53 protein-coding genes and 1 pseudogene (2 of these 54 cut by a window edge) are annotated in these 54946 nt (G+C 72.8%); 20 read left to right on the forward strand and 34 right to left on the reverse strand.

All coding sequences use genetic code 11. The annotated features are described in order from the left end of the window. Both ACFYXU_RS07275 and ACFYXU_RS07280 read left to right on the forward strand, forming a co-directional pair. Window positions 1-38 carry the end of a SpoIIE family protein phosphatase gene (locus ACFYXU_RS07275; RefSeq protein ID WP_376508780.1) on the forward strand. 2734 nt of this gene lie to the left of the window's left edge, so the window shows 38 of its 2772 coding nt (coding positions 2735-2772); its start codon lies beyond the left edge, outside the window; its stop codon occupies window positions 36-38. A gap of 167 nt (window positions 39-205) precedes the next feature. Next, window positions 206-1408 (forward strand): amidohydrolase, encoded by a 1203-nt coding sequence (locus tag ACFYXU_RS07280; RefSeq protein WP_389456806.1) that lies wholly within the window; start codon window positions 206-208, stop codon window positions 1406-1408. A 140-nt stretch (window positions 1409-1548) separates the two neighbouring features. Here ACFYXU_RS07280 and ACFYXU_RS07285 read toward each other — a convergent pair whose 3' ends face one another. Further along, the gene (locus ACFYXU_RS07285) at window positions 1549-3018 is read right to left on the reverse strand and encodes an APC family permease (protein ID WP_376508776.1); all 1470 of its coding nucleotides are present in this window, start codon (window positions 3016-3018) and stop codon (window positions 1549-1551) included. After that, entirely contained in the window at window positions 3015-4322 is a 1308-nt protein-coding gene (locus ACFYXU_RS07290) for an amidohydrolase (protein WP_389456808.1), read from the reverse strand. Before ACFYXU_RS07290 ends, ACFYXU_RS07285 begins: the two co-directional genes overlap by 4 nt. 218 nt (window positions 4323-4540) lie before the next feature. On the opposite strand from ACFYXU_RS07290, the gene ACFYXU_RS07295 reads away from it, so the two are divergent. Together ACFYXU_RS07295 and ACFYXU_RS07300 are read left to right on the forward strand one after the other, a co-directional pair. Further along, window positions 4541-5236: a GntR family transcriptional regulator gene (locus tag ACFYXU_RS07295; RefSeq protein ID WP_376508772.1), complete on the forward strand. Its 696-nt coding sequence runs from the start codon at window positions 4541-4543 to the stop codon at window positions 5234-5236. Window positions 5237-5287: 51 nt separating this feature from the next. Further along, window positions 5288-6028 carry a hypothetical protein gene (locus tag ACFYXU_RS07300; protein ID WP_389456809.1) on the forward strand — a complete coding sequence of 247 codons (741 nt, stop codon included), beginning with the start codon at window positions 5288-5290 and terminating at the stop codon, window positions 6026-6028. On the opposite strand, the gene ACFYXU_RS07305 is transcribed toward ACFYXU_RS07300, so the two are convergent. Continuing rightward, window positions 6025-6261, reverse strand: a complete 237-nt coding sequence (locus ACFYXU_RS07305) for a hypothetical protein (RefSeq protein WP_389456811.1) — start codon at window positions 6259-6261, stop codon at window positions 6025-6027. The genes ACFYXU_RS07300 and ACFYXU_RS07305 overlap by 4 nt on opposite strands. A gap of 113 nt (window positions 6262-6374) precedes the next feature. Here ACFYXU_RS07305 and ACFYXU_RS07310 point away from each other — a divergent pair. Together ACFYXU_RS07310 and ACFYXU_RS07315 are read left to right on the forward strand one after the other, a co-directional pair. Further along, window positions 6375-7175 (forward strand): annotated as a pseudogene (locus ACFYXU_RS07310) (NAD-dependent epimerase/dehydratase family protein); the annotation flags it as partial. 86 nt (window positions 7176-7261) lie between these two features. Next, window positions 7262-8017 carry an SDR family oxidoreductase gene (locus ACFYXU_RS07315; RefSeq protein ID WP_389456813.1) on the forward strand — a complete coding sequence of 252 codons (756 nt, stop codon included), beginning with the start codon at window positions 7262-7264 and terminating at the stop codon, window positions 8015-8017. A gap of 328 nt (window positions 8018-8345) precedes the next feature. Here ACFYXU_RS07315 and ACFYXU_RS07320 read toward each other — a convergent pair whose 3' ends face one another. Continuing rightward, window positions 8346-9284, reverse strand: coding sequence for an AraC family transcriptional regulator (locus ACFYXU_RS07320; protein WP_376508765.1), 939 nt, complete (start codon window positions 9282-9284; stop codon window positions 8346-8348). Between the two features lie 121 nt (window positions 9285-9405). On the opposite strand from ACFYXU_RS07320, the gene ACFYXU_RS07325 reads away from it, so the two are divergent. Both ACFYXU_RS07325 and ACFYXU_RS07330 read left to right on the forward strand, forming a co-directional pair. Beyond that, complete coding sequence (locus tag ACFYXU_RS07325) at window positions 9406-9645, forward strand: hypothetical protein (protein ID WP_329856465.1); 240 nt, start codon at window positions 9406-9408, stop codon at window positions 9643-9645. Window positions 9646-9681: 36 nt separating this feature from the next. Then, window positions 9682-10926 carry a TerD family protein gene (locus ACFYXU_RS07330; protein ID WP_376508763.1) on the forward strand — a complete coding sequence of 415 codons (1245 nt, stop codon included), beginning with the start codon at window positions 9682-9684 and terminating at the stop codon, window positions 10924-10926. A gap of 57 nt (window positions 10927-10983) precedes the next feature. Here the strand turns inward: ACFYXU_RS07330 and ACFYXU_RS07335 are convergent, their stop codons facing one another. From ACFYXU_RS07335 to ACFYXU_RS07350, 4 genes are all read right to left on the reverse strand, one after another. Then, entirely contained in the window at window positions 10984-12000 is a 1017-nt protein-coding gene (locus ACFYXU_RS07335; RefSeq protein WP_376508761.1) for a 1-aminocyclopropane-1-carboxylate deaminase, read from the reverse strand. Window positions 12001-12044: 44 nt separating this feature from the next. Further along, window positions 12045-12749: a GntR family transcriptional regulator gene (locus ACFYXU_RS07340; RefSeq protein ID WP_389456816.1), complete on the reverse strand. Its 705-nt coding sequence runs from the start codon at window positions 12747-12749 to the stop codon at window positions 12045-12047. A gap of 63 nt (window positions 12750-12812) precedes the next feature. Continuing rightward, window positions 12813-14249: an alkaline phosphatase PhoX gene (locus ACFYXU_RS07345; RefSeq protein WP_389456818.1), complete on the reverse strand. Its 1437-nt coding sequence runs from the start codon at window positions 14247-14249 to the stop codon at window positions 12813-12815. A 253-nt stretch (window positions 14250-14502) separates the two neighbouring features. Then, window positions 14503-15966 (reverse strand): hypothetical protein, encoded by a 1464-nt coding sequence (locus ACFYXU_RS07350; protein ID WP_376508755.1) that lies wholly within the window; start codon window positions 15964-15966, stop codon window positions 14503-14505. A 210-nt stretch (window positions 15967-16176) separates the two neighbouring features. Between ACFYXU_RS07350 and ACFYXU_RS07355 the strand changes: the two genes are divergently transcribed. Next, on the forward strand, window positions 16177-18012 hold the full coding sequence (locus ACFYXU_RS07355; RefSeq protein ID WP_389456820.1) for an endonuclease/exonuclease/phosphatase family protein: 1836 nt from the start codon (window positions 16177-16179) through the stop codon (window positions 18010-18012). Window positions 18013-18024: 12 nt separating this feature from the next. On the opposite strand, the gene ACFYXU_RS07360 is transcribed toward ACFYXU_RS07355, so the two are convergent. After that, the gene (locus ACFYXU_RS07360; RefSeq protein WP_389456822.1) at window positions 18025-18750 is read right to left on the reverse strand and encodes an antibiotic biosynthesis monooxygenase; all 726 of its coding nucleotides are present in this window, start codon (window positions 18748-18750) and stop codon (window positions 18025-18027) included. A gap of 93 nt (window positions 18751-18843) precedes the next feature. On the opposite strand from ACFYXU_RS07360, the gene ACFYXU_RS07365 reads away from it, so the two are divergent. Further along, window positions 18844-19290 (forward strand): GNAT family N-acetyltransferase, encoded by a 447-nt coding sequence (locus ACFYXU_RS07365; protein ID WP_389456824.1) that lies wholly within the window; start codon window positions 18844-18846, stop codon window positions 19288-19290. Window position 19291: 1 nt separating this feature from the next. On the opposite strand, the gene ACFYXU_RS07370 is transcribed toward ACFYXU_RS07365, so the two are convergent. Beyond that, window positions 19292-20029 (reverse strand): SDR family NAD(P)-dependent oxidoreductase, encoded by a 738-nt coding sequence (locus ACFYXU_RS07370; RefSeq protein WP_376508747.1) that lies wholly within the window; start codon window positions 20027-20029, stop codon window positions 19292-19294. 133 nt (window positions 20030-20162) lie between these two features. Here ACFYXU_RS07370 and dapA point away from each other — a divergent pair, with 133 nt between their 5' ends. Further along, window positions 20163-21053: a 4-hydroxy-tetrahydrodipicolinate synthase gene (gene dapA / locus ACFYXU_RS07375; protein WP_389456826.1), complete on the forward strand. Its 891-nt coding sequence runs from the start codon at window positions 20163-20165 to the stop codon at window positions 21051-21053. 60 nt (window positions 21054-21113) lie between these two features. Here the strand turns inward: dapA and dapD are convergent, their stop codons facing one another. From dapD to ACFYXU_RS07390, 3 genes are read right to left on the reverse strand one after another with little or no spacing between them, the layout of a single operon-like run. Then, a complete protein-coding gene (gene dapD, locus ACFYXU_RS07380) occupies window positions 21114-22097 on the reverse strand; it encodes a 2,3,4,5-tetrahydropyridine-2,6-dicarboxylate N-succinyltransferase (RefSeq protein ID WP_376508743.1) in 984 nt (327 codons plus the stop codon). A 44-nt stretch (window positions 22098-22141) separates the two neighbouring features. Continuing rightward, window positions 22142-22744: a TetR/AcrR family transcriptional regulator gene (locus tag ACFYXU_RS07385; RefSeq protein ID WP_376508741.1), complete on the reverse strand. Its 603-nt coding sequence runs from the start codon at window positions 22742-22744 to the stop codon at window positions 22142-22144. Further along, on the reverse strand, window positions 22744-23064 hold the full coding sequence (locus ACFYXU_RS07390) for a multidrug efflux SMR transporter (RefSeq protein WP_361399822.1): 321 nt from the start codon (window positions 23062-23064) through the stop codon (window positions 22744-22746). Before ACFYXU_RS07390 ends, ACFYXU_RS07385 begins: the two co-directional genes overlap by 1 nt. Window positions 23065-23126: 62 nt before the next feature. Here ACFYXU_RS07390 and ACFYXU_RS07395 point away from each other — a divergent pair, with 62 nt between their 5' ends. Further along, entirely contained in the window at window positions 23127-24176 is a 1050-nt protein-coding gene (locus ACFYXU_RS07395) for an oxidoreductase (protein WP_389408336.1), read from the forward strand. 181 nt (window positions 24177-24357) lie between these two features. On the opposite strand, the gene ACFYXU_RS07400 is transcribed toward ACFYXU_RS07395, so the two are convergent. The 8 genes from ACFYXU_RS07400 to ACFYXU_RS07435 form a co-directional block, all read right to left on the reverse strand. Next, a complete protein-coding gene (locus tag ACFYXU_RS07400; protein WP_073917183.1) occupies window positions 24358-24696 on the reverse strand; it encodes a metal-sulfur cluster assembly factor in 339 nt (112 codons plus the stop codon). Then, window positions 24693-25154, reverse strand: a complete 462-nt coding sequence (gene sufU, locus ACFYXU_RS07405; protein ID WP_329856482.1) for a Fe-S cluster assembly sulfur transfer protein SufU — start codon at window positions 25152-25154, stop codon at window positions 24693-24695. The genes ACFYXU_RS07400 and sufU overlap by 4 nt, the downstream gene beginning before the upstream one ends. Window positions 25155-25164: 10 nt before the next feature. Then, window positions 25165-26433: a cysteine desulfurase gene (locus ACFYXU_RS07410; RefSeq protein WP_329856483.1), complete on the reverse strand. Its 1269-nt coding sequence runs from the start codon at window positions 26431-26433 to the stop codon at window positions 25165-25167. After that, the gene (gene sufC, locus ACFYXU_RS07415) at window positions 26430-27194 is read right to left on the reverse strand and encodes a Fe-S cluster assembly ATPase SufC (RefSeq protein WP_017238623.1); all 765 of its coding nucleotides are present in this window, start codon (window positions 27192-27194) and stop codon (window positions 26430-26432) included. The genes ACFYXU_RS07410 and sufC overlap by 4 nt, the downstream gene beginning before the upstream one ends. Window positions 27195-27201: 7 nt before the next feature. After that, on the reverse strand, window positions 27202-27519 hold the full coding sequence (locus ACFYXU_RS07420; protein ID WP_030692512.1) for a bifunctional 3-phenylpropionate/cinnamic acid dioxygenase ferredoxin subunit: 318 nt from the start codon (window positions 27517-27519) through the stop codon (window positions 27202-27204). Continuing rightward, window positions 27519-28700 (reverse strand): Fe-S cluster assembly protein SufD, encoded by a 1182-nt coding sequence (gene sufD / locus ACFYXU_RS07425; protein WP_376508736.1) that lies wholly within the window; start codon window positions 28698-28700, stop codon window positions 27519-27521. Before sufD ends, ACFYXU_RS07420 begins: the two co-directional genes overlap by 1 nt. Window positions 28701-28864: 164 nt before the next feature. Beyond that, window positions 28865-30280, reverse strand: a complete 1416-nt coding sequence (gene sufB / locus ACFYXU_RS07430) for a Fe-S cluster assembly protein SufB (protein WP_376508734.1) — start codon at window positions 30278-30280, stop codon at window positions 28865-28867. Beyond that, window positions 30277-31002 carry a helix-turn-helix transcriptional regulator gene (locus tag ACFYXU_RS07435; RefSeq protein ID WP_376508732.1) on the reverse strand — a complete coding sequence of 242 codons (726 nt, stop codon included), beginning with the start codon at window positions 31000-31002 and terminating at the stop codon, window positions 30277-30279. The genes sufB and ACFYXU_RS07435 overlap by 4 nt, the downstream gene beginning before the upstream one ends. A 170-nt stretch (window positions 31003-31172) precedes the next feature. On the opposite strand from ACFYXU_RS07435, the gene ACFYXU_RS07440 reads away from it, so the two are divergent. The 3 genes from ACFYXU_RS07440 (at window position 31173) to ACFYXU_RS07450 (ending at window position 33902) form a co-directional block, all read left to right on the forward strand. After that, window positions 31173-32108: an ABC transporter ATP-binding protein gene (locus tag ACFYXU_RS07440; RefSeq protein WP_389456829.1), complete on the forward strand. Its 936-nt coding sequence runs from the start codon at window positions 31173-31175 to the stop codon at window positions 32106-32108. Then, window positions 32105-32869 (forward strand): ABC transporter permease, encoded by a 765-nt coding sequence (locus ACFYXU_RS07445; protein ID WP_389456831.1) that lies wholly within the window; start codon window positions 32105-32107, stop codon window positions 32867-32869. Before ACFYXU_RS07440 ends, ACFYXU_RS07445 begins: the two co-directional genes overlap by 4 nt. A gap of 64 nt (window positions 32870-32933) precedes the next feature. Continuing rightward, a complete protein-coding gene (locus ACFYXU_RS07450; protein WP_376508867.1) occupies window positions 32934-33902 on the forward strand; it encodes a heme A synthase in 969 nt (322 codons plus the stop codon). Window positions 33903-34024: 122 nt separating this feature from the next. Here ACFYXU_RS07450 and ACFYXU_RS07455 read toward each other — a convergent pair whose 3' ends face one another. From ACFYXU_RS07455 to ACFYXU_RS07465, 3 genes are all read right to left on the reverse strand, one after another. Next, complete coding sequence (locus ACFYXU_RS07455) at window positions 34025-35128, reverse strand: amidohydrolase family protein (RefSeq protein ID WP_376508728.1); 1104 nt, start codon at window positions 35126-35128, stop codon at window positions 34025-34027. A gap of 70 nt (window positions 35129-35198) precedes the next feature. Next, window positions 35199-35519, reverse strand: a complete 321-nt coding sequence (locus ACFYXU_RS07460) for a hypothetical protein (protein ID WP_329856494.1) — start codon at window positions 35517-35519, stop codon at window positions 35199-35201. A 105-nt stretch (window positions 35520-35624) separates the two neighbouring features. Further along, the gene (locus ACFYXU_RS07465) at window positions 35625-36572 is read right to left on the reverse strand and encodes a heme o synthase (protein ID WP_376508726.1); all 948 of its coding nucleotides are present in this window, start codon (window positions 36570-36572) and stop codon (window positions 35625-35627) included. Between the two features lie 348 nt (window positions 36573-36920). Here ACFYXU_RS07465 and tkt point away from each other — a divergent pair, with 348 nt between their 5' ends. From tkt to pgl, 5 genes are read left to right on the forward strand one after another with little or no spacing between them, the layout of a single operon-like run. Continuing rightward, the gene (gene tkt / locus ACFYXU_RS07470) at window positions 36921-39008 is read left to right on the forward strand and encodes a transketolase (RefSeq protein ID WP_361399846.1); all 2088 of its coding nucleotides are present in this window, start codon (window positions 36921-36923) and stop codon (window positions 39006-39008) included. A 36-nt stretch (window positions 39009-39044) separates the two neighbouring features. Further along, entirely contained in the window at window positions 39045-40163 is a 1119-nt protein-coding gene (gene tal, locus ACFYXU_RS07475; RefSeq protein ID WP_329856500.1) for a transaldolase, read from the forward strand. 5 nt (window positions 40164-40168) lie between these two features. Next, on the forward strand, window positions 40169-41701 hold the full coding sequence (zwf, locus tag ACFYXU_RS07480; protein ID WP_376508722.1) for a glucose-6-phosphate dehydrogenase: 1533 nt from the start codon (window positions 40169-40171) through the stop codon (window positions 41699-41701). After that, window positions 41698-42765, forward strand: a complete 1068-nt coding sequence (gene opcA, locus ACFYXU_RS07485) for a glucose-6-phosphate dehydrogenase assembly protein OpcA (RefSeq protein ID WP_389408332.1) — start codon at window positions 41698-41700, stop codon at window positions 42763-42765. The genes zwf and opcA overlap by 4 nt, the downstream gene beginning before the upstream one ends. Next, window positions 42762-43544 carry a 6-phosphogluconolactonase gene (gene pgl / locus ACFYXU_RS07490; RefSeq protein ID WP_376508719.1) on the forward strand — a complete coding sequence of 261 codons (783 nt, stop codon included), beginning with the start codon at window positions 42762-42764 and terminating at the stop codon, window positions 43542-43544. Before opcA ends, pgl begins: the two co-directional genes overlap by 4 nt. A gap of 22 nt (window positions 43545-43566) precedes the next feature. Here pgl and ACFYXU_RS07495 read toward each other — a convergent pair whose 3' ends face one another. The 10 genes from ACFYXU_RS07495 to ACFYXU_RS07540 form a co-directional block, all read right to left on the reverse strand. Then, a complete protein-coding gene (locus ACFYXU_RS07495; protein WP_389408331.1) occupies window positions 43567-45084 on the reverse strand; it encodes a PH domain-containing protein in 1518 nt (505 codons plus the stop codon). Beyond that, a complete protein-coding gene (locus ACFYXU_RS07500) occupies window positions 45081-45581 on the reverse strand; it encodes a PH domain-containing protein (RefSeq protein WP_389408330.1) in 501 nt (166 codons plus the stop codon). Before ACFYXU_RS07500 ends, ACFYXU_RS07495 begins: the two co-directional genes overlap by 4 nt. Before the next feature lie 4 nt (window positions 45582-45585). Further along, window positions 45586-47247 carry a glucose-6-phosphate isomerase gene (gene pgi, locus ACFYXU_RS07505; RefSeq protein ID WP_376508713.1) on the reverse strand — a complete coding sequence of 554 codons (1662 nt, stop codon included), beginning with the start codon at window positions 47245-47247 and terminating at the stop codon, window positions 45586-45588. Window positions 47248-47296: 49 nt separating this feature from the next. Continuing rightward, window positions 47297-48514, reverse strand: coding sequence for an MFS transporter (locus ACFYXU_RS07510; RefSeq protein ID WP_389408329.1), 1218 nt, complete (start codon window positions 48512-48514; stop codon window positions 47297-47299). Window positions 48515-48737: 223 nt separating this feature from the next. Beyond that, entirely contained in the window at window positions 48738-49073 is a 336-nt protein-coding gene (locus tag ACFYXU_RS07515; protein WP_329856510.1) for an RNA polymerase-binding protein RbpA, read from the reverse strand. 77 nt (window positions 49074-49150) lie between these two features. Next, window positions 49151-49381, reverse strand: coding sequence for a preprotein translocase subunit SecG (gene secG / locus ACFYXU_RS07520; protein ID WP_030205174.1), 231 nt, complete (start codon window positions 49379-49381; stop codon window positions 49151-49153). A gap of 97 nt (window positions 49382-49478) precedes the next feature. Beyond that, complete coding sequence (tpiA, locus tag ACFYXU_RS07525) at window positions 49479-50255, reverse strand: triose-phosphate isomerase (protein ID WP_376517186.1); 777 nt, start codon at window positions 50253-50255, stop codon at window positions 49479-49481. A 7-nt stretch (window positions 50256-50262) separates the two neighbouring features. Further along, the gene (locus tag ACFYXU_RS07530) at window positions 50263-51474 is read right to left on the reverse strand and encodes a phosphoglycerate kinase (RefSeq protein WP_389408328.1); all 1212 of its coding nucleotides are present in this window, start codon (window positions 51472-51474) and stop codon (window positions 50263-50265) included. 105 nt (window positions 51475-51579) lie between these two features. Beyond that, on the reverse strand, window positions 51580-52590 hold the full coding sequence (gene gap / locus ACFYXU_RS07535) for a type I glyceraldehyde-3-phosphate dehydrogenase (protein ID WP_329856515.1): 1011 nt from the start codon (window positions 52588-52590) through the stop codon (window positions 51580-51582). A 217-nt stretch (window positions 52591-52807) separates the two neighbouring features. After that, window positions 52808-54946 carry the 3' portion of a M14 family zinc carboxypeptidase gene (locus tag ACFYXU_RS07540; RefSeq protein ID WP_389408327.1) on the reverse strand. The gene runs 813 nt beyond the window's last position, so only the last 2139 of its 2952 coding nucleotides appear in the window; the start codon falls outside the window, past its right edge — the gene reads right to left on this strand; the stop codon is at window positions 52808-52810.

Here is a 54946-nt window from a genome sequence, read left to right on the forward strand (position 1 = left end):
TCCCGGACCTGGACGCGCTGGAGGACCTGGCGTGGTGAGGGGACCGGCGGGGTGAGGGGCCCGCTGTGGTGACGGGCTCGGCGGGGTGAGGGGCCCGGTGTGGTGAGGGGCCCGCTGTGGTGAGGGGCCCGGCGGGGTACCGGGCGCGTGGTATACCAAATGGAGTGTCACCCGCCCTGCCCGAGACCACCTCCGAGGAGACCCCGTGACCCCGCCGCCCCGCACCGCCACCCTCTTCCACGACGTCCGGCCCTTCGGCGGACCGTCCCGCGACCTGGTCGCCGTGGACGGGGTGCTCGTCGACGGCGTCCCGGAGGGCGCCCTCGTCGAGCGGGTCGACGGCGGCGGCCGGCTCGCGCTGCCGACCCTGGTCGACGCGCACATCCACCCCGACAAGACCTCCTGGGGCGAGCCCTGGCACAGCCGCCGGCCCGCGCACGGCATCGGCGAGTACGTCGCCGGTGACGTGGAGCTGGCCCGCGCCCTGCCGACCCCGGTGGCCGAGCGGGCGCTGCGGCTGATGTCGCACGCCGCCGCCCTGGGGACGCGGGCGATGCGGGCCCACGCGGACGTGGCCCCGGCCTACGGGCTCGCCGGGATCGAGGGCGTCGCCGAGGCGGCCCGGAGGCTGGCCGGGATCGTGGACGTGGAGCTCGTCGCCTTCCCGCAGCACGGGGTGGTCCGGACGCCGGGCGTCGCCGGACTGCTCGCGGAGGCCGCCGCGAGCGGGCTCGTCACCCACATCGGCGGCATCGACCCGGCCGGCTTCGACGCGGACGGCGACGAGGACGGCGACCAGCTCGGCACGGTGTTCGGGCTCGCCGAGAAGCACGGTCTCGGGCTCGACATCCACCTCCACGACCGGGGCGAGCAGGGACTCGCGCCGCTGCGGGACATCGCCGCCCGCACCCGGGCCCTCGGCCTCCAGGGGCGGGTGAGCGTGGCGCACGCCTTCGCGGTCGCCGGGCTCTCCGGCGCGGAGCTCGACGCGACGGCCGAACTGCTCGCGGAGGCGGGGGTCGCGCTCACCACGGTGGCGCTGTCGGTGACCACGATCCTGCCCTTCCGGCGGCTCGCCGAGCGCGGGGTGACGGTCGGCCTCGGCTCGGACGGGGTCCGGGACAGTTGGAGCCCCTTCGGGAACGCGGACATGCTGCACCGCTCCTGGCTCGCCGCCTGGGCCCTGGACGCACGGCTCGACGAGGAGCTCGAAGGCTGCTTCCGGCTGGCCGCCGACGGGGGCGCGGACCTGCTCGGTCTGGAGCGGGCGGACCTGCGGCCCGGCTCCCCCGCCGATTTCATGCTCGTCGACGGCGAGTGCCTGCCGCAGGTGGTGGTGGACCTGCCCCGCCGCGACGTCGTGGTCCGCGCGGGCCGGGTGGTGGCGCGCGACGGCCGCCTGGTGTGACGGACGCCCGGGGCGGGGCCGGGGCGCCCCGCACGTACAGGACAGGTGTCAGCCCGTCGCCCGGTGCGTACGGGAGCGGGCGACGGGCCGCCGACCGCTGCGTACGAGGGCGGCCCCGGCCCCGTACGCCCCCCTCTCCCTCAGTCCCGCTCCACGTCCACCGTCGTGAGCGAGGCGTACCGCGCGGGGTCCGTGCGCCGGATGCGGAGGGCCACGAGAAGGCCGGCCGCCAGGACCACGGGCAGGGGCACCAGGAGCGCCGTGTTCACGCCGCCGGTGCGGCCGGTGAGCAGGTCGAAGTGGACCACCGCGAGCACGGTGAGCAGGGCGAGGCCGGCGCAGGAGATGAGCGGCGCCCAGACGACCCGGGCGGCCGAGAGGCCCATCCGGTCGCGCCGGAAGTAGGCCCAGACGGCGAGCGCGGCCAGGGCCTGCATGCCCATGATGCCGAGGACGCCGACGCTGTTGGTCCACAGGAAGACCTCGCCGTACGGGTCGGCGGCGAGGAGCGCCCCGGCGGCGACGACCGCCAGGTTGAAGCCGGTCTGGGCGACGACGGCGCCGCCGGGCGAGCCGTGCTTCCCGGAGACCGCGCCGAGGCGGCGGGGCAGCAGGCCCTCGCGGCCGAGCGCGTACAGGTAGCGGGCCCCGGCGTTGTGGAAGGCGAGCGTGGCGGCGAAGGCGCTGACGACGATGAGCCCGTGCATGGCGTCCGCGAGCCAGGGTCCCGCGTACAGCTCGGCGGCCCGGAAGGTGAGCTCGGGTCCGTCGGCGGCGCGGGCCAGCCGCACGGCCTCGTCGGTGCCGAAGGCACCCATGATCAGCCAGCAGCCGAGCGCGTAGAAGACGGCGAGGAAGCCGATCGCGATGAAGGTGGCCCGGGGGACGGTCCGGCGCGGCTCGCGCACCTCCTCGGCGAAGATCGCGGTGGCCTCGAAGCCGGTGAAGGCGCCGATGACCAGCACGAACATGCCCGCGGCACCGCCGGCGGCGAGCGTGGAGGGGGCGAAGGACGCGGTGTCGAGGGCGGCGGTGCCGCGCTCGCCGAGGATGCCGCCGTCCATGACGACGAGCGAGAGGACCTCCAGGACCAGGGCGACGCCGAGGACCTTGGCGCTGAGCGTGACCTTCAGCCAGCCGAGGACGCCGACGGCGAGGACGCAGAGCCCGGAGAGCGGCCACCACGGCACGTCGGCTCCGGTGGCGTCGCGGATCGATCCGGCGGCGAAGTAGCCGAAGGCGGCGGCGACGCCGGGGGTGACGAGGTTGTACGAGACGACGGCGACGTAGGCGGTGCCGACGCCGAGGGTGCGGCCGAGGCCGCGGGCGACGTACGCGTAGAAGGCCCCGGCGTTGCGCACGTGGAGGCTCATCGCGGTGAACCCGGCGGCGAAGAGGGCGAGCAGGGCGCCGGAGACGAGGTAGGCGAGCGGGGCGCCGGGGCCGCCGATGCCGATGGCGAAGGGGGCGACGCCCGCGAGGACGGTGAGCGGGGCGGCGGCGGCCACGACGAAGAAGACGAGGTCGAAGGTGCCGATCCGGCCGGCGGCGAGTTTCCCCGCCGTCTCCGGGGCGGGCGGAGCCGTACGGGGGGTGGTGTCGGCGGTCACGCGGCTCCTCCGGCGGACGGGACGAGCACGGGGTAGGTGTCGTCGTCGAAGGGGCCGACGACCTGGCCGGCGTGCAGCACCAGCAGGCGTCGGGGGTGGGCGGCGACGGCCTCGGGCACGGATCCGGCGGCGACCGCGACGAGGTCGGCGCGGGCGCCGGGGGCGATGCCGTGGTCGGCGAGGCCGAGCGCGGCGGCGGCCTCGCCGGTGACGAGGGAGGCGGCGACGGACAGCTCGGCGTCGGTCATGAGCCCGGTCCTGAGACCGATGATCGTGGCGCGTTCGAGCATGTCGGCGGTGCCGTAGGGCCACCAGGTGTCGCGAATGTTGTCGGAGCCCGCGAACACCCGGACGCCGTGCTCACGCAGCCGGAGGACGGGCGGTACGGGGCCGCTCGGGCCGTTGGTCATGATCGCGACCCCGGCGGCGGCCAGGGCCGTACAGGTGCGGTCGAGTTCGGCGTCGTCGACGTCGCCCAGGGCGTAGGCGTGGCTGACGGCGACCCGGCCGCCGAGGCCGAGGGCGGCGGTCCGGGCGGCGATGTCCCGCAGCTGGGCGGTGCCGGTCGGGCCGCCGTCGTGGAGGTGCAGGTCGATGCCCTTGCCGTGGCGTTCGGCGAGCCCGAAGACGATGTCGAGCTGGCCGGCCGCGTCGCCGTCGAAGCCCACCGGGTCGAGGCCGCCGACGAGGTCGGCGCCGTCGGCGAGTGCGGCGTCGAGGAGGTCGGCGACGCCGGGTGCGGAGACGACCCCGGACTGCGGGAAGGCGACGAGCTGGATGCCGAGCCGGTCGCGGAACGCCTCGCGGACGCCGAGGAGGGCGTGCAGGTGGTCGAGGCCGGTGTCGGGGTCGACGTCCACGTGGGAGCGGACGTGTCCGGTGCCGAGGGAGACCATCCGGCGGGCGAGGGCGGCGGCCCGCTCGGCGACGGGCACCTCCTCGGTGCGGCGGGAGGCCCGCTCGGCCTCGATCTGCTCGTGCAGCGTGGCGGTGGCCCGGTGCGGGCGCCAGGGGGCGCCGAGGAGGGTCTTGTCGAGGTGGGCGTGGCCGTCGACGAGGGCGGGGAGCAGCAGCGCGCCGCCGAGGTGGAGGGCGCCGGGCGGGGCCGGGCGGGCCGGGTCGTGCGCATCGACGGCGCTCACCCGGCCGTCGTGGAGGTGGACGTCGGCGGTGCGGCCGTCGGGGAGGGTCGCCCGGAGGAGGACGGTGGGACCGGGCCCGGCGGTCCCGGGCAGGGCGGGGGTCCCGGGGAGGGCGGTACCGGGGAGGGCGGTGGGGGCGGGCGGGGCGGATGCCTCGCGCATGGTGTCTCCTTCGCGACGGACGGACGGACGGGTGGGTGGACGGACGGGTGACGGGGGCAGGGGCGCGCGCCGGGATCCCCTGGTGACCGCGGTGTGGCGCAAAGGTAATTGGTATACCGAATACCAGGCAATGCCTGGAGGGCCCTCAGTTCGGGGCGCGTCCGAACCCGTCTGCGAAGATCGGGTCACCACCGCCCCCGCCGACTGGAGCCCGCCCGATGACCACCCCCCGCCCCGCCGGCCGCAGCACCGCCATCGGGGACACCCATCCGTCCCTGCGCGAGCGGGTGTACGTCGAGCTGCGCGAGCGGATCATCGAGGGCGACTACCCGGCGGGGCTGCGGCTCGTGGAGCGCGAGATCGCCGACGAGCTGCGGGTCTCCCGGGTGCCGGTGCGCGAGGCGATGCAGCGTCTGGAGTCGGAGGGCTTCCTCTCCGTGCAGCCCCGGCGCGGGTCGGTGGTGGCGGAGTTCGGGCCGGAGGACGCCGCGTACCTCTTCGACGTGCGCGAGAACCTGGAGGGCCTGGCGGCGCGGCTCGCCGCCCGGCACGCGAGCGCCGACCGGCTGCGGGACCTGGAGCGGCTCCTCGCGCGGGCGCGGAAGGCCGCCGAGTCGGGGCGGCTGCGCGAGGCGGTCTCGCTGAACGCCGACTTCCACCGCAGGATCGTCGAGTTCTCCGGGAACCCGCTCCTGGTGGATCTGATGGCCCCGCTCGACTCCCGGCTCCGCCGCCTCTTCCGGCTCACCTCGGCGCAGTCCGACGGCGAGCCCATGTGCGGGGCGCACGAGCGGCTCTTCGAGGCGCTCCGGGACCGGGACGAGGACGGCGCCGAGGCCCTGGCCCGCGCCCACGTCGCCGACACCCGCACCTCGACCCTGCGCCTGCTGGCGGAGCTGCCGGAGACCGTCTGAGGCGGCACCGGACGGCGCGGACGGGCCCGGGTCACCCGTTAGGGTGCCGGGATGACGGACGCGGGGGCGCACGGCGGTTACCGGACGGGCGGACTGTGGGTCGGGGCGGGGGTCGCCTTCGCCGTGGTGCTGCTCGGCTCGGCGGCCGCGCTGCTGGGCATGCTGGAGTACGACGAGCGGTGCATGCAGGGGCTGGTACGGGGGCCGGGCGAGCTGCGGCAGACCCGGAACCAGGCGTTCCCCCCTGCCACCGTCTGCGTGTTCGAGCGGGGTGAGGTCTCGTCGCTCGACGGCTGGCCGGTCCTCGCGGCGCTGCTGTGGGCGGCCCTGACGGTGCTCGTCCTCTGCCTGCTCACGGCGCTGGTCGCGGAGTGGTGCGTACCGCGCCCCGGACCCCGGTGGGTGGCGCCGATGACCCGGGCCGAGAAGCTGAGCCGGACGGGCACGGCGCTGTTCGTGACCGGCTCGGTCTTCCTGATGCTGTACGCGGCGGCCGGCTGGAAGCTGCTCGCGGGCCCGTCGTCGGCCTGCGTCAGGGGCGGGGACTGGGGCCACCACCCGCCGAGCACGCCGGCGTACTCCTTCTTCCCGCCGCAGGCCACCTGTCAGTTCGCGAGCGGCGCGACCTCCCGGCTCAACCCCGACGCGCTGGTGTCGCTGACGGGCTGGGCCGCCGTCCCGGCGCTGCTCGCGGGAATCGGCTTCGCGCTCGCGTGGCGGCGTCGGCGCGAGGAACGGCGGACGGCACACCCGGAGCCCGGGTCCCCGGCGGCGCCCCGGCCGGTCGACTAGCCGGTCCGCCCGCGAGGCGGTCCGCACGAGCGCTTCTCCGCGCGGAGGACGCGGCCGTGGTCGAGGAGGCGGAGGAGCGCGTCGACGTGCTCGGGGGCGGGCCCGCTCGGCGGCGGCCGCACCGCGCCGACGCCGGTCCCGCCCGCGCGGACGGCCGCCCTGACCAGCGAGACGGCGCGTCCCCGGCCCTGGGCGCGGAGTTCGACGAGGGGCGGTGGAAGCCGTCGGCGCAAGGCGATTGCGGCATCCGGGCAAGGATCTTGACGCTCCGTCGGACGTCTCCCTAGCGTGTCCACCCTTGTGAACCACACTCAGGTGCCTGGCACTCGACGGAGGAGACCGCCCCATGTCCGGACCCCGCACCGTCCTGCTCACCGGAGCCGCCGGAGGCGTCGGCACGCTGATGCGGGAGCTGCTGCCCCCGTACGGCTACGCGCTGCGGCTCCTGGACGCCGCCCCGGTGCCGGGCGCCCCGGACGCGATCGTCGCCGACCTCGCGGACCGCGCGGCGCTGCGCGAGGCGGTCCGGGGCGTCGACGCGGTCGTCCACCTGGCCGGCATCGCCCTGGAGGCCGACTTCGAGGACATCCTCGTCGCCAACATCGCCGGCACGCACCACCTCTACGAGGCCGTCCGCGAGGAGGGGGTCCGCCGGGTGGTCTTCGCCTCCAGCAACCACGCCGTCGGCTTCACCCGGCGCCCGCGCGAGGGCGAGCCGCCGATCCCGGTCGGCACCCCGCACCGGCCCGACACCTTCTACGGCCTCTCCAAGTGCTTCGGCGAGGACCTGGCCCAGCTCTACTGGGACCTGCACGGGATCGAGACGGTCTCCCTCCGCATCGGCTCCTGCTACCCGGAGCCCACCACGGTGCGGATGCTGTCGCTCTGGCTCAGCCCCGGAGACTGCGCCCGCCTGCTGCACGCCGCGCTCGGCGCCGAGGACGTCGCCCACACGGTCGTGTACGGCTCGTCCGCCAACACGCGCGCGTACTGGGACCTCTCCGCGGCCGAAGCCCTCGGCTACGCGCCCCGCGACGACTCCGAGCCGTACGCGGAGCGGCTGATCGCCGCACAGGGCCTCCCGCCGGAGGGCAGCGCCGACGACCTCTACCTGGGCGGCGGCTTCTGCGAGGACCCGCCCCGGTGGGAGCGCCGGCCGCACCCGGCCCGCACCCGCCCGCCGCACCCCGGCACCGGCACCGGCACCGGCACCGGCACCGAACAGAACACCCCATGACCCGTCCGGTCGCCCTCGTCACCGGTGTCGGCCGCACGGTCGGCATCGGCGCCGGCATCGCCCGCCGCCTCGCGGAGTCGGGGTGGGACATCGCGTTCACCTGCTGGACCCCCTACGACCTGCGCATGGAGTGGGGGGTCGAGCAGGGCGCGACCGAGGCGATCCTCGGGGACCTCGCCGCGCGGGGCGCGGCCGCCCTGGCCGTCGAGGCGGACCTCGCCGATCCGGAGGCGCCCGGGCGCGTCTTCGACGCGGTCGCGGAGCGGTACGGCCGCCCGGTCACGGCACTCGTCCTGTGCCACTGCGAGTCGGTCGACTCGGGCCTGCTCGACACGACGGTCGAGAGCTTCGACCGGCACTTCGCCGTCAACACGCGCGCGTCCTGGCTCCTGATCCGGGAGTTCGGCCGCCGCTTCACCGGCGCTCCGGGCACCGGCCGCATCGTCGCCCTGACCAGCGACCACACCGTCGGGAACCTCCCGTACGGGGCGAGCAAGGGAGCGCTCGACCGGATCACCCTGGCCGCGGCGCGGGAGCTGGCGCACCTCGGGGTCACCGCCAACGCCGTCGACCCGGGCCCGGTGGACACCGGCTGGATGACGGAGGGACTGCGGCGGGAGATGGTCCGGCAGACCCCGCTCGGCCGCCTCGGCACCCCCCGGGACACCGCGCACCTGGTGGGCTTCCTCTGCTCCCCCGAGGGCCAGTGGGTCAACGGACAGCTGCTGATGAGCAACGGCGGGCTGGCGTGAGCGAGGAGGTACGCAGGACCCGGCCGGACTGATACGGGGGAGCCGGCCGGGGCCCGGGTCGCGACGCGCGCCTCGGCGCATCCGACCAGCTCACCGTAGGCGCGACCGAAGATCATCGCGAGCCGCGGAACGCGACAGCTGTCCGGATTGCGCGGTGGGTTGGCGCAAAGAAGCACGCGCCCTCCCTCGGCCGCGCCCGGACAGCTCGCAGCCGGTCGTCCGGTGCGCCCGGACAGCTCGCGGCCCCCCGTCGTCCGCTGCGCCCGGAAGCCCCGCCGCCCCCTTCCGCGCCCGCCCTCCGGTCCGCCCGAACGGCCCGAAGCCCCCGTCAACGGCCCGTCCGGAGGGTCCGTGAGGGCGACTCGCCGAACCGCTCCCGGTAGCGCGCCGCGAACCGGCCCTGGTGGGCGAAGCCCCAGCGCCAGGCCACCTCGCTGACGCTCACCTCGTCCGGCGCGGCCGCCCGCAGCTCCTCGCGGACCCGGTCGAGGCGGACCTCCCGCACGTACGCCATCGGCGACATCCCCACGTACTCCCGGAAGGACTCCTGGAGGCGGCGCACGCTCACCCGGGCCAGCGCGGCGAGTTCGGTGGTCGTGAACGGGTGCTCCGGGCGCTCCCGCACCGCGTCCATCACGCGCTTGACCGGGGCCGGGCGGCGCGCCTCCCCCGGGTGCGCGAGCGCCTCGCGCCAGGGGTGCTCGGCGGCCAGCAGCAGCCCGTTCAGGAGCGCCTCCTGGAGCGGTCGGGCGACCAGCTCGTGTGTGGCGAGGCCCTCCCCCGCCAGGGCCTCGGCGGCGACCTGGCGGGCGAAGCGCACCCAGCTCAGGCCGGGGCCGCGCGTGATGTCGAGCAGGGGCGCGAGGACGAGCGGACCGCGCGGCGGCCGGCCCGTGAGCTGTTCCAGGCGGTCGCGCAGCGCGGCCGCCCCGACCTTCACGGACAGGGTCCGGCAGTCCCCGCTCCAGCGGTCGAGGAAGGTGTCCCCCACCGGGTCGAGGAGCAGTGCCTCCGCTGGCGTCGCGGTGATCCGGGGGCCGCCGGCCTGGCGCATCTCCATCGTCCCGGTCAGCGGCGCGTTCAGGTGGTACGCGCCGAGCTCGCCGAAGCTCATCCGCACGTCGGCGCCGCAGCTGAGGTCGCCGATCACCAGCGGCCCGAGCGCCACGGTGTCGAAGCGGGCCGCGAAGGGGCGCCGCTCCCGGTCGACGACGGCCATGCGGTTCGCGTAATAGCGCACGTCGAGCTCCTCGCGCGCCTCGTCCACGTCACCCGTCCGGAACGAGCTCCCGCCCACAGCACCCGCGCCACGCGCGGCCCCCACACTCCCCATGGACCGAAAGAATATTCATATGACGGATCTGACCGGGAACGGCAGGATGCGCGGCATGCCACGACCTCAGGGATTCGCCTACGAGCAGCGCCGCGACGGCTCCGTCGTCCTCACCCACCGGGGCCGCGCCGCGGGCGTGCTCCGCGGCGGTCGCGCCGCGAAGTTCCTGGCCGAGGTGGAGGCGGGCGACGCCCAGCTGGTCATGGCCCGGTGGACGGGCGCGTACCGCTTCGGCAACGAACGCCAGGCCAGGGAGCATCCGCGTAACCGGTCCGGCCGAACCGGGCGCGGGTAAGGGAACGGCAAAGGGACCCGGATCGTTAGCCCTGGCATGACCGCTATGACCCCCGGCTCGAACATCCCTCTCACCACCACGCGCGTGGCGGTGGACGTCGCCGCCCCCGTGCGGCTCGACGTCTCGGGCCTGCTGCTCGGCGCCGACGGCAAGGTGCGCTCGGACGACGACTTCATCTTCTACAACCAGCCGGCCGGGCCCGGTGTCACCTACCGCTCCGGCGGCGGGGCCGCGCCCGACGCGATCCAGGTGGACACCGGCGCCCTGCCCGCCGGCATCGAGAGGATCGTCGTCACCGCGAGCCCGGACGCCGCGGGCCAGACCTTCCAGGGCATCGAGCCCACGGCCACCATCCGGAACGCGGACGACGGCACGGTGATCGCCACGTTCACGCCGCCCCGGCTCGCCACCGAGACGGCCCTGGTGGTCGTGGAGATCTACCAGCGCAACGGCGCGTGGAAGGCCCGCGCGGTGGGCCAGGGGTACGCGAACGGGCTCGCCGGCATCGCGACCGACTTCGGCGTCTCGGTGGACGACGAGCCCGCCGCCGCCCAGGCCCCCGCGCCCGCCGCCCCCGCACCCGTCGCCCAGGCCCCGGCCGCCCCGCCGGTGCCGCCCGCGCCGCCCGTCGCCCCCGTGGACCCGCGCGTCGCCGCCCCGGCCCCGCCGGCCGCGCCCCCGGCCGCCGCCCCCGCGTCCACCGGCAAGATCAACCTGGACAAGGGCCGGGTCAGCCTCCAGAAGAACCAGACCGTGTCCCTCGTCAAGGGCGGCCGGCCGCTGCTCTCCCAGGTGCGGATGGGCCTCGGCTGGGAGCCCGCCTACCGGGGCAAGGACATCGACCTGGACGCCTCCGTCATCGCGTACGGCCCCCAGCGCAACCACCTGGACAGCTGCTACTTCGGCAAGCTGACCATCCTCGGCGGCTCGGTCAAGCACTCCGGCGACAACCTCACCGGTGAGGGCGCGGGCGACGACGAGGTCATCACGGTCGACCTGGGCCGTCTCCCGGCCGACGCCACCGGCCTGGTCTTCACCGTCAACTCCTTCTCCGGGCAGAAGTTCACCGAGGTCGCCAAGGCCTACTGCCGGCTGATCGACGCGGCGACGGGCGAGGAGCTGGTGCGCTTCGACCTGACGTCCGCCGAGCCGCAGACCGGCGTGATGATGGCCAAGCTGATCAAGCAGTTCTCCGGCGAGTGGGAGATGACGGCCATGGGCGAGTTCGTGAAGTCGCGGACCGTCCGGGGCATGGTGAAGCCGGCCGCCCAGGCGCTGTAGGACCCGCGCGGAGCAGCGCGCTGTGGGCCGCCTCGCGGCCCCGGCGCGCCGTCCACCTCAGAACAGGGCGCTGTAGGCGTTGAGGGCGGGCTGGCCGCCGAGGTGGGCGTAGAGCACGGTCGAGTCCCGGCCGATCTCCCCCCGGTCCACCAGGTCGATCAGGCCCGCCATCGACTTCCCCTCGTAGACGGGGTCGGTGACCATGCCCTCGGTGCGGGCGGCGAGCCGCATCGCGTCGAGGGTGGTCTCGTCCGGGACGCCGTACACCCCCGCGTGATAGCGCTCGTCCAGCTCGACGTCGGCCGCCGTGACCTCGCGCTCGACGCCGATGAGGGCGGCGGTGTCCCGGGCGATCCGGGTGATCTGCTCGTGGGTCGGGACGGGCTTCGCGGAGGCGTCGATCCCGATGACCCGGCGGGCCGGTCCGCCCTCCTCGGCGAGCGCGGCGAAGCCGGCGACCATGCCGGCCTGGGTGGAGCCGGTCACCGAGCAGACGACGACCGTGTCGAAGAGGACGCCGAGCTCGCGCTCCTGCTCGGCCACCTCGTACGCCCAGTTCGCGAAGCCGAGGCCGCCGAGCCGGTGGTCCGAGGCGCCCGCCGGGATCGCGTACGGCTTGCCGCCGCCCTCCTCGACCTCCCGCAGGGCCTGCTCCCAGCTCTCCTTGAAGCCGATGCCGAACCCGGCCTTCACCAGGCGGACGTCGGCGCCCGCGAGGCGGCTGATCAGGATGTTGCCGACCTTGTCGTAGACGGAGTCGGGCCAGTCGACCCAGCTCTCCTGGACGAGGACGCACTTCAGTCCGGCGCGGGCGGCGACGGCGGCGACCTGCCGGGTGTGGTTGGACTGGACCCCGCCGATGGAGACGAGGGTGTCGCAGCCCTGGGCGAGGGCGTCCGCGACCAGGTACTCCAGCTTGCGGGTCTTGTTCCCGCCGTACGCGACACCGGAGTTGCAGTCCTCGCGCTTGGCCCAGAGGGCGGCGCCGCCGAGGTGGTGGGTGAGCCGGTCGAGCGGGTGGACCGGGGAGGGCCCGAAGAGAAGCGGATAGCGGTCGAAGTCGGTGATCGGCATGGCGGCTCCCGGTGGATGGCGGCTGGTCGGAGGTCCTGGACGCGCTACGTCCCCGGGGGCGGATCCGCCGGCCCGGGAATGCCGGTGACCTCGGCCACCTCGATGGCGTCGTCCGCGAGTTGCTCCAGGGCGGCCCAGATCTCCGTGGTCACCCGCACCGCCTCCTCGGCGTCCCCCGCCGCGCACGCCTCGATGAGCCGGGCGTGCAGCTCGGCCGACCCGCAGCTCCCGGAGTCGCCGAAGAGACGCCGCTCGACCCGGCGGATCAGCGGGGTGTACCGCGCGATGGTGGCGGCGGCCGCGTGGTTGCCGCTGGCGACGACGAGGACCTGGTGGAGCTCGTCGTCGGCGGTCAGGGCGGCCTCGACGTCGGAGTCGCGGACGGCCGCCGCGAAGCGCTCGTTGGCCTCGCGCATGGTCCGGATGCCCTCCGGGCCGACCAGCGGCACACCGGTCCGCGCCGCGAGCTCGTGCATCACCCGCACCACCGAGGCGGCGTCCCGGACGACCCGGCTGACCGGCCGGGTGACCCGGGTGTAGCTCTGCGGCTTGGACTCGACGAGGCCCTCGTCGCCGAGCCGGGCCAGGGCCTCGCGCACGGGTGCGCGCGAGAGCCCGAGCCGGTCGGCGAGATCGGCGTCCTTCAGCGAGGCGCCGGGGGCGAGGTCGCCGCGCACGATGGCCTCGCGCAGCGCCTCGTAGGCCCGGTCACGCAGCAGGGTCCGGCCCACGGGCCGCAGTGCGTCCATGGACTGACATGTTAGGTGTCACTCCCTGGGACTGACCAGAGATCAGTTTCAGCCTCAACTGTCTCAGCGACGGGGCTGCCGGCGCCAGGGGCCGGTGATCGCCACCATGATGCCCGGGTCCTGGATGTTGGCGAAGAGGGTGTCCCCGTCGGGCGAGAAGACCACGCCGGTGAACTCGCTCCCGTTGAGGTCGTTGCGGGCGATCGGGTAGGTGCGGCCCGAGTCGGTGGCGCCGAAGAGGTGCTGGACGCCCTCGCCGTCCTCGGCGATGACGAGCCCGCCGTACGGGGAGACGGTGATGTTGTCGGGGCCGTCGAAGGCGCCGTCCTCGTCCGGGGCCGCGTTCACCCCGAGGAGCACCTTGAGGGTGAGGGTGCGGCGCTTCGGGTCGTAGAACCAGACCTGGCCGTCGTGGGCGGCGCCGGGGCTCTCCGCGCGCGCGTAGGAGGAGACGACGTAGGCGCCGCCGTCGGCCCACCACATGCCCTCCAGCTTGCGGGCGCGGGTGACCTGGCCGGCCGTGAACTGCTTGCGGACCGGGGTGGTGCGGGCGTCGCGGTCGGGGACGTCGACCCAGTCGACGCCGTAGACGGTGCCGATCCGGGTGGCGCGGGACAGGTCGTCGACGAAGAGGCCCGTGGAGTCGATGCACTTGAAGGCCTGGAGCACACCGGCGTCGTCGGCGAGGGTGCGGAGCTTTCCGCGGCCGTGCTCGAAGCCCTTCGGCGGCACCCAGCGGAAGAGCAGCCCGTTGGGGCCGGAGGCGTCCTCGGTGAGGTAGGCGTGGCCGCGCTTGGGGTCGATGACGACGGCCTCGTGGGCGTAGCGGCCGAAGGCCTTGACCGGCTTCGGGGCGAGGTTGGCGCGGCGGTCGCGCGGGTCCACCTCGAAGATGTAGCCGTGGTCCTTGGTCATGCCGTTCTTGCCGGCCAGGTCCTCGGTCTCCTCGCCGGTCAGCCAGGTGCCCCAGGCGGTGCGGCCGCCCGCGCAGTTGGTGGAGGTGCCGGCGATGCCGACCCACTCGGCGACGGTGCCGTCGCAGTGGACCTCGACGACGGTGCAGCCGCCGGCCGCGGCCGGGTCGTAGACGAGCCCCTCGGTGAGCGGGACGGGGTGGGGCCAGGAGGCGCGGGGGCCCTTGAGCTCGTGGTTGTTGACGAGGTACGTGGAGCCGCGCGGGCCGGCGAAGGCGGCGGTGCCGTCGTGGTTGGAGGGCGTGAACTCGCCGGACTCCAGGCGGGTGACGCCGCTGTGGGTGACGACGCGGTACGAGAACCCCTCGGGGAGGGCGAGCACACCGTCGGGGTCGGCGACCAGCGGGCCGTACCCGAGCGCGTGTCCGTGGTGGTGACCGTGGCCGTGGCCGGCTCCGTACGCCTCCGGCTCGTCGGAGGCGAGCGCCTCGGGCGCGGTGGCGAGAGCCCCGACGGCACCGGTGAGGGCGAGGCCCGCACCGGCGACGGCGGACTGCTTGGCGAACTCTCTGCGGTTGAGAGGCATGGTGGTGGGGTCTCCCTGTGGTGGCCGGATCTCGCGGCACACCCTCCCGCGCCCCCGAGAACACCGCCTGAACACCACGGAAACACCACCGGGCACCCGTCCCGCCCCCGCGAACGGCCGGAGGCCACGGGGGCGTTGCGCCCCCGAAGCCTCAGGCGCACGGCGAGCGGCTGAGGCCCGGGACCTCGGGCGCAGGGCGCGCGGCAGCGCCGCCGGACCTCGCGCGCGCGGCGAGCGGCAGCGCCGCCGAACCTCAGGCGCCCGACGAGCCCGTGCGGGAGCGGGCCTTGAAGGCGGCCTTGCGGGCCTCCTTCGCCGCCGTCTTGTCCCGGTGCAGGCGGCCCATCGCCTCCAGGACCTCCGCCGTCGCCGGGTGGTCGATCCGCCAGGCCGCCTCGAAGAAGCCGCTGTGCCGGCCGGTCAGCCCCTCGATCAGCTCCTGGAGCTCCTGGAGGTCGCCGTCCGAGTCGAGCTGGGCCGCGATCGTGTCGATCGCCAGCCAGAAGATCATCGACTCCGGCGGGGCGGGCACGTCCGCCGCGCCGCGCTCGGCGAGCCAGACCCGGGCGAGGCCGCCGAGCTCCGCGTCGTCGAGGACCTCACGGACGGCGGGCTCCGCCTCGGCGCCCACCAGGGACAGGGTCTGCTGGCAGTGCAGGCGCCGGAGCGGGGAGCCCGCGTCGGCGCCCCGCGCGGCGTGCAGCAGCTCGCGCGCCGCGCCGAGCGCGTCACGGCCCGCCAGCCACGCGGCGGTCTCCTCGCGGGCGGCCGCCTCCGGGTAGCCGGCGATGCCGTCGAGGAGCGCCTCCGCGCCCTTGTCCGTCAGGTCGCCGACCGCGGGCGCGTCCACGCCGGCCTCCAGCATCCGGGCCCGGACGCCGTAGAGACCGAGCGGGGTGAGCCGGACCATGCCGTAGCGGGTGACGTCCTCGTCGTCGACGGGGGCCGCGGGCTCCTCGCCCTCCTCGGCCATCAGGGCCTCGTCGACGGGCTGGTACTCGACGAGCCCCATCGGTTCGAGGAGCCGGAACTGCTCGTCGAGCCGCATCATCGCGTCCGAGACCTGCTCCAGGACGTCGTCGGTGGGCTCGCCCATGTCGTCGGGGACGACCATCGACGCGGCGAGCGCGGGCAGCGGCACCGGGCCGTCCCCGGCGCCGCCCTCGCTGACGGTCAGCAGGTAGAGGTTGCCGAGGACGCCCTCCAGGAACTCGGCCTCCACCTCGGGGTCCCAGTCGAGCGCGTCGAAGTCGATCTCGCCGTCCTCGCCGACGATCGCGTCGAGGTCGTCGAGGACGGGCGCGACGGCGTCGGCGAAGACGGCGTCGAAGCCGTCCAGCCAGAGCCCGAGGACGTCCTGCGGCGAACCGCCCGTGACCAGCGCGAGGTTCTCGCCGGGTCCGGCCCGCCCGGGCTCGTCGGTGTCCTCGCGCTCCTCGCCGTCCTCGACGGCGACGAGACCGGTGTCGACGGCGAGCCGCCAGGCGTCACCGGCCCAGGTCTCGCCGTCCTCGTCGTCCGTGAGGCCCAGGACCTCGGCGGCCTCGGGGAGTTGCTCGTCGACGAGCTCGCCGCCCGCGTCGACCCGGGTCCCGGGTCCGGCCCAGCGGGCGAGGCGGACGGCCTGGGCGAGGAGGGGGGCGGCCAGGGCGTCCCGCGCCAGCTCCGCGTCCGCACGCAGCCGAACGGGGGGAAGGGTGGGGTGCTCCGCTGACATCTGGGGGGTCTCCTCGACGCGTGCGTGGGTGAAGGTGAAGGGGCTCGGAGAGCGGTCCTCAGCGTAGACGCATCCGGCCCCCCGTCCGTCGGTTCACGGATCCGTCAGCCTTCGTACACCCGTCGACTCTTGACAAGTCCACTGCTCTCACAAGAGATTGACGCGCGTAGATTCATCTGCCGTTCCTCCAAGCACCCTCCGGAGCCTCTGATGTCTTCGTCCATACCGAGATTCGCGGCCGTCTCCGCCGTCGTCGCCTCCGCCCTCGCCGCCGGTCTGCTCGCGGGCTCGTCGAGTGCCGTCGCGGAGGACACCGCCGGCGTCCGCGTCCACGACATCCAGGGCACGACGCGCGTCTCGCCCCTCGCCGGCAAGCAGGTGACCGGCGTCACGGGCATCGTGACCGGCGTCCGTACCTACGGTTCGCGCGGCTTCTGGATCCAGGACCCGGAGGCGGACGCGAACCCGGCCACCAGTGAGGGCGTCTTCGTCTTCACGAGCTCCGTCCCGACCGTCGCCGTCGGCGACGCGGTCAGCGTGAACGGCACGGTCACCGAGTACGTCCCCGGCGGCCTGACGTCCGGCAACCAGTCGCTGACCCAGATCTCCAAGCCCGTGGTCACCGTGGTGTCGAAGGACAACCCGGTCCCGGCCCCGGTGAAGATCTCGGCCTGGTCGGTCCCCGACGCGTACGCCCCCGAGGGCGACCCGGCCGCGGGCGGCTCGATCAACGGCCTGACCCTGGACCCCGAGACGTACGCCCTGGACTACTACGAGTCCCTGGAGGGCATGAACGTCCGGATCGGCTCCTCCCGGGTGGTCGGCGCCACCGACCCGTACGCGGAGCTCTGGGTGACGGTGAAGCCCTGGGAGAACCGCAACCGGCGCGGCGGCACGGTCTACGGCTCGTACGAGTCCCAGAACACCGGCCGGCTCCAGGTCCAGTCGCTGATCCCGCTGGCCCAGCAGCCGTTCCCCAAGGCGAACGTGGGCGACCGGCTGACCGGCCCCACCGAGGGTCCGCTCGACTTCAACCAGTTCGGCGGCTACACCCTGACCGCCCGCACCCTCGGCACGGTCGTCGACCGCGGCCTGAAGCGCGAGACCACGGCCGCGCAGCACAAGAACGAGCTGGCCGTGGCGACGTACAACGTCGAGAACCTCGACCCGACCGACCCGCAGGAGAAGTTCGACGCGCTCGCGAAGGCGGTCGTGGAGAACCTCGCCTCGCCCGACATCGTCGCCCTGGAGGAGATCCAGGACAACAACGGCGCCAAGAACGACGGCACGGTCGCCGCGGACGTGACGGTGAAGAAGTTCACCGACGCGATCGTGGCCGCCGGCGGTCCGGCGTACTCCTGGCGCTCGATCGACCCGGAGAACGGCAAGGACGGCGGCGAGCCCGGCGGCAACATCCGTCAGGTCTTCCTCTTCAACCCCGCGCGGGTCTCCTTCACGGACCGCCCGGGCGGCGACGCCACCACCGGCACCGCCGTGACGGGCTCGAAGGGCCGCGCCGCGCTGACCCTCTCCCCCGGCCGTGTCGACCCGTCGAACGCCGCCTGGGAGGCCAGCCGCAAGCCGCTCGCGGGCGAGTTCGTCTTCCGGGGCCGCACGGTCTTCGTGATCGCCAACCACTTCGGCTCGAAGGGCGGCGACGAGTCCATCGTCTCCCACCACCAGCCGCCGACCCGCTCCTCCGAGGCGAAGCGACTCCTCCAGGCGCAGGCCGTCAACGCCTTCGTGAAGGACATCACCGCCGTCGACAAGCAGGCCGACGTGCTGGTGGTCGGCGACATCAACGACTTCGAGTTCTCGGGCACGACGCGGGCGCTGACCGACGGCGGCGCGCTGTACCCGGCCGTGAAGTCGCTGCCGCGCAGCGAGCGCTACTCGTACGTCTACCAGGGCAACACCCAGGTCCTCGACCAGATCCTGACCAGCCCGGGCGTCCGCGACTTCACGTACGACAGCGTCCACATCAACGCGGAGTTCGCCGACCAGGACAGCGACCACGACCCGCAGGTGCTGCGCTTCCGTCCCTGACGGCCCGACCGGTCACCCGCCCGCGCTCAGACGGAGCGCGGGCGTGTACCGCCGCACCCGGCCGCCGGTGAGCTTCGGGTCGTGCTGGACCCGCCTCCAGGCCTCGCTCAGCGGGGCGTCGTCCGCGAGCCAGTCCTCGTGGGCCCGCTCGCTCTCCCACTCGGCGTAGTTGAGGACCCGGGCGCCGTCGGTGGACAGATGGAACCGGCCGCTGATGCCGCCGGGCGCCGGGCGCGTCCTCGCGTCCTCGTCCAGGGCGGCGAACACGGCGTCCACCCACTCCTCCCGCTGCCGCGCGCCGGGCCCGTCCCCGGCCGGGTCGAAGTCGGCCTCGACGATCACGACGACCCCGGGCAGCTCCCCCGTGGCCGTGGCGCGGCGGGCGGTGGAGCGGTGGACGGGCCCGTAGCGGCGGAGCTCCACCCGCTCGATGCCGGGGACGGCGGCGTCGATCTCGGCGTTCCGGTCGTCCCGGTAGGTGCGGACGAACGCGTCGTAGGCCTCCTGCTCGGTCCACTGCGAGTAGTGCAGCAGCGTGTCCCCGTCGGTGCCGGCGAGCACGCTGTACGAGAGCAGTCCGAGGTCCGGCCACGCCCGGCCCTCCCAGGCCTTCCGGATGGCCTCGACGGCCGCGCGCTGACGTTCGGGGGTGCCGACCCGCCAGGTGCTGACGAGGACGGCGCCGACTCCGGGGCGGTGCAGGTCGGGTCGGGCGTCGGGGTGTGCGACGGCGTTCACGGGATGTCTCCTCCGGCTCGGTTCGGATGCCCCGGCTCTCCTACCTCAAGCTTGGTCGAGGTCAAGGGGTTCCGCCGTGGGAGACTTCGCGCCATGATCCTTCGCCCCGCCACCCGCGCCGAACTGCCCGCCGTCCTCGCGCTGCTCGCCGGCGAGGACGGGGTCGTCGACCCCGGGTCGGTCCTCGTCACGGAGGCGTACGAGCGGGCCTTCGCGGACATCGAGGGCGATCCGCGCAACGAGGTGCTGGTCCTGGTGGACGGCGGTCTCGTCCTCGGCTGCCTCCAGGCCACGTACATCCCCGGGCTCGGCAGGGGCGGCGCCGAACGGGCCCTGATCGAGGCGGTGCGGATCAGGGCCGACCGGCGCGGCGGCGGGCTCGGCCGGGAGCTGATGGAGCGGGCCGTGGCGCGGGCGAGGGAGCGCGGCTGCGCGCTCGTCCAGCTGACCAGCGACAAGCGGCGGACGGAGGCCCACCGCTTCTACGCCTCGCTGGGCTTCGCGCGCAGCCACGACGGCTTCAAGCTGCCGCTCCGGTAGGTCAGCCGAGCAGGTGCCCGCCTCCGTCGACGAGGAGGACCTCGCCGGTGATGTACGAGGCGTGGGCGAGGTCGAAGACGGCTCCGGCGATGTCCTCGGGGCGGCCGACCCGGCGCAGCGGCACGACGCCGGCCACGTGCTCCTTGGCGGCGTCGGCGCCCTCCACCCCGTCGAACCAGGGGGTGTCGATGAGACCGGGCGCCACCGCGTTGACGCGGATGTCGGGGCCGAGGGTCTTGGCGAGGAGCTTCGTCATGTGGTTGACGGCGGCCTTGGAGACGGCGTACGGGATGGAGCTACCGCCCGGCCGGACGCCGGCCTGGGAGGAGACGGTCACGATGCTCCCGCCGGTCTTCCGCAGGTGCGGGACGGCGGCGGTGACGGTCTGCCAGACGCCGATGACGTTGACGTCGTAGAGGTGGCGCCAGACCTCGGGCGAGGCGGCTTCGAGGTCGTCGTGCGGGATGAAGCGGGTGGTGCCCGCGCAGTTGACGAGGAGGTCGAGCCGGCCGTACGCCTCGGCCGCGGCCGCGACGAGCGCGGTGGCCTGGGACTCGTCGGAGACGTCGGCCCGGACGTAGACGGCGTCCGGGAGTGCGGCGGCGAGGGCCTCGCCCGCCGCGACGGACCGCGCGGAGTTGACGACGATCCGGTAGCCGGCGTCGGCGAGGCGTCGGGCGACGGCGGCGCCGATGCCCGAGGAGGATCCGGTGACGAGTGCGACACGCTGTTCGCTCATGCTGTGCTGTTCTCCCTGTTCCCCTGCCGCGCCCGGCCGATCATGCCAGACGGCCATCGTTCACAGATACTGAATTCTCGAACCAAGAAGATCTAAGTGGACCTTCACGGTCATGCCCGCACAGACTTCTCGGATGAACACTGAACGCCCCTTCGGGCGCGCCCTGTGCGCGATGGTCACCCCGTTCGACGCCGCCGGCGGCCTCGACCTCGACGCGGCGCGCGAGCTCGCCGCCCGGCTGGTCGCGGAGGGCTGCGACGGCCTGGTCCTGAACGGCACGACGGGCGAGTCCCCGACGACCACGGACGCCGAGAAGGCCGGCCTGATCCGCGCGGTGCGGGAGGCCGTCGGCCCCGGGCCGTCGGTCGTCGCGGGCGTCGGCACGGCCGACACCCGGCACACCGTCGCCCTCGCCCGGCAGGCCGAGGAGGCGGGGGCGGACGGGCTCCTCGTCGTCACCCCGTACTACAGCCGTCCCCCGCAGGCGGCCGTGGAGGCACACTTCCTGAAGGTCGCGGACGCGGCCGGGCTTCCGGTGATGGTGTACGACATCCCCGGCCGCACCGGCACCCGGGTCGAGCCCGCGACGATGCGGCGGCTCGCCCGCCACCCGCGGATCGTGGCCGTGAAGGACTGCTCGTACGATCTGCTCGGCGCGGCGCGGCTGATCGCGGAGACGGGCCTCGCGTACTACTCGGGCTGCGAGGAGCTGAACCTGCCGCTGTACGCGGTGGGCGGCGCGGGCTACGTCAGCACGGTGGCGAACGTGGCTCCGCGTCAGCTGCGCGCGGTCCTCGACGCCTTCGACGCGGGCGACACCGCGGGCGCGGCCCGGCTGCACGCCCGGACGCTGCCGCTGGCCGAGCTGATGATGGCCTCCGGCCTGCCGGGCACGGTGACGGTGAAGGCGCTGCTGGGCGGTCCGGTGCGGGAACCGCTGCAACCCGCCGGCCGGGAGACGGCCGACGGGCTGCGGGCGGCGCACGGGGCGCTGGTGCGGGCGGCGGCGCCGGTGATGGCCTGACCGGCGACCGCCGCGTCCTCCGGGCCGGCTCCGCGCCCTGCGGACGCGGGGCCGCCGGAATCAGTTGTGGCTGTGCAGGATGTCGTTCAGACCGCCCCAGACCGCGTTGTTCGGGCGGGCCTCGACGGCGCCGGTGACCGAGTTGCGGCGGAAGAGGATGTTCGAGGCGCCGGAGAGCTCGCGGGCCTTGACGACCTGGCCGTCGGGCATGGTGACCCGGGTGCCGGCGGTGACGTACAGACCGGCCTCGACGACGCACTCGTCGCCCAGCGCGATGCCGACGCCCGCCTCGGCGCCGATCAGGCAGCGCTCGCCGATCGAGATGACGACGTTGCCGCCGCCGGAGAGGGTGCCCATGGTCGAGGCGCCGCCGCCGATGTCGGAGCCGTTGCCGACGACGACGCCGGCGGAGATGCGGCCCTCGACCATCGAGGTGCCGAGGGTGCCGGCGTTGAAGTTGACGAAGCCCTCGTGCATGACGGTGGTGCCGGCGGCGAGGTGCGCGCCGAGCCGGACGCGGTCGGCGTCGGCGACGCGGACTCCGGCGGGCACGACGTAGTCGGTCATGCGGGGGAACTTGTCGATCGAGGTCACCTGGAGGTGGAGGCCCTCGGCGCGGGCGTTGAGCCGGACCTTCTCGATGTCGTCGACGGCGACCGGGCCGAGCGAGGTCCAGGCGACGTTGGCGAGCAGGCCGAAGACGCCGTCCAGGCTCTGGCCGTGCGGCTTGACCAGCCGGTGGCTCAGCAGGTGGAGGCGGAGGTAGGCGTCGTGCGCGTCGATCGGCTTCTCGTCGAGCGAGGCGATGACGGTGCGGACGGCGACCACCTCGACGCCGCGGCGGGCGTCCACGCCGAGGGCCTTGGCGGCGCCCTCGCCCAGGGCGTTGACGGCCTCGTCGGGGGTGAGGCGCTCGGTGCCGGCCGGGCCGGCCGCGTCGGTGAGCTCGGGGGCGGGGAACCAGGTGTCGAGAACGGTGCCGTCGCCGGCGATGGTGGCGAGGCCGGCGGCGACGGCGCCGGTGGTGCGAGGAGCAGTGGTCATGACGGAAAACCTAACCGGCGGGCCCCCGCCCGGGCCAACCGGTCTCAGGTGTCGGGCGGGTCCGCGGGAGGTTCCGACGAGCCGGCGAGCGGCGGTCTCGGTGCTTCGTTCAGGACCCGCGCGAGGACCACGCGCGCCCGCTCCTCGTCATAGGCGCCGTCGGTGAGCAGGGCCTGGAGGCAGAGGCCGTCCATGACGGCGACGGCGGCGCGGGCGCTCACGGGGTCGGTGCGGTGGGCCAGGGCGGCGACGACCGACTCGGTCCACTCGGCGGCGACCGGGCGCAGGGCGGGGCGGCGCAGGGCGGCGAGGTAGAGCTCGTACTCCAGCTCCACGCGGGCCCGTTCGCCGTCGAGCCACTCCCCCAGGAGGCGGGCGAGCGCGGCGGCGAGACCGGTGTCCGGGGCGGTGAGGGCGGGGTGCTCGCGGAGCAGCCGCCCGAAGCCCTCGTCGGCCTTGCGGAGCGCGGCGACGAGGAGTTCGTCGAGGGAGGCGAAGTGGTACGTGGTGGAGCCGAGCGGCACATCGGCCTCGGCGGCCACCGTGCGGTGGCTGAGTCCGGCGATTCCGGCGCGTCCGACGACGGTGAGGGCGGCGTCGACGATCCGCTCGCGCCGTCCGGGGTCGTACCGCCGGGGGCGGGCCATCAGTGCGCGCCGCCGAGGTTGAGGACGGCGACCCCGGCGATGATGAGCAGGATGCCGGCGATCTTGGCGGCGTTGAGGCTCTCGCCGAGGAAGAGGAAGCCGATGACGGCGACGGCGGCGGTGCCGGCTCCGGACCAGATGGCGTAGGCGGTGCCGACCTGGAGGGTCTTGAGCGCCTGGGCCAGGAGCACGAAGGCGACGAGGTAGCCGACGCCGGTGACGAGGGACGGCCAGAGCTTCGTGAAGCCCTCGCTGTACTTCATCGAGGTGGTGGCGAGGATCTCCGCCGCGATGGCGCCCGCCAGCAGTCCGTAGCCCATGCGTACGAGCGTACACAGTCATGTGTACGGGCGTACGCGACAGCCCCGATACGGTGTGCCGCATGACGTATCCCCCCGGCCCGCCCGGTGCCCCGTACGGCTACGGCTACCCGCCGCCGCCCCCTCCGCCGAAGCCCGGCGTGATACCCCTGGCGCCGCTCGGCTTCGGCACGGTCCTGAGCGGCGCCTTCGCCACGTTCGGCCGGTACTGGAAGCAGCTGCTCGGGGTCGTGGGAGCCGTCTACGGCGCCGCGCTCCTGGTCGTCGGGGCGGCGATGGGCATCGCGTACGCGCTCGTCGGCGACCTCTTCCCCGCCGTGTTCGACCTGCCGTCCGGCCAGGAGCCCCGGTGGGACGACGTCCGGCCGCTGATCGTCGCCCTGGTCTGCGTCTGGGTCGCCGCCGCGCTCGCGATCCTCTGTGCCAACGCCGTGGTGGCGGCCGCCTGCCCGGCGGTGGTCCAGGAGGCCGTCCTCGGCCGGCCCCTCGCCTTCGGGGCGCTCTGGCGCCGGTCCTGGGCCCGTGTGCCGGCCGTCCTCGGCGCCGTGCTGCTGACGTCGCTGCTGTTCCTGGTGCCGACGCTGCTCTTCCTCGGGTCCTTCGTCGGCCTGTTCCTCGCGGCGGTGTCGCTCGACCACGGCGTGCTGATCGGCCCGCTCATCGGCTTCGCCGGGGCGCTCCTCGTCCTCCCCCTGGCCTTCTGGATCTGGGTGCGGTTCAGCCTGGCCCCGGCGGCGGCGGTCATGGAGGGGCAGGGCGCCGTCGCCTCGATGCGCCGCTCGGCCTCGCTGGTCGCGGGCTCCTGGTGGCGGCTGTTCGGCTGTCTGCTCGCCGCCGGAGCGATGGCGTCCGTGGCGAGCTGGCTGATCCAGCAGGTGCTCTCGATGCTGCTCTCCGTCCCGCTGGCGACCGTGAACTTCTCCGGCGACGACCCGGCGGCCCTGGTCGCCTCCTTCGTGGTCCTCTTCGCCTTCCTCGCCGTGGGCCAGCTGATCGGCCAGGGCCTGGTGTCCGTCTTCCCGCCCCTGGTCACCGCCCTGCTCTACGTCGACCAGCGCCTCCGCAAGGAGAACCTGGGACCGGAACTGGCCCGCGCCGCCGGTCTCCTGTAGCCGCCCGGGCCCCGGACACGTACGGCGGGAAGAAACCCGGAACACGTCCGACCGGGAACACCCCGGACACCTCCGCCCGGGAATCACCCCGGGAACGCCCCGGGAGCACCCCGGGAGCACCCCGAAATACGCGGAACGGCCGCGCCCCGAAGGGCGCGGCCGTTCTCGCGTGCCGTCGCGATCAGACGTTGAAGCCGAGCGCGCGCAGCTGCTCGCGTCCGTCGTCCGTGATCTTGTCCGGGCCCCACGGGGGCATCCAGACCCAGTTGATCTTCAGCTCGCTGACGATGCCGTCCGTCGCGGACTTCGCCTGGTCCTCGATCACGTCGGTCAGCGGACAGGCCGCCGACGTCAGCGTCATGTCCAGCGTCGCGATGTTCGCGTCGTCGATGTGGATGCCGTAGATCAGGCCCAGGTTGACGACGTCGATCCCCAGCTCGGGGTCGACGACGTCGTACAGCGCCTCACGGACTTCTTCCTCGGAGGCCGGCTTCATCGTGGCCTCGGCGTTCTCGGTCATGCCGACTTCCTCTCCGCGTCGCCCAGAGCCTGGGCCGTCGCGTCCTTCCACGCCATCCAGCTGAGCAGCGCGCACTTCACACGGGCCGGGTACTTGGAGACCCCGGCGAACGCGACCGCGTCCTCCAGGACCTCCTCCATCGCGTCGTCGGGCTCGATCTGGCCCTTGGACTGCATCAGCTCCAGGAAGGTGCCCTGGATCTTCTGCGCCTCGGCCAGCTCCTTGCCGACGAGCAGCTCGTTGAGGACGGAGGCCGAGGCCTGGCTGATGGAGCAGCCCTGGCCCTCGTACGACACGTCCTCGATGCGCGTGCCGTCGTACTTGACGCGGAGCGTGATCTCGTCACCGCACGTCGGGTTGACGTGGTGCACCTCGGCGTCGCCGTCACGGAGACCGCGCCCGTGCGGGTGCTTGTAGTGGTCCAGGATGACGTCCTGGTACATCGAATCAAGCTTCACGAGCCGTCCCCTAGCCGAAGAAGTTCCGTACGTGCTCCAGACCCGCGACCAGGGCGTCGACCTCGGCCGGGGTGGAGTACAGATAGAACGACGCCCGCGTGGTCGCGGGAATTCCGTACCGCAGGCAGACCGGCCGCGCGCAATGGTGGCCGACCCGGACGGCGATGCCCTCCTCGTCGAGGACCTGGCCCACGTCGTGCGGGTGGATGTCGCCCAGCGTGAAGGAGATCGCCGCGCCGCGGTCCTCGGCCGTGGTGGGGCCGATGATCCGCAGGTCCGGAACCTCCTGGAGGCGCCGGACGGCGTACTCGGTGATCGCGTGCTCGTGGCGCGCGATGTTCTCCATGCCGATCGCCGAGAGGTAGTCCACGGCCGCGCCGAGGCCGACGGCCTGGGCGATCGGGGGCGTACCCGCCTCGAACTTGTGCGGTGCCGGAGCGTAGGTCGAGGAGTGCATCGAGACGGTCTCGATCATCTCGCCGCCGCCGAGGAAGGGCGGGAGGTCCTCCAGGAGCTCCTGCCGTCCCCACAGCACGCCGATGCCGGTCGGGCCGCACATCTTGTGGCCGGTGAAGGCCACGAAGTCGGCCTGGAGCGCCTGCACGTCCAGGACCATGTGCGGGGCCGCCTGGGAGGCGTCGATGCAGACGAGCGCACCGACCTCCTGGGCGCGGCGGATGATGGTCTCCACCGGGTTGACCGTGCCCAGCAGGTTCGAGACCAGCGTGAACGAGACGATCTTGGTCTTCTCGGTGATGACCTCCTCGATGTTCGAGAGGTCGAGGCGGCCGTCGTCGGTGAGGCCGAACCACTTCAGCTTCGCGCCCGTGCGCTGCGAGAGCAGCTGCCACGGCACGATGTTGGAGTGGTGCTCCATCTCCGTGATGGCGATCTCGGTCTCGTGGTCCACGCGGTAGGGCTCGTCGGCCCAGCCCAGCATGTTGGCCACGAGGTTGAGCGACTCGGAGGCGTTCTTGGTGAAGATCACCTCGTCGCGGCTCGGCGCGTTGATGAAGGCCGCGACCTTGTCACGGGCGCCTTCGTACAGCGCCGTCGCCTCCTCGGCGACCGTGTACACGCCGCGGTGGACGTTGGCGTTGTGACGCTCGTAGTACTGGTTGAGCGCGTCGAGGACCTGCCGCGGCTTCTGCGAGGTCGCCGCGGAGTCGAGGTACACGATCTTCTTGCCGTCGTGGACCACGCGATCCAGGAGCGGGAAGTCCTTGCGGATCGCCTCGGTGTCGAGGAGGCCGGAGAGCCCCTGATGGGCAGAAGTCACGCGGATGCGCCACCCTTCACGTACTTGTCGTAGCCCTCGTTCTCCAGCTGGTCGGCGAGCTCGGCGCCGCCGGACTCGGCGATGCGGCCGTTCGCGAAGACGTGCACGAAGTCGGGCTTGATGTAGCGCAGGATGCGCGTGTAGTGGGTGATCAGCAGGGTGCCGACCTCACCGGTCTCGCGGACGCGGTTGACGCCCTCGGAGACGATGCGCAGGGCGTCGACGTCGAGGCCGGAGTCGGTCTCGTCGAGGATCGCGATCTTCGGCTTGAGGAGCTCCAGCTGGAGGATCTCGTGGCGCTTCTTCTCACCGCCGGAGAAGCCCTCGTTGACGTTGCGCTCGGCGAAGGCCGGGTCCATCTGGAGCTGCTCCATCGCGGACTTGACCTCCTTCACCCAGGTGCGCAGCTTGGGCGCCTCGCCGCGCACGGCGGTGGCGGAGGTGCGCAGGAAGTTGGAGACCGAGACGCCGGGGACCTCGACCGGGTACTGCATGGCCAGGAAGACGCCGGCGCGGGCGCGCTCGTCGACCGACATCTCCAGGACGTCCTCACCGTCGAGGGTGACGGTGCCGCCGGTGACCGTGTACTTCGGGTGGCCGGCGAGGGAGTACGCCAGGGTCGACTTGCCGGAGCCGTTGGGGCCCATGACGGCGTGGGTCTCGCCCTGCTTGATGGTCAGGTCGACGCCCTTGAGGATCTCGCGGGGGCCGTTCTCCGCCTCGACGGAGACGTGCAGGTCGTGGATTTCAAGCGTAGCCATGGGTGACTCAGGACTCCTGGGTGACGGAGACGAGCACATCGTCCCCTTCGATCTTTACGGGGTATACGGGGACGGGGCGCGTCGCGGGAAGGCCGGAGGGCTTGCCGGTGCGCAGGTCGAAGCTGGAGCCGTGCAGCCAGCACTCGATCGCGCAGTCCTCGACCTCGCCCTCCGAGAGGGAGACGTTCGCGTGCGAGCAGATGTCGTTGATCGCGTACACCTCGCCCTCGGTGTGCACGACCGACACCGGCGTGCCGTCGACCTCGACCCGCTTCGGGGTGTCGGCCTCCAGCTCGCTCAGCGCGCAGACTCGGACGAAGGCCATCAGACCGAGGCCTCCAGCTCGGCCTCGATCTTGGCGAGCAGCCGCTCCTGGACGTCCGGCAGACCGATCTGCTGGACCAGCTCGGCGAAGAAGCCGCGGACGACGAGGCGGCGGGCCTCGGACTCCGGGATGCCGCGGGCCATCAGGTAGAAGAGCTGCTCGTCGTCGAAGCGCCCGGTGGCCGAGGCGTGGCCGGCGCCGGCGATCTCGCCGGTCTCGATCTCCAGGTTCGGCACGGAGTCGACCCGGGCGCCGTCCGTGAGGACCAGGTTCCGGTTGAGCTCGTACGTGTCGGTGCCCTCGGCCGCGGCCTGGATGAGCACGTCGCCGATCCAGACGGCGTGCGCGTCCTGGCCCTGAAGCGCGCCCTTGTAGGCCACGTTGGACTTGCAGTGCGGGGTGTTGTGGTCGACCAGGAGGCGGTGCTCCTGGTGCTGCCCGGCGTCCGTGAAGTACAGGCCGAAGAGCTCGGCCTCGCCGCCGGGGGCCGCGTACTGCACCCGCGGGTGGATGCGGACGACGTCGCCGCCGAAGGTGACGACGACGGACTTGAAGGAGGCGTCGCGGCCGACCAGCGCGTTGTGCTGGGCGACGTGGACGGCCTTCTCGTCCCAGTCCTGGACGGAGACGACGGTCAGCTTGGCGCCGTCGCCGAGGACGTAGTCCACGTTGGCGGCGAGCACGGCGTCACCGGTGTGGTCGATGACCACGACGGCCTCGGCGAAGGCGCCGAGCTCGATCACCTGGTGGCCGAAGGCGACGCCGCCCCGGCCGTGCACGGCGATGCGGATCGGCTCGGTGAGCACGGTCTCCTTGGCGACGGTGACGACCGCGGCCTTCTCGAAGGAGGAGTAGGCCTGGGCGGCGACGCGGTCGACGGGCGTGCCGGCCCTGCCGAGGCGCTCGTCGTCGCGGCCGACGGTCTCCACGGTGACGCCCTCGGGGGCCTCGACCTCGACCTTGACGCCCTCGCCGGACGCGACGGCGGTGCCGTCGTGCAGGCCGCGGAGGCGCGCCAGCGGGGTGAACCGCCATTCCTCCTCGCGGCCGTGCGGGACGGGGAAGTCCGCGACGTCGAAGGACGGGGGCGCGCTCATGCGCGTGGCGACGGTGGACTCGGCGGCCACCGCGATCGAGCCGGCGGTGGTGGAGCCCGCCGGGATGTTCTGAGCCTCAGCCATGGCTGTCGTCTTGCTCTCTTCCTGCCTCGTCTTACGGGCCCGCCCCGTGCGGAGGGCCGGCCCGGCCGGGCGCCGTGCGGCGCCGGCCGGGGACCTGCCGTCGTGCGGCGGGCTCGCGGGGCTCAGCGACTGAGCCCGGGTCGTTTGCCTGGTCTGCGGGGGCGCTAGCCGACCGAGCCTTCCATCTGGAGCTCGATCAGCCGGTTGAGCTCCAGGGCGTACTCCATCGGGAGCTCCTTGGCGATGGGCTCGACGAAGCCGCGGACGATCATCGCCATGGCCTCGAACTCGGTGAGGCCGCGGCTCATCAGGTAGAAGAGCTGGTCCTCGGAGACCTTGGAGACGGTGGCCTCGTGGCCCATGGAGACGTCGTCCTCGCGCACGTCCACGTAGGGGTACGTGTCGGAGCGGGAGATCGTGTCGACGAGCAGCGCGTCGCAGAGCACGTTGGACTTGGCGCCCGGGGCACCCTCGCCGATCTCGATGAGACCGCGGTAGGAGGTGCGGCCGCCGCCTCGCGCCACCGACTTGGAGACGATGTTGGAGGAGGTGTTCGGGGCCATGTGGACCATCTTGGCGCCGGCGTCCTGGTGCTGGCCCTCGCCCGCGAAGGCGATGGACAGGGTCTCGCCCTTGGCGTGCTCGCCCATGAGGTAGACGGCCGGGTACTTCATGGTGACCTTGGAGCCGATGTTGCCGTCGACCCACTCCATGGTGGCGCCCTCGTAGGCGACGGCGCGCTTGGTCACCAGGTTGTAGACGTTGTTCGACCAGTTCTGGATGGTCGTGTAGCGGCAGCGGCCGCCCTTCTTCACGATGATCTCGACGACCGCGGAGTGCAGCGAGTCGGAGGAGTAGATCGGGGCGGTGCAGCCCTCGACGTAGTGGACGTAGGCGTCCTCGTCGACGATGATCAGCGTCCGCTCGAACTGGCCCATGTTCTCCGTGTTGATGCGGAAGTAGGCCTGGAGCGGGATCTCGACGTGCACGCCCTTCGGCACGTAGATGAACGAGCCGCCGGACCAGACGGCCGTGTTCAGGGAGGCGAACTTGTTGTCACCGACCGGGATGACGGTGCCGAAGTACTCCTTGAAGAGCTCCTCGTGCTCCTTCAGCGCGGTGTCGGTGTCGACGAAGATGACGCCCTGCTCCTCCAGGTCCTCACGGATCTGGTGGTAGACGACCTCGGACTCGTACTGGGCGGCGACACCGGCGACGAGGCGCTGCTTCTCCGCCTCCGGGATGCCGAGCTTGTCGTACGTGTTCTTGATGTCCTCGGGCAGTTCCTCCCAGGAAGCGGCCTGCTTCTCGGTGGACCGGACGAAGTACTTGATGTTGTCGAAGTCGATGCCGGAGAGGTCGGAGCCCCAGGTCGGCATGGGCTTCTTCCCGAAGAGGCGCAGACCCTTGAGACGCAGCTTCAGCATCCACTCGGGCTCGTTCTTCTTCGAGGAGATGTCGCGGACGACGTCCTCGTTCAGTCCGCGCTTGGCGGTGGCGCCGGCGGTGTCGGAGTCGGCCCAGCCGTACTCGTACCGACCCAGGCCCTCGAGCTCGGGGTGGCTGATCTCGGTGGTCATGCGGGGTTCCTCCCGGCCGTGCTTGCGGATGCTGATTCGGTGGTCTGCGGGGCGCCGTGCGGGATGAACGTGGTGCAGACGCCGTCACCATGAGCGATGGTGGCCAGGCGCTGGACGTGCGTTCCCAAGAGGCGGGAGAAGAATTCCGTCTCCGCCTCGCACAGCTGGGGGTACTGCTCGGCGACGTGGGCCACCGGGCAGTGGTGCTGGCAGAGCTGCTCGCCGACCGGCGCGTTCCGCGCAGTGGCAGCGTACCCGTCCGCCGTGAGGGCCTTGGCCAGCGCCTCGGTCCGCTGAGCGGGCTCCGCCGACTCGACGGCCTCGCGGTACGCCCCGGCCTGGGCCTCGATCCGGTCGCGGGCGAAGGCGGCGACGGCCGCCTCCCCTCCGGCGTTGCGCTCGATCCAGCGGAGCGCCTCGACGGCGAGGGAGTCGTACGACTGGTCGAAGGCGTCCCGGCCGCAGTCGGTGAGCGCGAAGACCTTCGCGGGGCGGCCCCGCGCCCGGGTCCCGTAGACGCGCTGCTCGCGGGCCTCGACGACGTTCTCGGTGACGAGCGAGTCGAGGTGGCGGCGGACGGCCGCCTGGGTGAGGCGGAGCCGTCCGGCCAGATCGGCGACGGTCGAGGGACCGTGGTCCAGGATCGACCGCGCGACCCGGTTGCGCGTGGAACGCTCTCGGGTCGCGAGTTCCTCCACGGGAGCCGCGCCAACGTTTTTCACAACGCCATTGTTGCGTAATTAATCGCGAGGTGACAAGCGGCACCCGAGCCGGTCGCGGTGCCGTGCATCACTCAGGTAAGGCTTACCTGACCTGCGAAAACGATCATTGGTGGGATGAATCGGCCGCCCCGCGCACCACCGCCGCGCGGCCGCTCTCTAGACTTCCCGGCATGTCAAACGAGTCCGTCGGCAGCGTCGTCGAGGTACGTGGCCTGCTGAAGCGGTACGGGAACAAGACCGCCGTCGACGGCCTCGACCTCGACGTGCGCGCGGGCACCGTCACCGCCGTCCTCGGCCCCAACGGGGCCGGCAAGACCACCACCGTCGAGATCTGCGAGGGCTACCGCAGACCCGACGCCGGCACCGTCCGCGTCCTCGGCCTCGACCCGGTCGCCGACGCCGAGGCACTGCGCCCCAGGATCGGCGTGATGCTCCAGTCGGGTGGCGTCTACTCCGGCGCGCGCGCCGACGAGATGCTCCGCCACATGGCGAAGCTGCACGCCCACCCCCTGGACGTCGACGCCCTGATCGAACGGCTCGGCCTCGGGTCCTGCGGCCGCACCAGCTACCGACGGCTCTCCGGCGGCCAGCAGCAGCGCCTCGCGCTCGCCATGGCCGTCGTCGGCCGTCCCGAGCTCGTCTTCCTCGACGAGCCCACCGCCGGACTCGACCCGCAGGCCCGCCGCGCCACCTGGGAGCTGGTCCGCGAGCTGCGCGCCGACGGCGTGACCGTGGTCCTCACCACCCACTTCATGCAGGAGGCGGAGGAGCTCGCCGACGACGTCGCGATCATCGACGCCGGGCGTGTCGCCGCCCAGGGCACGCCCGAGGAGCTCTGCCGCGGCGGCGCCGAGAACACCCTGCGCTTCACCGGCCGCGCCGGACTCGACCTGGGCTCCCTGCTCAAGGCCCTGCCGGACGGCTCGGCCGCCGCGGAGACGCTCCCCGGCACCTACCGGATCACCGGCACGGTCGACCCGCAGCTGCTCGCGACGGTGACGACCTGGTGCGCCCAGCACGGCGTCATGCCCGACGGCATCTCCGTCGAACGCCACACCCTCGAAGACGTCTTTCTGGAGCTGACCGGCAAGGAGCTGCGCGGATGAGCACCGGTACCTACACCCCGAAGCCGGGGGCCGCCCCCGTCGGGCGGATGATCGCCGCGCAGACCGCCCTGGAGACCAGGATGCTGCTGCGCAACGGCGAGCAGCTGCTCCTGACCGTGATCATCCCCTCGCTGCTCCTGGTGCTCTTCTCCACCGTGGACATCGTCGACACCGGCACCGGCGAGGCCGTCGACTTCCTCGCCCCCGGCGTCCTCGCGCTCGCCGTGCTGTCCACCGCCTTCACCGGGCAGGCCATCGCGACCGGCTTCGAGCGGCGCTACGGCGTGCTCAAGCGCCTCGGCGCCTCGCCGCTGCCCCGCTGGGCGCTCATGACCGCCAAGACGCTCTCCGTCCTCGTCACCGAGGTCCTCCAGGTCCTCCTCCTGACGGCGATCGCCCTGGCCCTGGGCTGGTCCCCGCACGGCGACCCGCTGTCCGTACTGCTGCTCCTGGTCCTCGGCACGGCCGCCTTCTCCGGGCTCGGCCTGCTGATGGCCGGCACCCTGAAGGCCGAGGCCACCCTGGCCGCCGCGAACCTGGTCTTCCTGCTGCTCCTGGTGGGCGGCGGGGTCATCGTCCCGCTGGAGAAGTTCGGCGCCGCGGGCGACGCGCTCGCGCTGCTGCCGATCTCGGCGCTCTCCGACGGCCTGCGCGACGTCCTGCGGGACGGGGCCTCCATGCCGTGGGGCGACGCCGCGATCCTGGCGGTCTGGGCGGTCCTGGGCCTGGGCGCGGCGGCCAGGTTCTTCCGCTGGGAGTAACCGTAAGGTTCCGTTCCGCCATATACGCCCCCCTCGTGAAAGCGCGCACAAGCGCCGTCCTACGATAGGGCCCGTGCAGACCCCCCTCGCCTCCATCGCCCAGCGCTGGACCCCGTCCCCCCGGACGCTCCGGCGCGCCGCGCTCGCCGCCGTCGTGATGAGCGTGCTCATCATCGTCACGGGCGGCGCGGTCCGGCTGACCGGTTCCGGTCTCGGCTGCGACACCTGGCCGAAGTGCACGGACGACAGCCTCATCGTGACGCCCGAGCAGGGCTACCGGGGCGCGATCGAGTTCGGCAACCGGATGCTGACGTACGTCCTGTCGGCCGCCGTCGGCTGGGCGATCATCGCCGCCCGCTCCACCAAGCCCTGGCGCCGCGGGCTCACCCGGCTCGCCTGGGCCCAGTTCTGGATCGTGATGAGCAACGCCGTCCTCGGCGGCATCACGGTGTGGATGGGCCTCAACCCGTGGACCGTGGCCGGCCACTTCCTCGCCGCGAACTCCCTGCTCACGGTCGCCGTCATCACCTGGCACCGCACCGGCGAGGGCGACACCGCCCCCCGGCCTCGGGTGCCCCGCCCGGTCCGCAGGCTGTCCTGGGCGGTCACGATCGTCACCGGCCTGCTCATCGTGCTCGGCACGACCGTGACGGGCGCCGGCAAGCACGCCGGCGACAGCAGCGACGTCCCGCGCATGCCGTGGGACTGGACGGACGCCGCCCACGTCCACGCGATCGCCGCCTGGGTCGTCTGCGCCCTCGCGGTCGCCATGTGGCTGGTCCTGCGGGTGGTCGACGCCCCGGACGACACCCGCGCCCGCGCCCGGGACCTGCTGCTCGTGCTGCTCGCGCAGGGAGCCATCGGCTACGTCCAGTACTTCACCGGGGTCCCCGAGCTGCTGGTCGCCGCCCACATGCTCGGCTCCTCGCTGATGTGGATCGCGGTCCTCCGTCTGGCCCTGAGCCTGCGCGAGCGCCCGGTGCCCACCCCGGAGATCCCGGCCCAGAGCGACCCCGAGCTCGCGAACGCCTGACACCGCGCGGACCGGTGTCCGCGACCGCCCGGGCCCCGTCCTCGCACGGGGCCCGGGCGCTTTCCGGCCGTGCTCCCGGTCGATTCTGCGCGCGCACGCCGGCCACCGGGACCGACCGCGGGTCAGGCCAGCCGGTAGAGCCGCCGCGCGTTGCCCGCCGCGATCATCGCCGCCACCCGCTGCGCGTCGGTGGGGGACCAGGCGCCGTCCCTCACCCACTCGCCGAGCACCCGGGCGAGCGCCGAGCGGAAGGCTCCGGCCGCCACCGCGTGCAGCTCGGGCAGCCCCCGTGCGCCGCTGGAGAAGAGCAGCTTGCCGAACGGCGCCCGTTCGAGGACCTCGGCGAGGACGGCCGCCGCCCGGGCCCCCGTGTGGGCCAGGACGGGGCCGAGGTCGGCGAACACGTGCGGGTGGAGCGCGGTGAGGTGCGCCGCCGCCCGGTGGTGCGGATAGGCGTGCAGCAGGACGAGGTCGGCGCCGAGGCCCGCGGTGGCCGCGGCGAAGCCGGCGAGGACGGCCGGGTCCCGGTCCCCGGTGTGCAGTTGCAGGGGGCGCCCGGCGGTGACCGCGATCCACAGCAGGTGGCGCAGCAGGACCGGGTCGGTGAGCGGGCCGCCGGGCGGGCGGGCGGCCAGCCAGCGCCCGGCGGCGCCGCGCACCTCCCCCGGTCCCGGCGGGCCGGGCGCGCCGGCGAGTCCCTGGCGCACGCCCTCGGCGGAGGCGAGGGCCACGGCTCCGGCGGCCGCCGCGTGGACGGCCCCGGCGAGGTCGGCGAGGAAGGTCTCGACGGTGCCCGCGGTGTCGGCGACCCGTTCGGCGAGGCGTTCGAGGCGGACGACCTCGTGGGCCTCCGCGGCGCCCGCGGCGCCGAGTTCGGCGGGGGGCGTGAGGTCGCCGGGGAGCCCGGTGTCGACCAGATAGGTGGAGATCCCGGAGGCCCGGAGCAGCCGGCGGCCGGCCTCGGCGGCGCCGAGTTCCCGGCGGCGGGCGAGGTAGCGGGCGGGCGGGCAGTGGGGTTCCAGACCGAGGAGCGGCGGGCACCAGCGGCGCAGGGCGAAGCCGGTCTGGGTGTCGAAGAAGGTGGTTCCGGCGGCCGGTTTCACCGTTTTCCCGCCGAGACCGTCGCTCAGATGTGCGCCGAGGTGGGCCTCGAAGGTGCCGAGGCCCAGCTCCGTGCGGAGCACCCCGTGGCAGTACTGGTCCACCAGCTCCGGCATGTCGATCATCTCGGGGGGCTCCCTGTGTGGCCGTGTGTCCACAGGTCCTAACGGGTGAGCCCCGCGCGAGGTTGTTGCCTCAGCCCCGGGAGGCGCCGCCGATCTGGATGCCGGCCATCCGGGACCACTCGTACGGGCCGGTGGCGACCTTGGCGGCGAACTCGCCGTCGAACTCCTCGTGGAGGGTCAGGCCGGCCTTCTCGGCGGCCTGCTGGGCGATCGCGTAGGTCGGCGCGACGAGGTCGCCCCAGCCGCCGTCGGTGCCGACGAGGACGATCCGGGTGCCCGCCTGGCCGATGTGCGCGAGGTGCCCCTCGGAGCCGCCGTGCGCCGCGGAGAAGGCCCGGATCTCCTTGGCGAGCCGGGCCGCCTTGCGCTCTTCCTGCTTCGTTTCTGCCATGACACGGATGCTACCGAGGGGTAGTTCCACTGGCGACGGCCGGGCCGTGTGGGGTGTCCCACGTGGCCCGGCCGTCGGCCGTACGCGATCGGATGAGCGCTCGTGTCAGCGCAGGAAGGGGTCCACCGCGACCGCCACGAAGAGCAGCGAGACATAGGTGATGGACCAGTGGAAGAGGCGCATCTCCTTGAGCTTGGCGCCCGTCACCTCGGCCTTGGCGCGGTTGAGGAGGGCGTGCGCCTCCCAGAGCCACCAGCCGCCGGTCACCAGGGCGACGGCGGTGTAGAACCAGCCGGTGTAGCCCAGGGGGGTGAGCAGCAGGGAGACGGCGACCATGACCCAGCTGTAGAGCACGATCTGCTTGGCGACGACCTTGTTGGAGGCGAGCACCGGGAGCATGGGGACGCCCGCGCGCGCGTAGTCGTCCTTCACCTTCATGGACAGCGGCCAGTAGTGCGGCGGCGTCCAGAAGAAGATGACGAGGAAGAGGATGACCGCGGCCCACGACATCGAGTCGGTGACGGCCGACCAGCCGATGAGCACCGGCAGGCAGCCGGCGATGCCGCCCCAGACGATGTTCTGCGCGGTGCGCCGCTTCAGGATCATCGTGTAGACCACGACGTAGAAGAGGAGCGCGCCGAGCGAGAGCGCCGCGGACAGCCAGTTGACCAGCAGACCGAACCAGAGCGTGGAGACCACCGCGAGGGTGAGTCCGAAGACCAGGCCCTCGCGCGGGGTGAGCACCCCGGTGACGAGCGGGCGCTGGGAGGTGCGGTCCATCAGCGCGTCGATGTCGCGGTCGATGTACATGTTCAGCGCGTTCGCGCCGCCCGCGGAGAGGTAGCCGCCGAAGCAGGTGGCGAGCACCAGCCACAGGTCGGGCACGCCCTGCTCGGCGAGGAACATCACCGGAACGGTCGTGATGAGCAGCAGCTCGATGATCCGCGGCTTGGTCAGCGCCACGAATGCCCTGACGCGGGCCCCGAACGGCCGGTGGCCCCCCGGGCTGGGAGTCAGGACGACCCCTGCGGGTCGGGACTCGACGGCCGTCACGCACACCCCTGACAGAGAAATTCCCAGCAAGCTCCCCGGGTGAAGACGGGGTAAAGCTTGCGCGTACCACGCCACTGTAGACGTTGCCCAGACGCCGATCTTCGCGGGGGTGGGGTCGTGTTGGTGCGGTACGTCCCAAGGGGTGGACACGGTTCGGGGGCGGCTGCGGGCCGGGCTCGGGAGGCGAAGTCCCACGACCACCGGCACTCTTGCTGTGTCCTTTCATTTCTCCGCTCATGTGAGGGGCATGAACACGAAAAGAGGGGCGTTCCGCGGGGGTAGGCTCGACAACGCCGGTACACCCTCAGTCACCGGCTACAGACATGTGGAGAGGAGCCCTGACCCAGGGTGAGCACTAAGCCGACCACCACAGACCTCGAGTGGACCGAGTTGGACCAGCGGGCTGTCGACACCGCCCGCATCCTGGCCGCGGACGCCGTACAGAAGGTCGGCAACGGCCATCCCGGTACGGCGATGAGCCTGGCGCCCGCCGCGTACACCCTCTTCCAGAAGGTGATGCGGCACGACCCGGCGGACCCCGAGTGGGTCGGGCGCGACCGGTTCGTCCTCTCCGCGGGACACTCGTCCCTGACCCTGTACACCCAGCTCTACCTGGGTGGCTTCGGTCTCGAGCTGGACGACCTGAAGGCCTTCCGCACCTGGGGCTCGAAGACCCCCGGCCACCCGGAGTACGGCCACACCGCCGCCGTCGAGACGACCACGGGCCCGCTGGGCCAGGGCGTCGCCAACGCCGTGGGCATGGCGATGGCCGCGCGCTACGAGCGCGGTCTGTTCGACCCGGAGGCCGCGACCGGCGCCTCGCCGTTCGACCACCGGATCTACGCGATCGCCGGTGACGGCTGCCTTCAGGAGGGCATCTCCGCGGAGGCCTCCTCGCTCGCCGGGCACCAGAAGCTCGGCAACCTGATCCTGCTGTGGGACGACAACCACATCTCGATCGAGGGCGACACCGAGACGGCCGTGTCCGAGGACACGATGAAGCGGTACGAGGCGTACGGCTGGCACGTCCAGCGCGTCGAGCCGCAGGCGAACGGCGACCTGGACCCGGCCGCGCTGTACGCGGCGATCAGGGCCGCCGAGGCCGAGACCGAGCGTCCGTCGTTCATCGCGATGCGCTCGATCATCGCCTGGCCCGCCCCGAACGCGCAGAACACCGAGGCCGCGCACGGCTCGGCGCTCGGCGACGAGGAGATCGCGGCCACCAAGCGCGTCCTGGGCTTCGACCCGGAGCGGACCTTCGAGGTCGGCGACGAGGTCATCGCGCACACCCGCGCGCTGGGCGACCGCGGCCGCGAGGCCCGCGCCGCCTGGGACAAGCAGCTCGCGGAGTGGCGCACGGCCAACCCGGAGCGGGCGGCCGAGTTCGACCGCATCCAGGCGAACGAGCTGCCGGCCGGCTGGGCCGAGAAGCTCCCGGTCTTCGAGGCCGGCAAGGGTGTCGCCACCCGCGCCGCCTCCGGCCAGGTCCTCAAGGCCCTCGGCGCGGTCGTCCCGGAGCTGTGGGGCGGCTCGGCCGACCTCGCCGGCTCGAACAACACGACGATCGACAAGGACTCGTCGTTCCTGCCCGAGGGCAACCCGCTGCCGGAGGCCGACCCGTACGGCCGCACGATCCACTTCGGCATCCGCGAGCACTCCATGGCCGCGGAGATGAACGGCATCGCGCTGCACGGCAACACGCGCGTCTACGGCGGCACCTTCCTGGTGTTCTCCGACTACATGCGCAACGCGGTGCGCCTCTCCGCGCTGATGCACCTGCCCGTGACGTACGTCTGGACCCACGACTCGATCGGTCTGGGCGAGGACGGTCCGACGCACCAGCCTGTGGAGCACCTCGCCTCGCTGCGCGCGATCCCGGGCCTCAACGTGGTCCGTCCGGCCGACGCCAACGAGACGGCGCTCGCCTGGCGCGAGATCATGCAGCGCCACACCAAGGTGTTCGGCAAGGGTGCGCCGCACGGCCTCGCGCTGACCCGCCAGGGCGTGCCGACGTACGCGCCGAACGAGGACACGGTCAAGGGCGGCTACGTGCTGTTCGACGCCGAGGGCGGCGCGCCCGAGGTGGTGCTGATCGCCACCGGTTCCGAGGTGCACCTGGCCGTCGAGGCGCGTGAGCAGCTCCAGGCCGCGGGCGTCCCGACGCGTGTCGTCTCGATGCCGTCCGTGGAGTGGTTCGAGGAGCAGGACCAGGCGTACAAGGACTCGGTGCTGCCGCCGTCGGTGAAGGCGCGTGTCGCGGTCGAGGCCGGCATCGGTCTCACCTGGCACAAGTACGTCGGCGACGCCGGCCGGATCGTCTCCCTCGAGCACTTCGGTGCCTCGGCGGACGCGAAGGTCCTCTTCCGCGAGTTCGGTTTCACGCCGGAGGCGATCGTCGCCGCCGCGCGGGAATCCGTGGCCGCCGCCGCGCGCTGACGTCCATACGTACGACTTATTGGAGATGCAACTCTCATGACAGACGCTCTCAAGCGCCTCTCCGACGAAGGCGTCGCCATCTGGCTGGACGACCTCTCGCGCAAGCGGATCACGTCCGGCAACCTGGCCGAGCTCATCGACCAGAGCCACGTGGTCGGTGTGACCACGAACCCGTCGATCTTCCAGAAGGCCATCTCCTCGGGTGACGGTTACGAGCAGCAGCTCGTCGACCTCGCCGCCCGCAAGGTGACCGTCGACGAGGCCATCCGCATGATCACGACGGCGGACGTCCGTGACGCCGCCGACATCCTGCGGCCGGTCTTCGACGCGACCGACGGCCAGGACGGCCGGGTCTCCATCGAGGTCGACCCCCGTCTCGCCCACGAGACGGCCGCCACCATCGCCGAGGCCAAGCAGCTGGCCTGGCTGGTGGACCGCCCCAACACCCTGATCAAGATCCCGGCCACCGAGGCGGGTCTGCCGGCGATCACCGAGGTCATCGGCCTCGGCATCAGCGTGAACGTGACGCTGATCTTCTCGCTGGAGCGCTACCGCGCGGTCATGGACGCCTACCTGGCGGGTCTGGAGAAGGCCCGCGAGCGCGGCCTCGACCTCTCCAAGATCCACTCGGTGGCCTCCTTCTTCGTCTCCCGCGTGGACACGGAGATCGACAAGCGCCTGGACGGCATCGGCACCGACGAGGCCAAGGCGCTCAAGGGCAAGGCCGCCCTGGCCAACGCCCGGCTGGCCTACGAGGCCTTCGAGGAGGTCTTCTCCTCGGAGCGCTGGTCCGCCCTCGACAAGGCGCAGGCCAACAAGCAGCGTCCGCTGTGGGCCTCGACGGGCGTCAAGGACCCGGCGTACAAGGACACCCTGTACGTCGTGGACCTGGTCGCCCCCGGCACGGTCAACACCATGCCGGAGGCCACCCTGGAGGCCACCGCCGACCACGGCGAGGTCTCCGGCGACACCATCCGCGGCACCTACGACCAGTCGCGGGCCGAGCTGGCCGCCGTCGAGAAGCTGGGCATCAGCTACGACGACGTCGTCCAGCTCCTGGAGGACGAGGGCGTCGAGAAGTTCGAGGCGTCCTGGAACGACCTGCTCAAGTCCACCGAGGCGGAGCTGGCGCGCCGCGGATCTTCGGAGGCGTAAGCACTTTGAGCGCAGTCCACGGAGCCAACCCGCTCCGTGACGCCGCAGACCGACGGCTCCCGCGCATCGCGGGGCCGTCGGGTCTGGTGATCTTCGGCGTCACGGGCGATTTGTCCCGTAAGAAGCTGATGCCTGCCGTCTACGACCTGGCCAACCGCGGCCTGCTGCCGCCGGGCTTCTCGCTCGTCGGCTTCGCCCGCCGCGAATGGGCGGACGAGGACTTCGCGCAGGAGGTCTACGAGGCCGTCAAGCAGCACGCGCGCACCCCCTTCCGCGAGGAGGTGTGGCAGCAGCTGATCCAGGGCATGCGGTTCGTCCAGGGCGACTTCGACGACGACACGGCCTTCGAGCAGCTCAAGACGACCATCGAGGAGCTCGACAAGGCACAGGGGACGGGCGGCAACTTCGCCTTCTACCTCTCCGTGCCGCCGAAGTTCTTCCCGCTGGTCGTCCAGCAGCTCAAGAAGCACGGCCTCGCCGACCAGAAGGACAACTCCTGGCGCCGCGCGGTCATCGAGAAGCCCTTCGGCCACGACCTCGTCTCCGCCAAGGAGCTCAACGAGGTCGTCCACGAGGTCTTCCCGCCCGAGGCGGTCTTCCGGATCGACCACTACCTCGGCAAGGAGACCGTCCAGAACATCCTGGCGCTCCGCTTCGCCAACACGCTCTTCGAGCCGATCTGGAACCGGTCGTACGTCGACCACGTGCAGATCACCATGGCCGAGGACATCGGCATCGGCGGCCGCGCCGGCTACTACGACGGCATCGGCGCCGCCCGTGACGTCATCCAGAACCACCTGCTCCAGCTGCTCGCGCTGACCGCGATGGAGGAGCCCGCCTCCTTCGACGCCGACGCGCTGGCCGCCGAGAAGACCAAGGTCCTCGGCGCCGTGAAGCTGCCCAAGGACCTGGGCGAGTCCACGGTCCGCGGCCAGTACGCGGCCGGGTGGCAGGGCGGCGCGAAGGCCGTCGGCTACCTCCAGGAAGACGGCATCGACCCCCAGTCGAAGACCGACACCTACGCGGCCGTCAAGCTGGAGATCGACAACCGCCGCTGGGCGGGCGTCCCGTTCTACCTGCGGACCGGCAAGCGCCTGGGCCGCCGCGTCACCGAGATCGCGGTCGTCTTCCAGCGCGCTCCGCACTCCCCCTTCGACCACACCGCGACCGAGGAGCTCGGCCGCAACGCCATCGTGATCCGGGTCCAGCCGGACGAGGGCGTGACGGTGCGGTTCGGCTCCAAGGTGCCCGGCACCCAGATGGAGATCCGGGACGTGTCGATGGACTTCGCCTACGGCGAGTCCTTCACGGAGTCGAGCCCCGAGGCGTACGAGCGGCTCATCCTCGACGTCCTGCTCGGCGACTCCAACCTCTTCCCGCGCGTCGAGGAGGTCGAGCTGTCCTGGAAGATCCTCGACCCGATCGAGCAGTTCTGGGACACGCACGGCAAGCCCGCGCAGTACCAGTCCGGGACCTGGGGTCCGGTCGAGGCGGACGAGATGCTCGCACGAGACGGCAGGAGCTGGCGCCGGCCATGAAGACCGACCTGACGGACACCACGTCCTCCAAGATCAACAAGGCGCTGGTGCTCGGGCGGCGGGCGATCGGCACGCCGGCCGTCGGCATGGTGCTCACCCTCGTGATCGTGACCGACGAGGAGAACGCCTACGACGCGCTGAAGGCGGCCAACGAGGCGTCCCGCGAGCACCCCTCGCGGACCCTCGTCGTCATCAAGAGGGTCTCGCGGTCCCCGCGGGACCGTGCCACGGCACGGCTCGACGCCGAGGTCCGCCTCGGCGCCGACGCCAGCACCGGCGAGACGGTGGTGCTCCGGCTGTACGGCGAGGTCGTCGACCACGCCCAGTCGGTGGTGCTGCCGCTGCTCCTCCCGGACGCCCCCGTCGTCGTCTGGTGGCCGGTGAACTCACCGGCCGACCCGGCGAACGACCCGCTGGGCGCGCTCGCCCAGCGGCGGGTGACCGACACGTACGCCGCCGAGCAGCCCATCCAGGAGCTGACCGCGCGCGCGGACGCGTACACCCCCGGCGACACGGACCTCTCGTGGACCCGGATCACCCCGTGGCGTTCCATGCTGGCCGCCGCGCTCGACCAGGTCGCGTGCGAGGTCACCTCCGCCGAGGTGGAGGGCGAGGAGTTCAACCCCAGCGTCGAGCTGCTCGCGATGTGGCTGGCGGACCGGCTGAAGGTGCCGGTGCGCCGCTCGGCGTCGGCGGGGCCCGGCCTCACCTCCGTACGGATGGAGACCAGCTCGGGTCCCATCGTCCTCGACCGGCCCGACGGCTCGCTCGCGACGCTCTCCATAGAGGGACAGCCCGACCGCGCGGTGGCGCTCAAGCGCCGCGAGACGGCCGAGCTGATCGCGGAGGAGCTGCGCCGGCTCGACCCGGACGACACCTACGCGACCGCGCTCCGGTTCGGTCTGGAGCGGCTCGACGAGAAGGCGGCGACCAGCGCGCCCGAGGCGGCCGCCCCCGTGGCCGCGGAGGAGACCGTCGTCGTCGAGGAGACCGTCGTGGAGGAGGCCCCCGCGGCCAAGCCCGCGGCGAAGAAGTCCCCGGCCAAGAAGGCGGCGGCCAAGTGAGCACCCCCCAGCTGGTCGTCCACCGTGACAAGGAGCTGATGGCGGAGGCCGCCGCGGCCCGGCTCATCACCCGGATCGTGGACGCCCAGGCCGCCCGCGGCTCCGCCTCCGTCGTGCTGACCGGCGGACGGAACGGCAACGGCCTGCTCGCGGCGCTCGGTTCGGCTCCCGCGCGGGACGCGATCGACTGGTCGCGGCTCGACCTGTGGTGGGGCGACGAGCGGTTCCTGCCCGAGGGCGACCCCGAACGGAACGTCACCCAGGCCCGTGACGCGCTGCTCGACCGGGTGCCCCTCGACCCGGCGCGGGTGCACGCCATGCCGGCCTCGGACGGGCCGTACGGCTCCGACGTCGACGCCGCCGCGGCCGCGTACGCGCGGGAGCTGGCCGCCGCCGCGGGCCCCGGCGACCACGGCGGGGTGCCGACCTTCGACGTGCTGATGCTGGGCGTCGGACCGGACACCCACGTGGCCTCGCTCTTCCCGGAGCTGCCGGCGGTCCGCGAGACCGAGCGGACGGTGGTCGGGGTGCACGGCGCGCCGAAGCCGCCGCCGGTCCGCGTCTCGCTGACCCTCCCGGCGATCCGGGCGGCGAAGGAGGTCTGGCTGCTCGCGGCCGGAGAGGACAAGGCGAAGGCCGCGGCGATCGCGCTCTCGGGCGCGGGCGAGGTGCAGGCCCCGGCGGCCGGCGCCTACGGCCGCTCGCGGACGCTGTGGCTGCTCGACGCGGCGGCCGCGTCGGAGCTGCCGCGCGCCCTCTATCCGCCGGCCTCGGCCTGAGGCATCCGTACGGAGGCCCGGTTCACCCGTCGGTGAGCCGGGCCTCCGGCGTGTGCACGGGCTCCAGGAAGGGCGTCAGGAGCCCCGGGACGGCCTCGGCGGCGAAGAGCAGGCCCTGGCTCTCGCCGGCGTCGAGGACGTCGTACGCCCCCTCGCCCGCCGCGGTGGTGGCGGTGACGGTCAGGACGCCGGCCCGGCGCTGGAAGTACGACCGCTTGACCGTCCAGCCGATGACGCCGGAGCGCTGGAGGGCGACCGTCGTCCGCCGGACCGTGCCCGAACGGGTGAGCAGATAGGCGCCGCTGACGCCGTGCCCGAGCCCTCGGTACGCGTCGAGGGCGAAGAGCACCGCGACCGGGGTGAGGACGAGGACCCAGCCGGCCGCCACGTACACCAGGACCGGGGTCAGGAGCGCGCCGAGGACGGCGAGGAGCGCGGCGGGTCCCAGGACGCTCCACAGCGCCCAGCGCAGCCGCCGGGTGCGGGCGGCCCGGGGGTGGGCCGCGAGCGGTGCGGCGGTCGGCGGCACCGGCTCGCCCAGGACCTGGGCGGCGACCCGATCGGCGTGTTCGCGGGGCACGGGCGGCAGCAGGTTCTTCAGGTCGCCGTGCTTGTCGTCGTCGTCCTGGGCGAGGCCGGTGGCGACGGCGTCCACGCGCGCGGCGCCGAAGAGCCGGGCCCCGAGCGGTTCGACGAGCTCGATCCCGCGCAGCCTGCGCTCCTCCAGCGTGACCGAGCGTGCGGTGAACAGACCTCGGCGGAGCCGGAGCGTGCCTCCGGGCTCGCGCTCCAGGCGGTAGTTCCACCACATCTCGACCCACAGGCCGAGGGCCCCGACGGCGCCCGCCGCGGTGGCGAGGAGCAGCAGGTCGAGGATCATCCAGGTCACGGAGACGCCCTGGAACCGGTCCCCTATCCAGTCGATGACCTTCCCCTGGGCGCCGAACCAGTCGCTGACCTGCATCACCGCACCGGCGGCCGCGCCGCCGAGGGCGGGGGCGACGAAGGAGACCGGGGCGTAGCGGATCCAGCGGGGGTCGAGGGTGGCCAGGGTGCTGTCGTCGCCGGTGTCCCCGGGGTGGGCGGCGCGGGCGAGGAGCTCCCGGCGGAGCCGTTCGCCCTCGGCGCGGGTGACCAGGTCGAGGGCGAGCGTGGACTCGCCGCCGGTGTGCTCGCCGGTGCCGATGCGGACCTTGACCAGGCCGAGGACGCGCTGGAGGGGGTTGGCGGTGAGGTCGACGCTGCGGATCCGCTCCCGGGCCAGGGAGCGGCGCTTGAGCAGCAGCAGCCCGGTGTGGAGGTCGACCCGCTCGGGGCCGACGCGGTAGCGGGTGCGGCGCAGCCGGACCCAGTCGGCGGCGGTCCCGGCGAGGACGAGCACGGCGGCACCGGCGAGGACCCAGGCGACGGCCTGCCACAGGGGCCTGCCCCCGGCGAGGCCGGCGACCGCCGGGAGGGCCGCGCCGCCGGCCACCCCGCAGAGGACGGCGGCACCGGCGAGCAGGGTGCGCGGGTCGAGCCGCCGCCACTCCTCGCTCATGTGGCGTCCCCGGGGGTGGCCCGGGTGATCAGGGTGAGCCGCTCGGCGAGCTCGGCGGCCCGTTCGTGGTCGAGGCCCTCGATGCGGAGGGCGCCCTTGGAGGAGGCGGTGGTGACGGTGACGGTGGCGAGCCGGAAGGCCTGCTCCAGCGGGCCCCGTACGGTGTCGACGGTCTGGATCCGGGACATCGGGGCGATCCGCCACTCCTGCCAGAGGGCTCCGGTCCGCACGTAGACGGCCTCGTCGGTGACCTCCCAGCGGTGCACCCGGAACCACCAGGCGGGGAAGAACGCGGTGCAGGCGAGGCCCAGGACGGCCACGGCCCCGGCCGCGAGGAGCAGCCAGGTCCGGGCGGGCCCGATCAGCGCGCCGAGCACGGCCAGGACCGTCACCGGGACGGCGGTGGTCACGAGCAGCCGGGTCCGCCACCAGGTGACGGCGCGCTCGTCGACGGCGTTCCTGGGCGGCCGGAGCCGCACCGCGTTCTCCCCCGTCATGCGTCTACCGTCCGCGCAGCGAGCGGTAGGCGGAGACGAGCGCGGCGGTGGAGCTGTCGAGCTCCTCGGCGCCCTCGCCCTCCGTCAGGACCGGTTCGATCCGCTTGGCGAGGACCTTGCCGAGCTCGACGCCCCACTGGTCGAAGGAGTCGATGTTCCAGACGGCGCCCTGGACGAAGACCTTGTGCTCGTAGAGCGCGATCAGCTGGCCGAGGACGGACGGGGTGAGCGCCTCCGCGAGGATCGTGGTGGTCGGGTGGTTGCCCTGGAACGTCTTGTGCGGGACGAGCTCCTCGGCGACGCCCTCGGCGCGGACCTCCTCGGGCGTCTTGCCGAAGGCCAGCGCCTGGGTCTGGGCGAAGAAGTTGGCCATGAGCAGGTCGTGCTGGGCGACGAGGCCGGGCAGCAGGTCGTCGACGGGGCGGGCGAAGCCGATGAAGTCGGCCGGGATGATCTTGGTGCCCTGGTGGATCAACTGGTAGTAGGCGTGCTGCCCGTTGGTCCCGGGGGTGCCCCAGACGACGGGCCCGGTCTGCCAGTCGACGCGGTTGCCCTGGCGGTCCACCGACTTGCCGTTGGACTCCATGTCGAGCTGCTGGAGGTAGGCGGTGAACTTGGACAGGTAGTGGGAGTACGGCAGGACGGCGTGCGACTGGGCGTCGAAGAAGGCGCCGTACCAGACCCCGAGGAGGCCGAGGAGCAGCGGGGCGTTCTCCTCGGGCGGGGCGGTGCGGAAGTGCTCGTCGACGAGGTGGAAGCCGTCGAGCATCTCCCGGAAGCGGTCCGGTCCGATGGCGATCATCAGGGAGAGGCCGATGGCGGAGTCGTAGGAGTAGCGGCCGCCGACCCAGTCCCAGAACTCGAACATGTTGGCGGTGTCGATGCCGAACTCCTCGACCTTCTCCTCGTTGGTCGAGAGGGCGACGAAGTGCCGGGCGACGGCTTCCTGACCGGCTCCGAGGCCGGCGAGGAGCCAGGCGCGGGCGGAGGTGGCGTTGGTGATCGTCTCGATGGTGGTGAAGGTCTTCGAGGCGACGATGAAGAGCGTCTCGGCGGGGTCGAGGTCGCGGACGGCCTCGTGGAGGTCGGCGCCGTCGACGTTGGAGACGAAACGGAGCGTCAGGTCCCTCTGCGTGAAGGAGCGCAGGACCTCGTAGGCCATGGCGGGGCCGAGGTCGGAGCCGCCGATGCCGATGTTCACGATGTTCTTGAGCGGCTTGCCGGTGTGGCCGGTCCACTCGCCGGCGCGGACCTGGTCGGCGAAGGCGCCCATCTTGTCGAGGACGGCGTGGACGCCGGGGACGACGTTCTCCCCGTCGACCTCGATCACGGCCCCGCGGGGAGCGCGGAGCGCGGTGTGGAGGACCGCCCGGTCCTCGGTGGTGTTGATCTTCTCGCCGCGGAACATGGCGTCACGGAGCTCGGCGACGCCGGTGACGGCGGCGAGTTCGCGCAGCAGGGTCAGCGTCTCGTCGGTGACGAGGTGCTTGGAGTGGTCCAGGAGGAGGTCGCCGACGCGCAGGGTGTGGCGCGTGCCCCGCTCGGGGTCGGCGGCGAACAGTTCGCGCAGATGGGTGTCGCCCAGCTGCTCACGGTGCTTGGCGAGAGCCGCCCACTCGGGCAGCCGGTTGAGCCTGGTACGGCCTTCGCTGGTCATCTCGGACATCGCCCATTCCTTCTCAATGCTGCTTGTCTGCCCCGCTGCACCCCCAAACCTAATTGATCAGAGGGGCCAGCGACGCGACGGCGAGCGCGAACAGCGCCGCCGCGATCAGGGCCGGTGTGTGCGGTCCGAGGCCGGCGGCGGCCGCGCCGCCGGCCAGGGCCCCGAGCGGGGCGCCCGCCACGGCGAGGGTGCGGAAGGCCGCGGCGACGCGGCCGAGCGTCCCCTCGGGTGCGCGCTCCTGCATGAGGGTCGTCTGCTGGACGTTCCACACCGCCCCCATGAAGCCGAACACCGTCATGGCCCCGATCGATACCGCGAGGACGGGCACCGCGCCCATCAGGACCAGGCAGCCGGTCTGGACGGTGCCGGCGAGCAGGACGGCGCGGATCCGGCCGGTGCGCTCGGCGATCCGCCGGGCGAGGAGGCCGCCGGCGACGGCGCCCAGCGCGTAGCCGGTGATGGTGGCGGCGTATCCGGCGTTCCCCGCGCGCAGGCCCTCGGTGACGTGGACGACGAGGGTGGCGATGAGCGCCCCCATGCCGACGTTGCAGAGGGTGGTGGCGGTGCAGAGCCTTCCGAGGTGCCGGTCCCCGCGCAGCACGGCGAGTCCCTCGGCCATCTCCCTGCGGAGGGTGGACCCGGCCGGGCGGGGCGGGCGCTCGGGTGCTCCGGTCCGCAGGGAGGCGACGAGCAGCGCGGCCAGAGCGTAGGTGACGGCGTCGGCCGCGTACGGGACGGCGGGCCCGGCGAGCAGCAGGACGGGCACGGCGGGTCCGGCGAGGAGACCGCCGGCGAGCTGCTGACCGGTCATCAGGCGGGCGTTGGCCCCGGCGAGGGTGCCGGCGGGGACGAGGGCCGGCAGCAGGGCGGTCGCGGCGTTGTCGAAGAGGGTCTGGAGGGTGGTGAGGGCGAAGGCGAGGACGAGCAGCAGGGCGATCGTGGCGTGTCCGAGGGCGACGGCGGCGGCGAAGGCGGCCACCAGCGCGCCCCGGACGAGGTCGACGGCCCACATGGCGCGCCGCTGGTCGACGCGGTCGGCGACGGCCCCGCCGAGGAGCCCGAAGAGCAGCCAGGGCAGGAAGCCGCAGGCGGTGACGGAGGCGATGAGGAAGGGGTCGTCGGTGAGGGAGGCGGCGAGCAGCGGCAGCGCGGCCGTGCGCAGCGAGTCGCCGAAGCGGGAGACCACGGCGGCCGTCCACAGCCGCCCGAAGCCGCCCCGCCACGCGGGCGCCGCCCTCGTACCGCCCACTGCCTCCGCCGTCGCCATGGCGCCCCCTCCGTCGGTCCCGTCTCCGGCCGACGGTAGAGGACGCCACTGACAGGGCACTCCACCGGCAGAGGACCGCACCGGCAGGGCATTCCACCGACAGAGGAGCGCACCGGGGACCGCACCGGCAGCGGGCTCCACCGGCGGCGGAACGCGCGAACGGGCCTTGCCCGCGAATCGAGTTCGCGGGCAAGGCCCGTTCGTCACACCGTCACGCCAGGCTTCAGATCTCGCCCCGCAGCTTGGCGAGCGCCTCGGCGAGGATCGCCTCGCCGTCGGCGTCGCTGCGCCGCTCACGCACATAGGCGAGGTGGGTCTTGTACGGCTCCGTGCGCGGCGGGTCCGGCGGGTTGTCCCGGTCCTGACCGGCCGGGAAGCCGCAGCGCGGGCAGTCCCAGGTGTCCGGGATCGCCGCGTCGCTGGCGAAGCTCGGCTGCGTCTCGTGCCCGTTCGAGCACCAGAACGAGATACGGGCGCGCGGCGCCGATTCGCCTCGCTCGGCCTCGCCCATCGGCCCCGCTCCGACCCGGCTTCCCCGAATCGCGTTGCCACTTGCCACGGTCGTAACTCCCTGCGTGATGGTGCTCGAAGATGCCCCAGTCTACGTAAGGCCCAACGCGCGTCCAGTGATTGGAGTTACCCGTCCAACTTCATCAGCAGGCCGAGTACCACAATGCAGGCGAACCACAGCAGACCGACCACGACCGTGATCCGGTCCAGGTTCCGCTCGGCGACCGAGGAGCCGCCGACGGAGGACTGCATGCCGCCTCCGAACATGTCGGAGAGGCCGCCGCCCTTTCCCTTGTGCATCAGCACGAGCAGCATCAGCAGCGCGCTGAAGACGATCAGGGCGATCGAGAACCCCATAACCACGGCTGGACCAACTTCCTCGGACTTATACGGACGGGGGCCGGGCACCTGCCCGACCCCCGCAAGGGTACGACGTAACTCCGCTACCGCATACTCACTGGTCGCGGAAGCGCGCGATCTTGACGAACTCGTCGGCGTCCAGCGCGGCGCCGCCCACCAGGGCGCCGTCGACGTCCGGCTGCGCCATGATCGCGGCGACGTTGCCGGCCTTGACGGAGCCGCCGTACTGGATGCGGACCTTGTCGGCCAGCTCCTGCGAGTACAGCTCGGCCAGGCGGCCGCGGATCGCCCCGCAGACCTCCTGGGCGTCCTCGGGGGTGGCGACCTCGCCGGTGCCGATGGCCCACACCGGCTCGTACGCGATCACGATCGTCTCGGCCTGCTCGGCCGGGACGTCCTTCAGGCCGCCGTCGATCTGGGCCAGGGTGTGCTCGACCTGGTTGCCCGCCTTGCGGACGTCGAGGCCCTCGCCGACGCAGAGGATCGGGGTCACGCCGTGCTTGAAGGCGGCCTTCACCTTGGCGTTGCAGACCGCGTCGTCCTCGGCGTGGTACTGGCGGCGCTCGGAGTGGCCGACGGCGACGTAGGCGCACTTCAGCTTGGACAGCATCAGGCCCGAGATCTCGCCGGTGTAGGCGCCGGAATCGTGCGCCGAGATGTCCTGGGCGCCGTACTTGATCTTGAGCTTGTCGCCGTCGATCAGGGTCTGGACGGACCGCAGGTCGGTGAAGGGGACCAGGACCGCGACCTCACAGGCGTCGTAGTCCTTGTCGGTCAGGGCGAAGGCGAGCTTCTGGACGTGGGCGATGGCCTCCAGGTGGTTGAGGTTCATCTTCCAGTTGCCCGCCATCAGCGGGGTGCGCGTGCTCATAAAGGGGTCAGTCCTCCAGTGCGACGAGGCCGGGGAGCTTCTTGCCCTCGAGGTATTCGAGGGAGGCGCCGCCGCCGGTCGAGATGTGTCCGAATGCCGACTCGTCGAAGCCCAGGATGCGGACGGCCGCGGCGGAGTCGCCACCGCCGACCACCGTGAAGGCCGGGGACTCGACGAGCGCCTGGGCGACGGCCTTGGTGCCCTCGGCGTAGTCGGGGTGCTCGAAGACGCCCATCGGACCGTTCCAGAAGACGGTGCCGGCGTCGGCGAGCTTCGAGGCGTAGAGCTTACGGGTCTCCGGACCGATGTCCAGGCCCTCCTGGTCCGCCGGGATGGCGTCCGCGGCGACCGTGGCGGGGTGGGCCGGGGCCTTGGTCTTGAGGTCCGGGAACTCGGACGCGACCAGCACGTCGACGGGGAGCACGAACTCCACGCCGCGCTCGTCGGCGCGCTTCAGGTAGTCCAGGACCGCCGGGATCTGGTCCTCCTGGAGCAGCGAGATGCCGACCTCGTGGCCCTGGGCCTTGAGGAAGGTGTACGCCATGCCGCCGCCGATGAGGATGCGGTCGGCCTTCTCCAGGAGGTGGTCGATCACGCCGAGCTTGTCGGAGACCTTGGCGCCGCCGAGCGCGACCACGTACGGCCTGCGGACGTCGTCCGTGAGCTTCTTCAGGACGCCGACCTCGGTGGCGATGAGGTAGCCGGCGGCGTGCGGGAGCCGCGCCGGGAGGTCGAAGACCGAGGCGTGCTTGCGGTGCACGGCGCCGAAGCCGTCGCCGACGTACAGGTCGGCGAGGGAGGCCAGGGCGTCCGCGAAGGCGCCGCGCTCGGCGTCGTCCTTCGAGGTCTCGCCCGCGTTGAAGCGGAGGTTCTCGATGACGGCCACCTGGCCGTCGGCGAGGCCCTCGACGGTCGCCCGCGCGGACGCGCCGACCGTGTCGGTCGCGAAGGCCACGTCGGCGCCGAGGAGTTCACCGAGGCGGACGGCGGCCGGGGCGAGCGAGAACGCCGGGTCCGGGGCGCCCTTGGGGCGGCCCAGGTGGGAGGCGACCACGACACGGGCGCCGGCGCGGGCGAGCGCCTCGACCGTGGGGACGACGGCGCGGATGCGGCCGTCGTCGGTGATGGTGGTGCCGTCGAGCGGCACGTTGAGGTCGGCACGCACGAACACGCGCTTGCCTTCGACGCCCTCTTCGAGAAGCTCGTCGATCGTCTTCATCTGTTAACAGACTCCTTGGTACGCGGTGGAGCACACAAACAGGGCTCGCACAGCGCATCGTCGCGCTGCCCGAGCCCTGCTCCCATCGAAAACCTGCCCTGAAGCTTAGAGCTGGCCGCCGACGAAGACGGTGAGGTCGACGAGACGGTTGGAGTAGCCCCACTCGTTGTCGTACCAGCCGAGGATCTTGACCGTGCTGCCGTCCTGGACCATCGTCAGGGAGGCGTCGAAGGTGCAGGACGCCGGGTCGCTGACGATGTCCGAGGAGACGATCGGGTCCTCGGTGTAGAACAGGATGCCCTTGAGGTCGCCGTCGTCGGCGGCCTTCTTGAACGCGGCGTTGACCTCGTCCTTGGTGACCTCGCGGCCGAGGGTGACGACCAGGTCCGTGGCGGAGCCGGTCGGCACGGGGACGCGCATCGCGATGCCGTCGAGCTTGCCCTTGAGCTGCGGGAGGACCAGGGCGGTGGCCTTGGCGGCACCCGTCGTGGTCGGGATGATGTTCTCCGCGGCGGCGCGGGCGCGGCGCAGGTCCTTGTGCGGGAAGTCCAGGATGCGCTGGTCGTTGGTGTACGCGTGGACCGTCGTCATGAGGCCCTTGACGATGCCGAAGTTCTCGTCGAGGACCTTGGCCATCGGCGCCACGCAGTTGGTGGTGCAGGAGGCGTTCGAGATGACGTCGTGCTGCGCCGGGTCGTACTTGTCCTGGTTGACGCCCATGACGATGGTGATGTCCTCGTCGCTGGCCGGAGCCGAGATGAGGACCTTCTTGGCGCCGCCGGCGAGGTGCTTCGCGGCGTCGGCCTTCTTGGTGAAGATGCCGGTCGACTCGATGACGATGTCGACGCCCAGGTCGCCCCAGGGGATGTCGGCCGGGTCGCGCTCGGACAGCACCTTGATGGTGTGACCGTCGACGGTGATGGTGTCGGCGGTGTGGGTCACCTCGGCCTTGAGGCGGCCCAGGATGGTGTCGTACTTCAGCAGGTGCGCGGTGGTCGCGGTGTCACCCAGGTCGTTGACAGCCACGATCTCGATGTCAGCACCCTGCTCAAGGAGCGCGCGGAAGTAGTTCCGGCCGATGCGGCCAAAGCCGTTGATGCCTACGCGGATCGTCACGAACCGATCTCCTCGTTAGGAACGCCGGTGTATCGACGCCGGCGAGATTTTTGTTTTTTGGGATGTCCCCGACCGCTTACGACCCTACCTCCCCACCCGCCCGCCGGTGACATCCCGCGCAGCCGCACGAGCCCGGAAAGTGAGGGAAAACGGCCGACGGCCCGTACCTACCAACGGGTACGGGCCGTCGTGGGACCTTGGTCCCCACTACGCTGCGTCAGCGCCGGAGCACCGCGAGGGCACGGCCGAGGAGCCGTGCGCGCTCCGCCGTTCCGGGGACGTGCTCCAGGCCGAAGCCGAGGAGGACGGTGTCGCGCGTGGTGACCGCGGCCCGGGAGTGGAAGAGCGCTCCGGAGCGCGTCCAGTCGGAGGCGTTGCCGGGGCTGCCGGCCGGGGCCCCGGGCGTGGACCAGGCGCCGAGGGAGGTCTCGAAGCCCTCGGCCTCGGTGCCGGTCCCGGTGACGAGCCGGGTGTCGTCGACGAACGCGCCCGTCTCGCCCGTACCGGGGTCGGAGACGTACGAGATCGCGAGCTCGACCTTCCTGCCGGCCCAGGCGCTCAGGTCGACGGAGGCCTGCCGCCAGCCGTTGGAGGGGCCGGTGAAGGCGTTCCAGGAGCCGGTGGTGCCGCTGGGGGCGCAGCCGTCCTCGCCGACGGTGAGGTAGTGGGCGAGGAAGGGGTGGCCCTGGACGTAGAAGCCCTCGCCGCAGTCGGCGGGCGGTTCGGTGGAGGTCCCGCCGTTGGTGTCCGGCAGGGTGGTCCAGTCGTCCTGGCCGACGGTGTGGGCCTCGACGACGAGGTTGTCGTAGCCGGGCTCCGTGTCGTAGCTGACCTGGAAGTCCAGGCGCGGCGCCGACGCGGCGGCGACGCCGGTGAGGTCGACGGTCCTGGCGAGCCGGGCCCAGGTGTCGTCGGTGTGCTTGACGGCCGCGAACGTCGAGCCCTCGGCGGGTTCGAAGGGGGTGCGGACGCCCGGGTAGTCGCCGGCGGCGGCGCTGCTCGCGAACTGCGGGAAGTCCTTCGGCTTCAGGGTGTCCGAGGTGACGGTGTACGCGCCCGCGTTGTCGAGCGGGTTGCCGTCGGCGGCGGCGAGCTTCGCCCCGGTGCCGGCGAAGGCGCCCGTGCCGGCGACGGCGGGCGGGTTCTTGAGGCCCGCGCGGTGGTAGGCGCCGAGGTAGTACTGGGCGAAGTCGTTGGTCTCGGCGAGGCCGACCTGGGTGAGCCCGCCGGACTTCTCGCCGGCGTTGACGAGCTTGCCGCCCTCGTTGAGGTAGGCGCGGACCGCGAGCTGGGCGGCGCCGGAGGGGCGCTCCGCGCCGGTGTACCAGACGACGGTGCGGAAGTGGGAGAGCACGCCGAGGGCGTCCGGGGCGCCCTGGGTGGCGACGTCCCAGACGGCGGCCGGACGCTTGTTGTCGGCGAGCGCCTTCACGTACGCGGCGGTGTGCCGGGCGGCGGTGGTGCCGCCCTCGTCGGCGAGGACGAGCACGTCGCCGCGCGGGCGCTGGGCCACCTTGTAGGTGAACGGCGCGGAGGCGGTGGCCCGGCCCTCCCGGGTCCGGGCGGTGAACCACACCTCGACGGAGTCGCCGGGGCGGGCGCCCCCGACCTCGGCGCGGTACTCGTCGAAGTAGAGGTTGTCGTCGCCGCCGTAGGTCTCGCCGCCCCGCCAGGCCTCCAGCGCCTCGCTGTGGGTGCGGCCGCCGTTGATCCGGTACTTCAGCGTCTTGCCGCGCAACGACCTGCGGGCGGTGACGGCGACCTCCTGGTCCTCGCCGCGGGCGTAGGAGGTGGTGAAGGTCTTGGGCGTGAGGTCGGGGGCGGCGATGCCGACCGGGGAGACGGGCCGGTCCGGATGGGCGGAGGTCTCGGCGACGGCGAGCGCGAAGGGCACGTTCTTGGCGAACTCGGCCTGGATCAGCTTCTCGTCGTCCGGGAAGGTGAAGACGGAGGCGCAGTCACCCGGGTTCCAGGCGTCGTTCGGGTCGACGCGGGAGGCGGTGGCGCAGGTCGACATCTCCGGGGTGAACATCTGCATCCCGTTGACGTTGGCGGCGTGTCCGTCCGCCTCGCCGTTGGTGATGTACAGCTCCGAGGAGACCTGCGGCCGGTAGCCGGGCACGGCCGAGTTCTGCGGGGTGCCGGCCAGCGCCCTGAGGGCCACGTCGTCGGGGGTGTCGGTGGCGACCTGCCAGCCGACGCCGTACAGCAGGAGCTGGGCGGCGGAGTGGTAGTTGACGCCGTACGCGAAGCCGATGCGCTTCTGGAAGGCGTCCAGGGCCCGGGTCTCGGGCTCCGACATGGCGGCCTTGCCCCGGAAGGTCTCGTCCGCCGGGTCGGGGGACGAGCCCTCGTT

Source organism: Streptomyces sp. NPDC002232 (genome assembly GCF_042890295.1).
GTDB lineage: Bacteria > Actinomycetota > Actinomycetes > Streptomycetales > Streptomycetaceae > Streptomyces.

Excerpts from the sequence above, each read along its gene's own strand:
- ACFYXU_RS07445 (WP_389456831.1), top strand. The coding sequence starts at position 32,105 with ATGAGCACCGGTACCTACACCCCGAAGCCGGGGGCCGCCCCCGTCGGG.
- pgi (WP_376508713.1), bottom strand. The coding sequence starts at position 47,247 with ATGTCCGAGATGACCAGCGAAGGCCGTACCAGGCTCAACCGGCTGCCC.
- sufD (WP_376508736.1), bottom strand. The coding sequence starts at position 28,700 with ATGGCTGAGGCTCAGAACATCCCGGCGGGCTCCACCACCGCCGGCTCG.
- ACFYXU_RS07315 (WP_389456813.1), top strand. The coding sequence starts at position 7,262 with ATGACCCGTCCGGTCGCCCTCGTCACCGGTGTCGGCCGCACGGTCGGC.
- sufB (WP_376508734.1), bottom strand. The coding sequence starts at position 30,280 with ATGACCACCGAGATCAGCCACCCCGAGCTCGAGGGCCTGGGTCGGTAC.
- ACFYXU_RS07510 (WP_389408329.1), bottom strand. The coding sequence starts at position 48,514 with ATGGCGACGGCGGAGGCAGTGGGCGGTACGAGGGCGGCGCCCGCGTGG.
- dapD (WP_376508743.1), bottom strand. The coding sequence starts at position 22,097 with ATGACCACTGCTCCTCGCACCACCGGCGCCGTCGCCGCCGGCCTCGCC.
- ACFYXU_RS07355 (WP_389456820.1), top strand. The coding sequence starts at position 16,177 with ATGTCTTCGTCCATACCGAGATTCGCGGCCGTCTCCGCCGTCGTCGCC.
- ACFYXU_RS07365 (WP_389456824.1), top strand. The coding sequence starts at position 18,844 with ATGATCCTTCGCCCCGCCACCCGCGCCGAACTGCCCGCCGTCCTCGCG.
- ACFYXU_RS07300 (WP_389456809.1), top strand. The coding sequence starts at position 5,288 with ATGACGGACGCGGGGGCGCACGGCGGTTACCGGACGGGCGGACTGTGG.
- ACFYXU_RS07370 (WP_376508747.1), bottom strand. The coding sequence starts at position 20,029 with ATGAGCGAACAGCGTGTCGCACTCGTCACCGGATCCTCCTCGGGCATC.
- opcA (WP_389408332.1), top strand. The coding sequence starts at position 41,698 with ATGAAGACCGACCTGACGGACACCACGTCCTCCAAGATCAACAAGGCG.
- ACFYXU_RS07500 (WP_389408330.1), bottom strand. The coding sequence starts at position 45,581 with ATGACGGGGGAGAACGCGGTGCGGCTCCGGCCGCCCAGGAACGCCGTC.
- ACFYXU_RS07340 (WP_389456816.1), bottom strand. The coding sequence starts at position 12,749 with ATGGACGCACTGCGGCCCGTGGGCCGGACCCTGCTGCGTGACCGGGCC.
- ACFYXU_RS07495 (WP_389408331.1), bottom strand. The coding sequence starts at position 45,084 with ATGAGCGAGGAGTGGCGGCGGCTCGACCCGCGCACCCTGCTCGCCGGT.
- ACFYXU_RS07385 (WP_376508741.1), bottom strand. The coding sequence starts at position 22,744 with ATGGCCCGCCCCCGGCGGTACGACCCCGGACGGCGCGAGCGGATCGTC.
- ACFYXU_RS07460 (WP_329856494.1), bottom strand. The coding sequence starts at position 35,519 with ATGGCAGAAACGAAGCAGGAAGAGCGCAAGGCGGCCCGGCTCGCCAAG.
- secG (WP_030205174.1), bottom strand. The coding sequence starts at position 49,381 with ATGGGGTTCTCGATCGCCCTGATCGTCTTCAGCGCGCTGCTGATGCTG.
- ACFYXU_RS07330 (WP_376508763.1), top strand. The coding sequence starts at position 9,682 with ATGACCGCTATGACCCCCGGCTCGAACATCCCTCTCACCACCACGCGC.
- sufC (WP_017238623.1), bottom strand. The coding sequence starts at position 27,194 with ATGGCTACGCTTGAAATCCACGACCTGCACGTCTCCGTCGAGGCGGAG.
- ACFYXU_RS07390 (WP_361399822.1), bottom strand. The coding sequence starts at position 23,064 with ATGGGCTACGGACTGCTGGCGGGCGCCATCGCGGCGGAGATCCTCGCC.
- dapA (WP_389456826.1), top strand. The coding sequence starts at position 20,163 with ATGAACACTGAACGCCCCTTCGGGCGCGCCCTGTGCGCGATGGTCACC.
- tpiA (WP_376517186.1), bottom strand. The coding sequence starts at position 50,255 with ATGAGCACGCGCACCCCGCTGATGGCGGGCAACTGGAAGATGAACCTC.
- ACFYXU_RS07530 (WP_389408328.1), bottom strand. The coding sequence starts at position 51,474 with ATGAAGACGATCGACGAGCTTCTCGAAGAGGGCGTCGAAGGCAAGCGC.
- ACFYXU_RS07325 (WP_329856465.1), top strand. The coding sequence starts at position 9,406 with ATGCCACGACCTCAGGGATTCGCCTACGAGCAGCGCCGCGACGGCTCC.
- ACFYXU_RS07295 (WP_376508772.1), top strand. The coding sequence starts at position 4,541 with ATGACCACCCCCCGCCCCGCCGGCCGCAGCACCGCCATCGGGGACACC.
- ACFYXU_RS07440 (WP_389456829.1), top strand. The coding sequence starts at position 31,173 with ATGTCAAACGAGTCCGTCGGCAGCGTCGTCGAGGTACGTGGCCTGCTG.
- ACFYXU_RS07455 (WP_376508728.1), bottom strand. The coding sequence starts at position 35,128 with ATGATCGACATGCCGGAGCTGGTGGACCAGTACTGCCACGGGGTGCTC.
- ACFYXU_RS07395 (WP_389408336.1), top strand. The coding sequence starts at position 23,127 with ATGACGTATCCCCCCGGCCCGCCCGGTGCCCCGTACGGCTACGGCTAC.
- ACFYXU_RS07400 (WP_073917183.1), bottom strand. The coding sequence starts at position 24,696 with ATGACCGAGAACGCCGAGGCCACGATGAAGCCGGCCTCCGAGGAAGAA.
- ACFYXU_RS07345 (WP_389456818.1), bottom strand. The coding sequence starts at position 14,249 with ATGCCTCTCAACCGCAGAGAGTTCGCCAAGCAGTCCGCCGTCGCCGGT.
- ACFYXU_RS07335 (WP_376508761.1), bottom strand. The coding sequence starts at position 12,000 with ATGCCGATCACCGACTTCGACCGCTATCCGCTTCTCTTCGGGCCCTCC.
- tal (WP_329856500.1), top strand. The coding sequence starts at position 39,045 with ATGACAGACGCTCTCAAGCGCCTCTCCGACGAAGGCGTCGCCATCTGG.
- ACFYXU_RS07350 (WP_376508755.1), bottom strand. The coding sequence starts at position 15,966 with ATGTCAGCGGAGCACCCCACCCTTCCCCCCGTTCGGCTGCGTGCGGAC.
- ACFYXU_RS07290 (WP_389456808.1), bottom strand. The coding sequence starts at position 4,322 with ATGCGCGAGGCATCCGCCCCGCCCGCCCCCACCGCCCTCCCCGGTACC.
- ACFYXU_RS07420 (WP_030692512.1), bottom strand. The coding sequence starts at position 27,519 with ATGGCCTTCGTCCGAGTCTGCGCGCTGAGCGAGCTGGAGGCCGACACC.